We start from the raw sequence: 57,671 nt of genomic DNA, 5'->3' as shown, positions 1-57,671 counted from the left end.
TTTTATGACAACCTCTTCTAGTCGTTGTACGATAAAATTATCAGTCTTAGGCTTAGGTGAAATTGTAATAAAACGATTACTGAGTATTTTAAAATCTAGATTTGTAGACATTCTTAGTTCTCTGAGAGCCTGCCTTAAAGTTAAATCTGTATTGAGTTGGGGTACTGTAATTCCTTCAATACTCTTGGGTTCATAAGAGAATTTTACCTCAAATTTATCTTCAAGATCCATCAAAACTGCTACCAAGGGAAGCTGGTCATCCTTCTCACTTTGACAATAGCTAAAGCTACAGAAGGTGATAAAAAAAAGATAAAAAACTATACAATGAAATAGTTTACTCACGTCTTAGTACAATAGATGAACCTGATTTACTGTAATCTAAATTTAGTGGTATTGTAATGGATTTCAATGCTAATTCTAAATTTTTATTTGTAAAACTTCCTGTGAATAATCGAGATGTATCTATAGCATCGCTATCTATGCTTAGATCATAATGGTTTTCTAATTCAGAAATAACATATTTAAGAGGGATTTCCTTAAAACTACTTTCGCCCTTCAACCATGTTGGAGCACTCGGAAATAAATTTTCCTTAGCAACAATAGGATTGCCATCTATTAATTTAATACTATTGCCTGGGCTTAATTTTGTAACGGTACCGTTATATTCTACAGCAACCAATCCTTCGTAGCAAGTAACTTCAAAGTAGTTTTTTCTTTGTTTAACATTAAACTGAGTACCAAGTACAGAAACAACGCCATCAGATGTTATTACGTCAAACTTTTTGCCTTTAGCTACTATAAAGAACGCTTCGCCATTAAGGTGAACCTCCCTGTTATTTTCCCATTTTCTATTGTTAAATGTAATTGAGGAATTGGCATTTAATTCTACCGCTGACGCATCTGGCAATTCAATTGTGGTAAGCTGTGCAATATCAGTATTAATATTGGTATCGAGAGAACCTGTATAGTAATATATACTGAAGCCTAAAGCTAAAACAGCTGCAATTCTTAATAAAGGTTTATACCAGGTATTAGTAGACGATTTATGATTAAGAGTAGGCTTAAGTGCCTCATAACCCTTATCTGTATTAAATTGAGGAGCTTTAAAATGAGTCATAGCATCACCTAATCGGATTATTTCTTCAAAATCCGATAATTGCTCAAAGGCTTTTTGCTCTTGAGCATCAAGGTTATTATCTAACCATTTTTTTATGAGTTCTTCTCTATTCATAATTCATATTCAAACATAAAACAGTTAACTATCAAAATTTCCTACCTTCATGGTAAATTATTTTTTTAATCATAGCTCTTTTATATCCTCTCTTAGTTTTTTTAGTGCGCCATAAATACGTTTTTCTACAGCTTTTGTAGAAATATCCAACAATGTAGCTATCTCTTTAAAGCGCTTGCCTTCAACCCTGTTCATTAAAAATGCGACACGTTGTGCCTCAGTTAAATTAGACAAGGCCGTTTGTAGTTTTTGATGATATTCTTTTTCCTGCATCACAAATTCAGGAGTTTCATTTGTTGAACTTTTCTGAGGTTGTTTATTATACTTTAAAACTACTTTTTCGTGGGCAACAGCATTTAGCATTAAATTATTTGCAGTGGTAAATAAAAAACTCTTGGCTTTATCTGGTGAAATTTTAGCGCAATTCTGCCATACTTTAATAAAGGCCTCTTGTACTCTGTCTTCAGGATTTAACCGTTCTCCAAATTTATAATATAGGAAGTCATGGAGGTCTTTAGCATATTTCTTATAAAAACGCTCAAAGAAGGCATTCTCGCATATATTATCTTTGATGGGTTGACTCATATATTATTAATGTTGCACAAATTATAAATATTTTTTTGAAATTAAGGGTAGGAGTTTTTTAGACTTGCCTGTTATATTAGTAAATCAACAAAATAAATATGTTATGAAGACCAAATTCAATCAATTAATCCTACTGACCTTTTTTGCCCTTTTAACTTTTACGGCTTGTCAAAACGAAGAAACACAAGTTATAAACCCAACAGAACAAGAAACAATAGTTCCTAGTTCTGCATTAGCTGGTTTAATGAGTAACACAACAGCTAATTATGGTGCTTATGATGATGTTTTAGATGGTTCAAGCTGTTTCTCTATCGATCTACCAGTAACTATAGTTATCAGTGATATTACTATAACAATAGAAACAGAAGAAGATTTAGAAGAATTAGAAGATTTATTTGAAGAATTTGAAGGAAACGAGGATATCCTCGATTTCATTTTCCCAATTACAATTATTTTCAATGATTACACTGAAATTGTTATTGAGAATGAAGAGCAATTAGAAGCTTTTATTACAGATTGTGATGATGATGAAGACGATGACGTTATTGAATGTATAGATTTTGTATACCCAATTTCATTTTCTGTATTTAATGCAGATTTTGATATTATAGATACAGTAACTATTGAAAGTGACGAAGCGCTTTATCATTTTTTAGAAGAATTAGAAGAAGATGATAATGCCTTAATAGTAAGTCTTAATTATCCTGTTACTTTAGAATATGCCAATGGAGAAACCATTGAGGTAAACTCTAACGAAGAGTTAGCTGAAGCAATTGAATTGGCATCCGATGATTGTGATGATGATGACGAAGAGTATGAATGTAATGAAGACAATATTGCAGAATTATTAGTAGAATGTCCTTGGGATATAGACGACGAGTTTAATGATTTTGATGATTACCAAATCGTATTTAATGAAGATGGTACTTTAGAGATTACTGAAGAAGATTCAACGTCTGCAATTGGTGGAAACTGGGAATTAACTGATACAGATGACGGACTTAAATTAATACTGTCTGATCTAACAGCTTTTGATCAAGACTTAGGTGGTATTTGGATAATTACAGAATGTGATGATGATGAGTTAGTAATAGAAAGAGGAGACTTCACAATTGAGTTAGATCAAGATTGTGATGATGATGAAGTAGATTGTTCTGTAGGAGAAATTTATGAAAGTATTGTAGAATGTGCTTGGTTATTTGAAACAAATTTAATTGACACAACAGTTGCAGTATATGTTTATTTCACACCAGACGGACAAATATTAAACGCTAATGCAGACGGTACGGAATCAGTAATTGGTACTTGGGAATTGACCGTTACAGGATCTTACATTTATTTTGATCTAGAATTTGAAAGTGAGTTTGACGTATTAAATGGTTTATGGAAAGTCGCAGAATGTGAAGACGATGAATTATATCTAATCAATGATAATAACTATATCTTTTTACATCAAGAGTGTGATGATAATGAAGAAGATTGTGACGAGGAAGATGTTGAGGTGAACTTAAAAGAGTGTGTTTGGAATGTTGTAAACTACAACGGTAGTGATGATTTAATTGATTTTGATTTTGATTTCACGGTAAATTATGATGTTTTTGTATCACTAAATGGAAATGTAGTTCAAGAAGGTAACTGGTCTGTTTCTTCTAATCCAGCTGGTTTAAACCTTAACATTGAATTACAATTTGAGAACATAACTGGTACATGGCAAATTATAGAGTGTGATGATGATAGATTAAAAATCGTTAGAGAAAATGATTATATAATCTTAGAACGCGATTGTGAAACGGATGTAAATCCTTTTGAATGTTATGAAAACGATGGAGTTGAACTAGAAGAATGTGATGAAGATGGAGATGGTTTCGCAGTATTTAATATTTACGAAGCTGTACCAGACTGTAATAGTGAAAATACCTTATCAATATCATTTCATACTTCAGCAGAAGGTGCTGCAACAAATACAGATATATTAGAAGGTGCTACGGCTTATACCAACACCAGTAATCCACAAACAGTTTATGTAAGAGTTGCATTATTTGATAATCCAGATGTATTTTATAAATACCCAGTAGAGCTAATTGTAGAAGATTGTAACGAAGGTGTATTTGATTGTTTCAGTGATTTTGAATTAGAAGCTTGTGCAAATCCAAATGGTGTTGCTGAGTTTAACTTAAGTGCAAATACTATAGGCTTAATTGACTGTCAGTATAGTTTCACAGCTACATTTCATGAAACAGAGGCAGACGCAGAGGCTGGTATAGAAGCAATCCAAAATACGGAGTCTTATTATGCTGATACTGGAGAGGTATACTTAAGAATTGTATCAGAAAGTGGAAATTATGAAGTATATACAATCTACTTGTTTGTTGCAGAATGTAATCCTTTTGAGTGCTTCGAGAGCTTTGATGCTGTAATTGAAGTATGTGATGATGGTACTGATGGGCCAAATCTATATGATTTAACAACTGCTTTTGCCAATTGTACACCATCAGTAGATGTAGTTACATATCATGAAACTCAGTCCGATGCTGCAAACGGAGTCAATGTAATAACAAACCCAAGTGCCTATGCTTATGCTGGAGTTGAGACAACAGTATATATAAGAGTTGAATCTGAAAATCAGATCGGGATATTCCAAATTCTATTACTTGAGGTTGATTGTAATCCTAATGATTGTACTGAAGGCGATGTAGATGGAATATTAGCAGAGTGTACTTGGATTCCTGTTAGCTATAATGGAGATGATAATTTAATTGATTGGACTTTGAACTTTGAAGCTAATAGCCAAGTTGTAGTTATGACGAATGGAGAGACTACGGTCACAGCAACATACAGTACATCTCAATCTGAAGATGGTGTAATTGTAGAATTTTCAAATGTTGCAGGTCCAGACATTCAGGCTTTATCTGGTAGCTGGTTGGTGGTAGAATGTTCTGCAGAAGTGTTACAATTACAAAACGGAGATATAAACTTAGTATTAGAAAGAACTTGTGATTAAGAAGAAGAACCGCTAAAGTAAGTTAGTATTTTTAGTAAGTTTAAGTTGATGAAAAGAGTTGCCCACCGCTAGGTAACTCTTTTTTATTGCATAATTGTCAATTAAACCTAACTTAAATTATAAATATCCAGTTCGTTTATCTCTTGTAAATTCTTAAATTTGCAACTTCAAAAAGAGATAAAGATTATGTTTAATAACTTAAGTGAAAAGTTAGATAAAGCGTTACATGTTCTTAAAGGTCACGGAAGTATTACGGAGATTAATGTTGCTGAGACCCTAAAAGAAGTAAGACGTGCGCTTTTAGATGCCGATGTTAACTTTAAGATTGCCAAACAATTTACCAATAGAGTAAAAGAAAAAGCTCTTGGTCAAAATGTATTAACTTCATTGCAACCAGGACAATTAATGGTTAAAATCGTAAAAGACGAATTAACCGAATTAATGGGTGGTGATGCAGAAGGTATTAACCTTTCTGGTAATCCAAGTGTAATTTTAATGTCTGGTTTACAAGGTTCTGGTAAAACAACATTTTCTGGTAAGCTAGCTAGCTATCTCAAGAATAAAAAAACTAAAAAACCATTATTAGTTGCATGTGATGTTTATCGTCCTGCAGCGATAGATCAGTTACATGTTGTAGGTGATCAGATAGGTGTTGAGGTTTATAGTGATAGAGGCAATAATGATCCTGTTGCTATTTCTCAAGCTGGTATTGCTCATGCAAAAGCCAATGGGCATAATGTCGTTATTATTGATACTGCAGGTCGTTTAGCTGTTGATGAGGCGATGATGACTGAAATCTCTAATATTCATAAAGCCATTCAACCACAAGAAACCTTATTTGTTGTAGACTCTATGACAGGTCAGGATGCTGTAAATACAGCGAAGGCTTTCAATGATATTTTAAATTTTGATGGTGTTATCCTTACTAAATTAGATGGTGACACAAGAGGTGGTGCTGCCATTTCGATTAAATCTGTAGTTAATAAACCAATTAAGTTTATTGGTACAGGTGAGAAGATGGAAGCAATCGATGTGTTCTATCCTTCACGTATGGCAGATCGTATCCTTGGTATGGGTGATGTAGTTTCACTTGTTGAAAGAGCTCAGGAACAGTTTGATGAAGAAGAAGCTAGAAAATTACAAAAGAAGATTGCCAAAAATCAGTTCGGTTTTGATGATTTCTTGAAGCAAATCCAGCAAATCAAAAAGATGGGTAATATGAAGGACCTTGTCGGAATGATTCCTGGAGCTGGTAAAATGATGAAAGATGTGGATATTGATGATGATGCCTTTAAAGGAATTGAGGCAATTATACATTCTATGACACCAGCAGAACGTTCAAACCCATCAGTGCTTAATTCAAGCAGAAAAAAACGTGTAGCTAAAGGATCTGGTACAACTGTTCAAGAAGTTAATCAATTATTGAAGCAGTTTACTCAAATGAGTAAAATGATGAAAATGATGCAAGGTGGAGGTGGAAAACGCATGATGCAGATGATGAAAAACATGCCAAGATAAATAGAAAAGAGATAAATTTTAAACCATTAGTATGACAATTTTAGACGGTAGAAAGACCAGTAAAGAGATAAAGGATGAAATAAAGGCCGAAGTGGATAAAATGAAGGCTAATGGTGAAAAGGTACCTCATTTGGCTGCAGTTATTGTAGGTAACGATGGCGCAAGTTTAACTTATGTAGGTAGTAAAGTTAGAGCTTGTGAACGTGTAGGTTTTGAGTCTACTATGGTGAGACTGTCAAATACAACTAGTGAAATTGAGTTACTAGATAAAATTGATGAACTTAATAACAATGATGATATAGACGGTTTCATTATTCAGTTACCATTACCACCACAGATTAATACACGCAAGGTATTAATGGCTGTAAATCCAAATAAAGATGTAGATGGATTTCACCCAATGAATTTTGGTAAAATGGCATTGGATATGTCTACTTTCATTCCCGCAACTCCGTTTGGAATTTTAGAACTTTTAGATCGTTATGGTGTTGAGACAGATGGTAAGCATACAGTAATTATAGGTCGATCTCATATAGTCGGTAGACCAATGAGTATACTTATGGGTCGTAAAGGGTTTCCAGGAAACTCTACAGTTACATTAACCCATAGTCATACCAAGAATATTACACAAATCACATCACAGGCAGATATTATTATTTCGGCTTTAGGAATACCTCACTTCTTAAAAGCAGAAATGGTAAAAGATGATGCTGTTATCATTGATGTAGGTATAACACGCGTACCAGATGATTCTGAGAAAGGGTATTATATCACTGGTGATGTAGATTTTGAAAATGTGAGTAAAAAAGCAAGTTATATAACGCCAGTACCAGGAGGTGTAGGGCCAATGACAATTGCTATGCTTTTAAAGAATACTTTGTTGGCTAGAGAACAGCATCGTAATTCGTAACCCAAACCATTATTTAGCGAACAGCTGGCTCATGTCTTTAAACGCCTTAAATTCTAGTGCATTACCAGAAGGGTCTTTAAAAAACATCGTCGCTTGTTCACCTACTTGGCCTTCAAAACGTATGTAAGGTTCAATAATAAATTGAATCTGTTTTGATTTAAGCATATCGGCAAACTCTTCAAACGAATCCCAAGGTAAAACTACTCCAAAATGAGGTACAGGAACATCCTTTCCATCTACAGAATTAGTATGAATGTCATCTTCAGATTTTGGCTTATAGTGAATCACCATCTGATGACCAAAAAAGTTGTAATCTACCCAATGGTCACTGCTTCGACCTTCTTCAAACTTTAAAACATTAGTATAAAAATTTCTACATTCAGTTAAATTATGCACAGGTATGGCAAGATGAAAAGGCGAAAGTTTTGACATGTTTCTATTACTGATTATTATTTATTAAAAATAATAATTACTCGGCTACATTATTCCATATATCTAGATATATTTTCCAGTCATCACCAACTTTTTTCCAAATGATAACATACTTACCTTGCCAAGCAACTTCCTTGTTTTCATTTGTTAGAGTTTTGCCTTGATAATAACCATAATCATAAGCTATATTGTCTTCAATATGAATTTCTTTAGGTATTACTTTATGATGTAGAATTTTGGCGCCTTCAGGAATGGTCCAATAAGATGAGAGTGCAGATTGACCAGACAGAATTTTACGATTATTAGGGAATATTTTTCCGTCAATGGTGTACATACTTGTTAAGGCTCCAATATCACCATCTATATATGCCTTTGAAAATGCGGTAATATTATTCTTAATTGCACTTAAGTCATTGTTGTCTTCTGAATCTCTTTTACAATCAATTTTCCAAGTTGGATATACAATTTGTTCGCTTGTATCAACCCATTCACCAATCCAGCTATATCCTAAATCACTCATATTATAGAAGCTAATTCTATATTTTCCATCCATACCATTGGGTGCTTTTTGTGGTTTATATAAAACAATACTATCCTTACTCACTTTATTACCTTCCCACGTTGGTAAAGTTGTTGTTGGGAAATTTGTGGAATAATAATGCACATACCATTTACTGCTGTCTGCAATAAATTGGCGGATACTTCCAGAATTGTTGCCATCGGGTTTAATGGTTTCATCTTGTACAGCCATACCATTCATGATATATTTCCATTCCCAAATTATATCTTGAGTTTCTGCCCATGTACCATCTTGATTTCTTAAGGTAGACTTACAATTACATTTGCCAATTAAAGGCTCAAAGTCTTTGATTTGTTCTGGTGCATTGGGATTTGGTAAGCCAAATGGATGTGTGTCTGATGCGACATATTGGTTCTGTGAAAAACCAAAAAACGAAATAAGTAAAACGGAAAGTAAAAGCGGTTTCATATTATAAGAGATTGAATTAGTTCTCTTAAAGTTAAATTGAAAACTACTTGTGTAAGGTGTTAATTAGGATATAATTAACGTCTGTTTCTTCTGTGATGATGTTGTTTTGGATCGAAAGTTTTCTTGGAATCGCTAATTAAATCGCTCAGTGTTTTAAACTCCTCTTCTGTTAGTTCACGGTAGTTTCCCAATGGCATATCTAGCACAATATTCATAATCCTAATGCGCTTTAGCGTTTTAACATTGTAATTTAAATAATCGCACATACGTCTAATTTGGCGATTTAAACCTTGAGTTAAAATAATGCTGAAGGTGTACTTATCAATTTTCTTCACAACACATTTTTTAGTGCGCTTTCCCAGTTCTTCAATGTAGATTCCTCCAGACATACGCTCAATAAATGTTTGGGAAATAGGTTTGTCTACAGTTACAACATATTCCTTTTCATGATTGTTGCTGGCTCTAAGAATTTTGTTTACAATATCGCCATCGTCTGTAAGTAGAATTAAACCCTCACTAGGTTTGTCTAATCGTCCTATGGGGAAAATTCGTTTTGGGTAATTAATGTAGTCAATGATATTGTCTTTTTCAACACGAGTGTCTGTGGTACACACAATGCCAACCGGTTTGTTAAATGCTAAGTAAACAAAGTTTTTTTTGCGTTCTCCAATTATTTCACCATCAACTTTTACAACATCTCCAGTTGCTACTTTAGTTCCCATTTCTGGAATAACATCGTTAATAGTTACTCTGCCAGCATCAATTAAACGGTCTGCTTCACGACGCGAGCAATAACCTGCTTCACTGAGGTATTTGTTTAATCTTGTTAGGTTGTCTGACATGGTGTAAAAGTACAATAAAGTTAGAAAGTACTCTAGTTAAGATTTAGGCAAAAATAAGGTCATCTTTTTGATTGATACTTCATCTAAATGTCCCATTTTATTTAAACTTTTTGTGATGAGGTGCATGTGTAGAAATGAATCATGATGTGTAAAAACACCTTGGTGTTCTGTAGAAAAGAAGCCAATGATTTCAACCGTTTCATTTCCTAGATTATAGTTGACCTGTCCTTGATGTGCTTCTTGAGGTGAGGACACCTTTGTGCCGTTTGGAAGATTTTGTACATGTATCTTACCATTCTCAATTGTACCTTTTAATTTAAATGCAAAAGGACGCTTTTTATCTTTAGTTTTGTTATCTATAAATTGTTCTATATCCTTTATGGTTTTGATTGTTTTAGGCAAACCTATCGATTCCCACTCATTAATATTAGCATAAACAAAAAAAGGTGCATCAACTAAGTCTGTTTGTTCAACGCTCATTTTAGAGTCAGATGTTACTTTAGACACATAATTTTTACCGTTAATTATAACAATTTCACCTTGTAGAAATGCATTTGGTCCTAGTCCGTAAAGTCCATTTTTGTTTTTAATAGTATCAAGATTAATTTTACCTTCTAACTCGCCTTTCCACATTACGTCTTTCATTGCGCCAATACTAACAACGTTTGGATACGTGTATTCAGTGTTAGGTACTTTTGTGACAAAATTACAGCCAAGAAAAACTTTTAAAAAAAGAACAATGATTAATCCTCTAAGTTTCATAAAGTTATTGATTAATAAAGCGGATAATTTTAGGTGTAATAGATTTATCTCTTAAACTATGGCCAAAACCTGTGGTTGTGATAAGTTCTGAATTTTTATAACGATTTGCAAATAGCAAAGCATCCTCATAAGGAATTATTTTGTCCTTTTTATCATGTATTATTAACCCTTTGGCTTTTATCTCTTTGGTAAAATTTGCGGCCGAATAGTAATCGGTAGGATTACCAAATCGTTCTAAGACAATACTGTCTAAGCCTTTTGAAATACGATGGTTGTAACCCATCATGGATTTATATCTTGTAAAAACTCCAGTAAAATGTGCAGGTGCTCCTAAAAGCACCATTTTATTTACAAAATTAAGTTGATGATTATGCATGCAAAACACACTTGCCATACCGCCAACGGAATGACCGATTAAAACTTCTGGCTTATAAGTTTCTGTAACTATCCTAATAAATTCTGAGTAAAGGATGGCATTAAATTGTTTGCCACCAGAGTTTCCATGTGCTGGTCCATCTAAAAGCACAATATTATACTTTTCCCTCAATAAATCATCAAATAAATAGGACCACCGCGATGCATTACTTTCCCATCCGTGAGCTAACAAAACGGTTTTATTAGAGCCTTTAAAATGATAGGTGGCAATTTTGAGATTGTCATAAGTTAGTTCTTTGTAATTGGCTTTAGCGAGTAATTGCTTTTGCACGTCATTATATCTGCCTTTTCTAGGAGAAGCAAATAGACTCAAGGCTTTCTTAGATGCATATTTCGAAGAAATTAAACTTGTGGCATTTAAGGCCTTACCAATTGATTTTATTACAAAACTACTCATTATCCTTGTTCTCTATTTACGGATTCAATTGAAAAAGCAGGAAGACAAATAGCAATATATTCGCAAGGTTCAGTAAATGGATTGGAATACTGCAACCTTGTATTTTTTTCAACTTTAATAGATTGTCCAGCCTCTAAAACTAAGGCTTCACCATCAATAATAAACTGCTTTTTCCCTTTTATTATAAACGTATACTCGTCAAATTCTGGTGTTTGAAAAGGTTCACTCCAACCAGGAGGAGCAATCATATGAGCTATACTTATATCAGAATTACCGTCAGATGCCAAACCAAAGTGTTCCTTAATAACCTTACCATCATCGGTGGGTACAATAAAAGGTGAATTTTGGATATAATACTTTTTCATTTTTAATTATTTAAATCAATTTTTTGCCTTTCCTTGTTAGCTTTCTTTTGCAGACTGTCATTTGTTGGGTCTAACATAAGTCGCTTTTCTGCTTCAATATAGTTAGGATAATTTCTGTATTGGAGTTCTAAAAGTTGCACACTTGAAGTATAAAAAAATAGTACCCCAAAAAACCCTATAATAAAAAGTCTAACAAGTAAGTTCTTGTAAAATATATTGTTTGTAGATTTTAGTTTTATCAATACAACTATAATCACAAAAAGCAATAAACCTAAGCTTATGGTCAGTCCTTGTTGACCGTATGGCCAACGTTGAAATTTAAAAAGAGAATAGATCACCACTAGTGACAAAACAAAACCAGTAAATATTGTTCCTAATAATCTCCAGAAGCCCAATTCTGAATAGCTGGTTTTCTTAAACGCATGTCTAAGTCTTATGTTATTCAATAGAAGAAAACTGCAATAGAAATATAAGCCAGAAAGTAAAACAGATAATAGCGTTATAACAGCAGAAGAATAAGGAATTAAAAATATTATGCTAAGTATCATCATTAAAATAATCGAAGCACCAAGTATTTTCTCTAACTGCTTCATCTTACCAATGCAACATAAAATATTTAATCTTAGTAGATCCCGGTATTTGAATGGCGTCAACTGTTTGTTCGGTGGTAAATCTCAGAGCAGTGGGAAGGTCATTTTTATCAATTAAAAATTTGGCATTGATTTCATTTACAGAAATAACCAATGAGTTATCTATGAGCTTATCAATTTTAGAAATTTTATAGGCCTCATTAATTGCTTTGAATGTGCTTAATACAGAAATTTCTTTATCAGTCCTATATCTACTGTCCAATATAGTAATACTAGAAATTACAGAAGTAGAATCTAGTGCTTCTCTTGGTGAAAGATCTAAAAGTTTTTTACCGCCTTTTTCGAATACTTCAATACTGTTAACAGAACCTGTAAATTCATCACCTGCAACATATCTCACAACAGAATCACTTGCAAATATAACATCAAGGTCTTTCACTTGTGTTGAATCTGTTAGCAAGCCTATTTGACTTTTTTTGACAAGAAATGGATCAGGTGTGTTATCTTTTGCACAGCTCGCTAAAAGCAATACACATATTGTTGAAACAACTAAAATGTTTTTCATAGATTTTTTAATGTTAACTCAGTTTTGAATTTATTTAAGCATTTTGGTTAGAATCCCAAGAACGCTTCTAATTACAGTAGGACTAGATAGAACCTTAACAATTGGATTTTGCCTGGTGTTGCGTCTACGAGAGGTTGAAGCTTTCCTTTTACTTTCTGCTTTCTTAAGTGCTTCTTGTTCTTCTTTAGCTTTTCGTTTTGCTTCTTCAGCTTCAGCTTGCTCAATTTTCTTGTTAAGCATTTCATAGGCACTGTCGCGATCAATTTCTTCATTGTATTTTCTCGCAAGTTTAGATGCTGCTAACAAGCTACCTAATTCTGATTCGGTTAAAATATCCATTCTACTCATTGGTGCACGCATCATTGTCGCAGCAAGTGGCGTTGGTTTACCTTTCTCATCTAGAGCCGAGACCAAAGCTTCACCAATACCTAAGGAAGTTAATACATCAGCAGTATCGTAGTACTCTGTATCTGGATAATTTTGAGCAGTAAGCTTAATTGCCTTTCTGTCCTTTGCTGTAAATGCACGTAATGCATGTTGTACCTTAAGTCCTAATTGGCCAAGAACAGCTTCTGGCACATCAGTCGGGTTTTGCGTAACAAAATACAAGCCCACACCTTTACTTCTTATAAGTTTAACGATGCTTTCAATCTGATTAAGTAAGGCGTCAGAAGCTTCGTTAAAAATAAGGTGCGCTTCATCAATGAACATAATTAATTCTGGTCTGCCACTATCGCCTTGCTCTGGAAATGTAGAATAAATCTCAGCCAATAAACTCAACATAAAAGTTGAGAACAATTTCGGTTTATCTTGTATATCGGTTAATCTGATAATATTTATATATCCACGACCATTTTTGTCTACGCGTAATAAATCTTGTGTGTCAAAAGAGGTTTCTCCAAAAAATAAATCGCCTCCTTGCTGTTCTATTTCAATTAGTTTTCTCAGAATAGCACCTGTTGAGGAGGTTGAAATTCTACCATAGGATTCTTGAAATTCTTTCTTGCCATCTCCAGTTGCATATTGTAATATTTTCTTGAAATCCTTAAGGTCTAAAAGCGGCAAATGGTTATCATCACAATACTTGAATATAACTGAGATAATACCAGCTTGTGTTTCGGTAACATCTAATATCCTAGAAATTAATACTGGACCAAACTCACTTATGGTAGCTCTCAGCCTAACACCATCTTGTTCAGATAAGGTTAAGACTTCTACCGGAAAATCTTTAGGATCAAAAGGAAGGCCGATTTTTTCATGACGTTCATCAATTTTTGGATGTCCAGGACTCGCTTTTGCTAAACCACTTAAATCACCTTTAATATCCATTAGTAATACAGGTACGCCTTTTTCAGATAAATTCTCAGCTAATACCTGGAGTGTTTTTGTCTTACCAGTACCAGTAGCTCCAGCAATTAAACCGTGTCTGTTCATAGTTTTAAGAGGAACATTAACAAAAGCGTTAGTCATGGTCTCACCATCAAGCATTGCCGCACCAAGAGTTATATAGTCACCTTTAAAAGTGTTGCCTTGGGCAATGTCATTTCTGAATTTGTCTGATTTCGTCATGGATCACATATTTTGCATAAAAATAATGTAATTTTAATCAAGTATAAAACGCAATTTGGTATGAAAACGCTATACCCTTTTTTTATAATCTTCATTTTAATTTTTAATTGGTCTTGTATTTCAAATAATAACGAAATTAAGTTTCATAAATCACACGAGCCAAGTCGAGCAAATGTACCTTTTAGTGATGCAGTTGAAACCAATGATTTATTATTTCTTACAGGTCAAATAGGAAAAGATCATTCAGTGGGAAAATTAGTGGATGGTGGTATTAAAGGTGAGACAAAACAAGTGATTGAGAATATTGAAGCTGTTTTGCAACATCATAATTTAACTCTAGATAATGTTGTGAAGTGCACAGTAATTTTAAAGGATATCAATGACTTTAAAGCCTTTAATTCTGTTTACACTCAATATTTCACAAAAAAACCAGCACGAACAACTTTTGCAGCATCAGGATTAGCTGGTGGTGCCAGCATTGAAATTGATGTCATTGCTTCAAAATAATAGTTGCCAGTCGCAGTCAAAGTAAACAGTTATAAGGTCACCTTTATTTACTAAAAACTGTAAACTAATCAATATATTTGCCGCTTATGACGCGAAGAGAACAACAAGAATTAATTGATAAAGGTCTTTTACTTCCTCTAATGGAGGAGTTTTATACCATTCAAGGTGAAGGCTATCATAAAGGTACAGCAGCCTATTTTGTTAGAATAGGTGGTTGTGATGTTGGTTGCCATTGGTGCGATGTTAAGGAGAGCTGGTTGGCCGAGTTACATCCACCAACGAAAACAGAAAAAATTGTAGAAAATGCAGTTTCTTACAGCGATACAATTGTAGTGACTGGTGGTGAACCACTGACTTGGGATATGGGACCATTAACAGAACAACTAAAAGCAAAAGGAGTTCAGACCCATATTGAAACTTCTGGTGCTTATAAATTAACTGGTGAATGGGATTGGATTTGTTTGTCTCCTAAAAAGTTGAAGCCTCCAACGGATGTGATTTATGCTAAAGCTCATGAGCTTAAATGCATAGTTTTTAATAAAGATGATTTTAGATTCGCAGAGGAACAAGCATCAAAGGTAAATAAGGATTGCATTTTATACCTTCAACCAGAGTGGAGTAAGCGCGATAAAATGATGCCTCAAATTGTTGATTACGTGATGGCTAATCCTAAGTGGAAGGTATCACTCCAAACACATAAATATTTAAATATTCCATAAAAAAAGCCTTGAGAAATCAAGGCTTTTTTTATTGAGTTTAGAATTTACTTGGTAAAAGGGACGGCTACTCTAACCTTGTCCCATCCCATATGCAAATGAGCGCCGTCATCAGTTGCTTCAAAAGCCATGGAGAATGCTTCCAATGAATCCTTACCTTCTGTTACGGGAACAGTAATATTGGCTACAATTGTATCTTCATTGTAACCACCAGCTCCCCAATTATTCAGATCAGAGCTAATCATTACTTGCCATTCTTTTTCACCAGGTACAGTGAAAATAGAATAAGTACCTGCTTTTAAAGAAGTACCATTTAAATTCATATCGATATTCAAAATAAGTTGTGTAGCTTCATTGGCACCTGTACGCCATACTTTTCCAAAAGGAGCAATGTCTTTACCAACAGTTCTACCATTTAATTGAGGTCTACTGTAATATACTTTTGCGAGTTGTTTAGCACCTCTTCCTAATGATGTGGCATCCATAGGGCTTTTGTCTAAACCTCTAAAATTTTGAGCATCTGCACTAAATGAAAATACCATCATCAATGCAAATACAAGGCTTGTAATTAGTTTTGTTGTCTTCATATTTAAGTTTGTTTTTGTTGATGATAAAATTAGAGCATATAAAGGGCATTAATTCGTAATGAAATATTAAAATTTACACTTTGACACTTATCTCATACTTTTGGTATACTTAAAATTACATATAAGTATAAAAAATAATTAAAAAGTTAATATATGTAACTAATATTGTGTTATGTGTTTAATAATTGAAAGTTTAAACTCATATTTGTCATATAAATAATAATAAAACAAAAAAGTTATGTGCGGTATAGTATGTGCGTTTGATATAAAACAGAAAAGTGAAACCTTAAGACCACAAGTCTTAGAAATGGCAAAATCTATTCGTCATCGAGGGCCAGATTGGAGTGGTATTTACAGTGATGATAAAGCAATTTTAGCTCACGAGCGTTTAGCAATTGTAGATCCTGCTTCAGGTAAGCAACCGTTATTCACTGAGGATAAGAAACTCATTTTAGCTGCTAATGGCGAAATCTACAACCATAGAGAGTTGCGTACTCAATTTCCTGATTATAAGTTTCAGACAGAAAGTGATTGCGAGGTTATTTTAGCTTTGTATAAAGAAAAAGGTGTAGATTTTATAGATGATATGAATGGTATCTTTGGCTTTGCGATATATGATGTGGATAAAGATGAATATTTCATTGCTCGTGATCATATGGGAATTATTCCTTTATATATGGGCTGGGATAAACACGGTACATTCTATGTTGCGTCAGAACTAAAAGCCTTAGAAGGTGTATGTACTAAAATAGAACTATTTCCTCCAGGTCATTACCTAAGCAGTAAGGATGGGGAATTAGTACAATGGTACAAGCGCGATTGGGTAGATTACCAAGCCGTAAAAGACAATGAAACTAGCATTGCTGAGGTTAGACAGGCCTTAGAAGATGCAGTACACAGACAACTGATGAGTGATGTGCCTTATGGTGTGTTATTATCAGGTGGTTTAGATTCTTCGGTTACCTCTGCCATAGCAAAGAAGTATTCACAACGTCGTGTTGAAGCAGATGATAAAGAACAAGCATGGTGGCCACAGCTGCACTCATTTTCAGTTGGATTAGATGGTTCGCCAGATTTGGCTGCAGCACAAAAAGTAGCTGACCATATCGGCACCGTGCATCATGAGATAAAATTTACGATCCAAGAAGGATTAGATGCCATAAAAGATGTCATTTATCAATTAGAAACTTATGATATAACTACAATTAGAGCGAGTACACCAATGTATTTAATGGCTAGGGTTATAAAATCTATGGGAATTAAAATGGTATTGTCTGGTGAAGGTGCTGATGAGTTGTTTGGAGGTTATTTATACTTTCATAAAGCACCAAACGCACAGGAGTTTCATGAAGAAACGGTACGTAAATTAAGCAAGTTACATATGTACGATTGTTTAAGAGCCAATAAGAGTTTGGCCGCTTGGGGAATTGAAGGACGCGTACCATTCTTGGATAAGGAGTTTATGGATGTTGCCATGCGTGTTAACCCACAAGATAAAATGATAAACGGAGAACGAATGGAGAAATGGGTTGTGCGTAAGGCATTTGAGCATATGTTACCTGAAAGTGTGGCGTGGCGACAAAAAGAACAATTTAGTGATGGTGTTGGTTACAGCTGGATAGATACTTTAAAAGAAGTAGTAGAAGAAGAAGTAAGTGATGAGCAGTTGGCAAATGCACATTTCCGTTATCCAATACAAACACCTCAAAACAAGGAAGAGTACTACTACAGAACTATTTTTGAAGGTCATTTTCCTAGTGATGCTGCAGCTTTAAGTGTACCACAAGAGCCAAGTGTTGCATGTAGTACAAAGATAGCCCTAGAGTGGGATGAAGCGTTTAAAAACATGAACGATCCATCAGGTAGAGCCGTTGCAAAAGTACACGAAGACGCTTATTAAACGAATTTCTGATATTATAAATAGTAAGGAGCATTTGAACAAATGCTCCTTTTTTTGTAACAATTTTACTACATTTAGGTACATATAACTATAACCATCCAACTCTACATAGCCGATTTCCTACTTACAGTGATCTGTAAGTATGATTAAATTTTTTAGAAAAATTAGACAAAATCTCCTTTCCGAGGGTAAAACTGGGAAGTATCTTAAATATGCTATTGGTGAAATCATATTAGTAATGATAGGTATATTATTGGCACTTCAGGTCAATAATTGGAATGAAAACAGAAAGCTTGCAGATTCAGAAAAACTATTACTCAAAGAACTATTAAATGATTTAGAATTTTCAAAATCAGAAATAGTAACGGCACTAAGTGGTAACAAGTACTTATTAAGTAAATACAAGAGTATTGGTAATGCTATTGAGGAAGATATAGAATTTAATGACTCACTAAGTAGTGCATTTTCATCTTTAGCCTACTGGAGTAGTCCATACTTACCAAAAAGTAGTTTTGAATCTATAAAAAATAAAGACTTAAAAATAATTAGTAATCCAGACATAAGACAAAAGCTAGTGAAATTCCATGAGTTTACCTATGTGCTTATTTCTGAAGATTACAATAAAATGGAATGGAATTTTTCTCAAACTATAACCCTTCCAGTTTTACTTAAAAACATTCATATTAATATTGAAACTGGTAATTCTACGCCAGATGATTTTGAAGCCTTAAAAAAGGACCGTATTTTTCATAATTATCTTAATCAGCTAATAGTACTACGAGAAGGTGGTCTAAATCTATTTGAAACCGCTTTAAAAGATATTGAGACTCTTAGTGATGCCATAACCAAAGAGATTGATAACATATGATAAAGTTCTTCCGCCATATCCGTAAAAACTTGCTAATGGAAAAAAAGACATCTAAATATTTTAAATATGCTATAGGAGAAATCATCTTAGTGGTCATAGGTATTCTCATTGCATTGCAAATTAATAATTGGAATGAGGAACGAAAGAATAGAGTTGTTGAAACACAATTACTGGAAAATTTAAGAAGCTCATTGGTGTCTGATGTTCAAAATCAAATCAATCCTATATTGGAACAATTAGAACTTGACCTTTCCAATATCAGGGATATCAAGCACTTTTTAAAGATAAGTGCAACTTATCACGACTCAATGAACATAAAATTTAATTCATTGATGTATAGCAAGATTTTTCTGTACGAAGTGACCTCTTATAAAGCATTAGAGAATGAAGGTCTTAAGCTTATTCAAAATCCTGAATTAAAATCCAACATATTAAAACTATACAACATGGAGTATACAGAACTTGAATACAATATTGAGAACTTCATGAATAATTTGATGTCTTTTTACAGACCCAATATGCGAGAACTATTTTTGTTTTTAGATGATAATGAGGATAAAGGATATAAACCAGATGATTATGAGTCCTTGCGGACAAATAGAGATTTTAGGAACAACTTAATTACCTGTACAACAAACTGTAACAATATTTACAAAACTACCTCTAAGCTTAAAGTTAAAGTTGAATCGCTGATAGCTACAATTGATAAAGAATTAAAATAGTACACGAACATCGAATGATTAAATTTTTTAGAAAAATCCGTCAGAACATGATAAAAGAAAATAGAATAACCAAGTATTTTTTATATGCCATTGGTGAGATTCTTTTGGTGGTGATAGGCATTCTCATCGCCTTGCAGATTAACAACAACAATGAATTAAGAAAAACACGAGCACAAGAGTTACATTATTTAAAAAATATAAAGACTGATTTAAAACTCAATATTGCCCATTTAGATAATTATATATCTACCAGGCAAACAGCCATTAATTCAGCAAATGAAGTCATTGCACATTATGAAGGTAAGCCCATAACAGACTTAAAAGCATTTAGCAGACATACCGTAAATATTTACACATGGAGAAAGTTTTTTCAAATCAATAATACTTTTCAAGAACTTATCAATTCTGGTAATCTGGCATTGATTTCTAACGATTCTATTAAAGGTACGCTACTTAATATGGAATCACTTTATAAAATAATGAAAGACGAAGAAGCACATTTTAGATATGATGCAGAAATTCTGTTGTACGAGCCTTCTTATAATATGATGGATATGAATCCCATAGTGCAAAACTATATGTATTATGTCAGTAATGGAACGGTCGGTGACAACAGGGATTTATCGCAAGCAGACTTTGATGCAATGCTAAAAGATACCAAGCAAAAAAATGGTTTTGTAATGGCTATTTATCAATTTAGTGTTATGAACCAACAGTTTCTAGAAATGAAAACCATGTGCCAAAACCTTGTTGAATTAATTGATAAAGAATTAGAGTTAGATGATTAAACTATTTAAATCAATTAAAAAGATTATATATGAGTAGGTTTAATGGTCTCTATGTTTAAGGAAATCCCAAGTTTACTTTAACTTTCTCTTTACTTACTAAAACCAATTAAAATGCAGTTAAAACAATCGTTTATTATTGCCGTCTTTTTAGGTATAACTTTAGTAACATGCTGGGAGTTATATTGGCGCTCTCAAGGTGTTGAGCCAAATTTAGATGATAACAAAGATCTCTGGGCTATTCAACGCGCTAGATTAGATAAAGACCATTCTAATATTACGGTTTTTATAGGTTCTTCTCGTATATTGTATGACATCCAATTAGATATCTGGAAGGAGCTCACTAATACTGAGCCAATTATGTTAGCAGTGCAAGGAGCATCACCAATACCTACTTTCAGGGATATTGTTGAAAACACAGACTTTAATGGCACTTTAATGGTGGGTATTACACCTCCTTTAATGTTTTCTACCGTTTATCCAAACGCTTTTCCAATGTCACGTGCACAGGCTAAGGTAGACTACTATGAAGATAGAACCTATGCCCAACGAATAAATCATAAATTATCGGTTCCGCTACAAACCAATTTGGCATTTATTCGAGATGGTGATGAAGAATGGGACACAGATGTAGATCTTAAAACACTTTTAAAGCAAATTCACATTGGTGAACGAGGTGGTCCAGCACCAGTACCATTCAACAATTTTGAAGAAATTTCCCTAAACAGGCACATGAAAATGCCAGAATTTGTCGTAAAGGACACTGCTTACGCAAATACTATTAAACTCGCATGGAAAGACATGGTGAGTGGTGATATGCCTCCACCTGATAAAGACGGTACTACAACAGCATTTTTAGAATTGGCAAAAGCTTTTGAAGAACGAGGTGGGAACTTAATATTACTGAGATGTCCTTCTTCTGGTTTTTTTAAGGAAATAGAATCCAAGGGTTTCCCAAGAACTGAATTCTGGGATCCTCTTGTGAAACAATCAGGTGCAAAGACTTATCATTATGCAGATTTCCCACAGTTTCAAAACTTGTTTTTGCCAGAATGGTCACACTTAGCACTCCAAGACGCACAATTTTTTACTAAGGAAATAATAGCCATATTAAAAGAAGATAACGCTTTATCCACTAACTAACCAATCATTTATTATGCTATTTAATTCATTAAGTTTCGTTGTATTTTTAATAATAGTACTTATCCTATATTATTCTAAGGTCTTTAATTGGACCAACAAGAAGCGCATGTTGCTTTTTGCCAGTTATATTTTTTATGGTTTATGGAATCCGCCTTTAGTCATCTTGCTTTGGATCTCTACAGTTGTAGATTGGACAGCCGGAAATAAACTTGCTGTAGAAAATGATAAAAAGAAGAGAAAGTTCTGGCTACTACTAAGTATGGTGGTTAATCTTGGGTTTCTTGGGTTTTTTAAATATGGTAATTTTTTAATGGAAAACTTTGTATCCATGGTCAATGCTATGGGATTAGAGTTTCATCCAAGGCCAATGGATATTATTCTTCCTATGGGTATTTCATTTTATACTTTTCAAACCATGTCGTATACTATAGACATGTATCATAAAAGAATGGCACCAGCCAGAACATTTTTAGATTTTGCGCTTTATGTTACATTTTTTCCTCAGTTGGTTGCAGGACCAATTGTAAGGGCTAAAGAACTTATATCACAATTTTATGAAAGTAAGCGTGCCACACCAAAGCAATTTATTTGGGGTTTGTTTTTATTGACAATTGGCTTATTTCAAAAAGTAGTTCTCGCTGATACGTTACTCGCTGGAGTATCAGATGATGTTTTTGGTACGACCAAAATTTTGCATGGTGTAGATGCTTGGGTAGGAACAATTGCGTTTTCCGGACAAATATTTTTTGATTTTGCTGGTTATTCCACATGTGCAATAGGTATTGCCTTGATGCTTGGTATAATTCTGCCAGACAACTTTAAATATCCATATGCATCTTTAGGGTTTTCAGATCTTTGGAGTCGTTGGCATATTAGCTTATCAACTTGGTTAAGAGATTATCTTTATATCCCACTTGGAGGAAATAGAAATGGTATCACAAGAATGTATATAGCATTAATGGTTACTATGTTATTAGGTGGTCTTTGGCATGGTGCCGCTTGGACTTTCATTGTTTGGGGAGGATTGCACGGAACCTATCTTATATTAGAACGACTTCAACGAAAATACTTGCCCTTTAAAATTACTAAGTACAATGGAATTTTCTTAGCCTTCATAACATTTTCATGTGTTAATATAACGTGGGTGTTTTTTAGGGCAGATACATTTAAAAAATCATGGGATATGATTAAATCCATGTTTTATGCTCAATTCGAAGGTGAAAAAATATTAGGCAATTTTGATATTATTAAAGTTTGCACTTTAATAGGCTTAATGTTTTTGTGCCATTGGTTTATGAGAAATAGCTCATTAAAAACATTAGCACAAAAAACACCAGCCTGGGCACTAGGTGTAACATGGGCTATATTGTTTTTCTTGATTGTGATATCACAAGGAAGCGGTGAGCAGTTTATATATTTTCAATTCTAAATTATTAATATTTCAATGATTAAACTTTTCAGACATAAATAATTTAACCACTAATTAACAACAAGCACATGAAAATATTTAAAATCCTAATTGTTTGCATGCTTTTAATGCCAATAAATAACTACGCTCAAAAAAGAAAAAAGAAGACATCAGAACCAACTGTAAAGCTTACAGATTCTTTATTCCATGGCTTAAAATGGAGAAATATTGGGCCATTTAGAGGCGGTAGAAGTGTGGCGTCTACTGGTGTAGTAGATCAACCTCATACGTATTATATGGGCTCTACAGGTGGTGGAGTTTTTAAAACTACGGACGATGGTATTACATGGAAAAATGTTTCAGATACATTTTTTAAAACAGGCTCTGTTGGTGCTATTACAGTTTCTGAAAGTGACACCAATATTGTTGTTGTAGGTATGGGAGAACATGCTGCTCGTGGTGTTATGACGTCAATGGGAGATGGAGTATACAAATCTATGGATGCCGGAAAAACATGGGTACATATTGGCTTGGAAAAAACACGTCATATTTCTGATGTTATTATACATCCAACTAATCCTGATATTATTTATATAAGCGCACAAGGTGCACAATACGCACCATCCAAAGAAAGGGGAATTTATAAAACAGTCGATGGTGGTAAGACTTGGAATAAAATCCTTTTTATAAATACAACAACCGGAGCATCGTCTTTATCAATGGACATGACCAATCCTCGTATATTATATGCCTCTATGTGGCAACATCGCAGATATCCTTGGGTTATGGAATCCGGTGGAGCATATTCTGGGTTATATAAATCTACCGATGGTGGAGATACATGGAATAAAATGGAAGAGGGATTACCTGAAGCGTTTGGTAAATCAGGTATATCTGTATCTAGAGCGAATCCAGAACGTGTATTTGCTGTTATAGAAGCGGAAGGTGACAAAGGTGGAGTATACCGTTCTGACGATGCTGGAAAAGAATGGAAACAAATAAATAAAAATAGAGTTAATATTGCCCGCTCATGGTATTACATGGAGATTTTTGCTGACCCACAAAATGAAAATGTAGTGTATGTCTTAAATGCTCCGGTTATGAAATCTATTGATGGTGGTAGAAGCTTTTTTAATATTCCAGTACCACACGGAGACAATCATCATTTATGGATTAATCCTTATGATAATACCAATCTTATTAACTCTAATGACGGCGGAGCTAATATCTCATTTAATGGTGGTAAAAGTTGGAGCACCCAACAAAACCAGCCTACATCACAATTCTATCGTGTTATTACTGATAATTTAGTGCCATACAATGTTTATGGAGGTCAACAAGATAACTCTGCAATTGCAATTGCTAGCAGAACAAACGATGGAGGTATTGATTGGAAAGATTGGTATTCGGTAGCAGGAGGAGAAAGCGCCTTCATAGCATTTGACCCAGACAATCCAGAAACAGTTTATGGTGGCACATACCAAGGTAATATTAGTAAATGGACAAAGTCATCTAGAGAACAAAAATCAATTAAAGAATATCCAGAATTGGGATTAAGTATAGCTCCAATAGATTCAAAGTACCGTTATAATTGGAATGCTCCTATCATAACATCACCACACAATAGAACAACGGTTTATCACGCAGGAAATGTTGTTTTCAAAACTACTGATGGTGGTATAACTTGGGTAACCGTAAGCCCTGACCTTACGAAGAACGAAACTGACAAACATGGTCCTGGAGGAGGACCTTATACCAACGAAGCTGCTGGAGGTGAAAATTACAATACAATTACGGCTTTAGTAGAATCTCAGCATCAAGAAGGTGTACTCTATGCTGGCAGTGATGATGGTCTACTACATATTACAAAAGATGGAGGTGCAAGTTGGCAGAATATCACACCAAAAGGAATAGATGGTGGTATTGTAAATAGTATTGATATCCCAGAACACGATCCTGCTACTGCTTATGTGGTAATTATGCGATACAAATCTTTAGATCTAAATTCTTATGTTTTTAAAACAACTGACTATGGACAATCATGGACTAAAATTGTAAATGGTCTTAATGACCCAAATGGATTTACAAGAGTTGTTAGGGCAGATAAAAAACAAAAAGGGTTATTATATGCTGGTACAGAGATAGGATTATATGTATCTAATGATGACGGTGCCCATTGGCAACGATTAACATTGAATTTACCAGTAGTTGCCATAAATGATTTAGTAATACAAGATAATGATTTGGTAGCAGCTACATCTGGTCGCGGTTTTTGGATTTTGGATGACTTAGGTGTCCTACAAAATATGATGACTAATTCTGAATCTTTTCAGATTTTTAAACCAAAAGCTACTTATCGCATTTTTGGAGGAACATCTAAAGCAACAGGACAAGGTCTTAATCCTCAAAGTGGAGTAACATTCGATTATTATTTAGACAAGGAAGCAGACACGCTAGATTTAGAATTAGATATCATAGAGGGTACCAAAGTTATTAGAACCTATACCAATAAAGAACCCAAGGATTTCAGTTCATGGCCAGGAGGGCCATCTAAACCTCAGGTGTTACCTTCAAAAAAAGGGTATAATAGATTTACATGGGATTTTAATAGAGAGGCACTACCTGCTATAAATAAAGTTTTCATTTTTGGTGGGCTCTCAGGTTCTAGTGTTGCACCTGGAAACTACATTTTAAGATTAATATTAGATGGAGAAACTGTTGAGACTGAAGCGACAATTCTGCCTAATCCAGTAATAAATTCAAGTGCAAAGGATTTTGCTGAACAGCAGGAATTACTTGTAGATATTGAAAATACCATTAGAGACATGCACGAGTCTGTAAACCAAATGCGCTCTGCAAAAACACAGCTAAATTCATATGCTAAACTTTTAAAGGATGATGATAAGGCCAAAGCACTTTTAGAAAAAGGAGAGGCTCTATTAATGCGCATCAATAGTTGGGAAGAAAACTTAATACAAGCCAAACAAAAAACGTTTCAGGATGTTATTAATTTTAATAATAAGCTTAATGCACAGCTCATACAGTTACTTAGCTACATAGACCAAGCAAATCCGAAGGTTACTGAAGGTGCTAAAGAACGATATAAAGACTTAATGCAAGATTGGCAAGTTTATAAAAATGAACGAGATGCTATTATTGATACAGAAATGCAGGCCTATAATGCACTTTTCAAATCATTAAATATACCAGCACTTATTCTTAAAAATAAGGAGTAATGATTAAGTTCTTTCGCCAAATTAGATATAACCTTATGGAGCAAAACAAAACAGGCAAATACGTTAAATACGCCATAGGCGAGATCATTCTTGTAGTTATTGGTATTCTCATTGCCTTACAGATTAACAATTGGAATAACAATCGCATAGATTCAAAGCGAGAAGCTAATTACATATTAAATATAGAGCGAGACCTATACAATCAAATAGAAGCTATTGATATTCAAATAGCCTTTGAGTCTAAAATTGCAGATTACACAAAATCTGCATTAGCACCGTACAGAGAGACTAATAACTTAATTATGGATAGCACTTTGGCAAAAGCCATTGGTACTATAAACTCTAGACGCACATTTTTAAATCCCAATCCTACGTATACAGAATTAATTTCATCAGGAAATATTGAACTCATAAAAAATGAGAGTCTCAAAACCGAGCTTATCAACTATTATCAAGAAACAGAACGTATTGAACTTATCATGGCCAATAACAACACCTTATTTACGGATCAACAATTTTCTCCTATAATGATGCGATTTGGTATTTCATCAAGTGAAGAGGATTGGGAGAATATGTTTAACTCATACCAAAATAAATACAGTAGTGGCAATCCACTATCGCCAAAAAACATGTTACGCTTATCTCAAATTAGCACAAGACTTCTTCAAGATGAAGCTAACGAACTTCTATTCGTAAACCATTTATCAGAGCGAGAAGGGTATGCAATTAATCATATCTTTTTATTAACAGAACTTAAGGTAAGAACCAATAAAATCTTAAAGAGTATAAAAACTAAGATATGATTAAATTCTTCCGCAAAATACGATACAACCTCATGGAAACAGGAAAGACAGGCAAATACCTTAAATACGCCATAGGCGAAATCATCCTCGTAGTTATAGGGATTATGATTGCAGTTCAACTCAATAATAAAAACCAAGATCTGGTACAACAAAAAGAGATAGAAGCTATCCTAGTCAAAATCCAAAAAGAGATCATCGCAGATTTGCATTACAGTAATAAAAGGCTTTTAAAATTTATAGAAAGAGATTCCTTAAAAAACCGAATTCTGAAGCGCCAGATTACTTACAATGAATTGAAGACCGGCAAAATCAACCTGTTAGACTACAGTTCTAAGTATTTTCTTTTTAGTATGAAAACAGCAGGCTATGAACAGCTTATGGAGCATCTTGATGACCTACCAGGAACGTATGATAATCTTTTAGGACTACTCGATCGACATTACAGGTCTGGAACAATACAGAGAACCAGAGCTAAATTAGACGTTTACGAAGTTGTTCAGGATTATAAGAAATATTTGACTGAAAATGAATCCTGGTATGGTCAAGACCTGTATCATAATACTATTAGCGATGCTCAAATCAATTTTTATTTGAAGAACCCTTATTTTTTAAACCATATCACCAGATTAAATGAAGCAATCAATATATCAATTCGTGAGCTAGTAAGTTGGCGTATTGTAGCTATCAGGATTTACCATAAGATCAATGAGATATTGGGAGAAAACAGTAAAACGATTCCAGATATTGCAAGAACTACAAGTCTCAACTCGGCATCAGAAAGCGCCAAATATGTAGGAACCTATGTGCTTACCAAAGGACCTAAAAACACCGGTTTAGGTAGCAGGTTGGTAGTGACCTCGAATAGAAATAACCTATTTATCCAATTCAATGATGAGCACGAACCCATTCAGTTAAGAATCATGCATGAAACCAAACCATGGTTTGTTTTTAATAGTTACTCAGCTTCTGTATTTCGATTTGGGCATCGTGGGCCAAACACCATTTCTGTCATAAGAGGTAACCATGATCAGACAGAATGGATAAAAGTAGATGAAGAATAAACATTGGAATTATGATTAAACTCTTCGGAAAAATACGATATAAGCTTATGAGTGATAACAGAACAGGTAAATACCTTAAGTACGCCGTAGGAGAAATTGTTCTCGTCATGGTAGGAATATTGTTGGCATTACAGGTCAACGAATGGAACAATGAACGTAACAGAAAAAAGTCTGAGCAGGTCATCATCGAGCAACTTATCAGCGATTTAAGTAAATCACAATATGAATTGGAGGAACAAGAATCCCGCAATTTAAGGAGTGCAAGGGAATATTCGCAGGTACTACGTGCCTTTTGGAAAACCGAATTGCCAGATGATATAGAGAAGTATGTTAGAAGTGGTGGTGGCAGCGGTGTATACAGTCCTGTGCTGGGAACGATGCAATCGCTTATTAATTCTGGGAGGTTAGACATCATCAGTTCCAAGGAACTTAAAAACGATATTGTGGCCTATGTAGAAGAGGTTGGATACAGGCTTAAGGACATAAACAGGTATGAGGCATCCTATTTTAGACCTGGTGTAGCCCTATTAAACGATGCAATTCCAAGTTCATATCGTTCTAAAGAATTCATTAATGCCCAAGGTAAGTCATCAAGATGGAAAAGTGATTATAACAGAAATCTTAATTGGTCTCCAGAAATCATTGAAAAAGTACCGTTTAAAACGGATTTGCAGCAATTATTTGAGGATAAGAATTTTTTCAAGGCTAATGAGAAATTGCATCTCTATCATCGCAATATTTCATGGAGATACCGCCAAATTCTTAATCGTACCAACGAGCTGTTAGTTAAATTATATCTCGCTTCAGACAAATACAATGAACAGAGTAAAAAATTAAACGATGGCTCATATTATTTGGTATTTGATACTGAAGACCTGGAAATCCTTAAGCGTGCGGATGCCTTGTTGGGTGATCCTTCTAAATGGAGCAAAAGCAGTGTTGATGACTGCGATGACAATGGCGCTGACGGAAGATTCAGTTTGATTTGTGCATTAAGAACTGCTTCCCAAGATGTGGTTGGTCAATGGGATTACCCACCTAGGCCAGCTATTAGATTGGTTTTACTTATGCTCTTGGAAGATGAAAACAGAAGATATGTAGAGAATATGGTTGAAGAATGGAACAATCACCCAGACACCACTTTTGATGAGGTAAAAAATTTATTGAGTGAATGTATTGAAGAAATCGAAAATCAAGTTTCAAACAATGATTAAGTTCTTTAGACATATACGTCGCACTTTAATATCCGAAAACAAAATGGGTAAATATTTTAAATACGCCATTGGCGAAATCATCCTCGTAGTTATTGGTATTCTTATTGCCTTGCAGATTAATAACTGGAATGAAAACCGAAAAGCAAGAATTAGCGAAAAACTCAACTTAACTCAGTTACTGGAAGATTTTAATACGAATAAAGTGGCTATTAAGCAGTATTTAGAGCGTTATGAAGAGAATAAAAAAGACATTGAAGTGACGTTGAGAAATACTGGTCCAAATGCTCAAATTCCTTCGCCAAAAACATTTGACTCTATAGTAAGTTTCTGGTATCCTTCTGCACAATTGTTGTATACAAAACCAACTACCATTGCAGGTTTAAATCTCAATCTGATATCTAGTAATGTCTTAAAAAAGCAGATAGCAACCTTTCCATTGTCATATGCTAATTATGAGAAAACAGAAAGGATTATAGAAGAGTTAACTCTAGAACAAAGAAAAATACATCAAAAATACATGCCACTTATTGCAGAAGAACCAAGCTATAAGCAAAATAGGTTTGACTCAGATTCGATAGGATTACTTAGGGATCGTCAACTACAAAATGCTACTGTAGATAAATTTTGGAATGTAAAAAGTGCTACATGGAATTTAGAATATATTGAAAAACATAATGATAGTATTATCTCATTGTTAAAAATAGAATTAAAAAAACTGTCAAATTGATTAAATTCTTTCGTCATATTCGTCAATCCTTACTTATGGAAAACAGGACAAGTAAATACTTTAAATACGCCATTGGTGAAATTATCCTTGTAGTGATAGGTATTCTCATTGCACTACAAATTAATAACTGGAATGAAGCACGTAAATTAAGTATCAAAGAAACTATTTATTTAAAAGGCTTAAAAGCAGATTTTGAGCAATCAAAACTTGCCTTAGCAAGAGTGATTAAGAAAACAGATAGAGTTTCTAAAATGGCAGATACACTCGCCACCATGATTAAGAAAAACGGCAATGAACTAACAGCAATTCAAATTGATACCTTAACGGGTAGTAGCACAGGATTCACGGTATTTATGCCAAGTGAAGGTGTTATAAATGATATTATTGGTTCGGGTAAATTAGATATGATTAGTAATAAAGAACTGAGAGAGCATATTGCCTCATGGCAAGCAGATCTTGAAATGATACGAGAGTTTGAAGGTATTGGTAAGGACATGTCCACTAAATACTCGGATTATACGAGTAAATATTTTGATTTAGTCAATGCCAAGTTTGGTATACCAGCTTTTTTAGGAACTAAACGAATTGAATTTCTCAATGATCACGTATTGACAAATTATATGGCTCAAATATTTGGAAATTCGAATGTACTTAATGAACTCTATAACGAAAAATTAATAGAGATTGATAGTTTAATGGCCATAATTGACAAAGAATTGAAATGATTAAATTCTTCAGGCATATAAGACGAAACCTCATGGAAACAGGAAAGACAGGCAAATACCTTAAATACGCCATTGGTGAAATACTACTAGTAGTTATTGGAATATTAATTGCCTTACAACTAAATACCCATAAAGAAAATAGCCAAAAAGCGGATTTAGGTTATAAATATTTAACCGAAATGAAAACCGAAGTGCAAAACGATTTTTTTTATATAGATAGAAGAATTTGAAGTTTACAGCGCAATATTAAAGACCACGAAGCCGCATTAAGCACCAACAATATAGACACCTTACCTCTAGATAGTATTGCAATGATTCTAAACCCGGAAAATCTAGATTTTAAAATTAGTGAGTTGACGTTTAACCGAATGAAAAATCTGGGACTAACTGCTTTAACCGAAAATGACGCGTTGAATTCCCAAATAAATTCATATTACAACTCTTCTGTGGTAGGTTTAAAATTATCATTAGAATATATTTTTGAAGAATTAAGAAAATACTTAGACTATTTTCAATATCAACAAGATGCAATTGATTATACGTTTTTGAATTCTGCAGAATTTGAGTTTCCTGCCTTATACAAGCAATCTCAAGAAGAAGTTAGTATAAAAAATAGAAAAAACAGTATAAAATTTTTAACATCCGTAAAAGGACGAATGCTCATTCTAGACGATTTAGATAATAAAAGATACGCCTTAACTGTGTTAACTGGTTTTAAGGCTAGAACGCAATCGCTTTTAGAAGCTATTTACGAAGAATTAAAAATAGAAACTTTACCAGAATTCCCAAAGGATGAAGATTTTAAAGAAAGCCCTGTAACGACTGAGATTCTAAAAAAGTTTGTTGGCGCATACCAGTCTAATAACAAGGTAACAATCAATATTCTGATAGAACATAATAAGATTTATATGGGGTTTGATAAAAATGATGATAAGTTAGAAATGATTTACACAGGAGAGGACGCATTTTTCATCAAGCGTTACTATAACGTTGTGCGCTTCAACAAGAAAAACGATAAGATAGTAAGCTTTAACATTATTACAAATGGAGAAGAAAATGAATTCATAAAAAATATTAGCAACTAACGGATACTAAACAAAACTATGATTAAATTCTTCCGCAAATTACGATACAACCTCATGGAAAAAGGAAAAACAGGCAAATACCTTAAATACGCTATTGGCGAAATAATCCTAGTTGTTATAGGTATTCTCATTGCGCTTCAAATTAACACATGGAATAACTCAAGAATTGACCATAAAAAAGAACTTAATTATTTAATGGAAATTAGAGATAATCTATTTTCAGATACACTTAAAATTGAGGAAGTCTTAAGCTTTAATGCTGAAAAATCGCAAGTAATTATTGACTGTATTAAAGAATTAGCTAATCCAAACACTCCAATGAACAGACTAAAAGCAATTGGAAGTCGTATGTATATGCTGGGTTCATATGAAGTTTATAACCCTAACAACCTTGGCTTCAATAACCTTTTATCTGCCGAACAAATTGACTTAATTTCTAATGATTCACTAAGAAAACAGCTACTTGATTTTTATAGTTTTGATTTTAGTAATAGCACTCAAAAAAGAGTGGTTGATGTTACACGTAAATTTGTTGATTATACCTTGCCAAAAATTGCTGTTAAGGAACATTTTGCTAAAGAGTATGAAGTCTTATTGGATCTTCCCTCTGCATATGATGTAAAAGTTTATAATGACCCTTATATTATTGCAAACCTGGATTTAATGATTTCAGTTATGAATAGTCAAAACCGTTTAGTTACCGATAAAAAGAAAGTCATCTTGCAAATAGTAAGTAATATTGAACAAGAATTAGCTCAATAAATGATTAAATTCTTCAGACATATACGTAAATCACTAATCCAAGAAAACAAAATGGGGAAATATTTTAAATATGCAATTGGTGAAATTATTCTTGTAGTGATTGGGATTCTCATTGCACTACAGATCAATAATTGGAATGAGGATCAAAAAATTCTGAAGCGTGAGAATTTCTATTTAGATTCACTTTTAGATGATATGAGGAGTAATTTGTTAGAGATTCAGGAAGACATTAATGGGAATTATCAGATTATAAAATCATGCGATTCTTTATTGTTATTGGCCAATGAGGGCACATATGCAAAGCTTAATGATGAAAGAATTGGAAACCTAATTATTTCTTTGGGTGAATATTCAAAACTGCAATTAGAACAAGGTACAATTGAAGAAATCATTTATTCTGGATCCTTACAAACTATTCAAAATGAAAGTATAAGAGGTTTTGTTGTGGACTGGGAACGTGATTTTATAGAAATAAAAGAAATGGAAAAGTTTGCAAGGCAATTTCAGGAAAAGTACTTCTCAATTTTGGATACTTTTTTACCCTACTACAAATTTGACTTTGTTGAAAAGAAGTACACCGATGAGGTCAGAGATATCTATTTTTCACATATGGAGTTGCTCAATACGGTCGGCAACATTCGTTTTGTCGCAAAACGATTAATTAATAATTACAAGGAGAAACTTGATGAAATTAATGTCTTTATTACCAATATTAAAAATGAATTGGATCAATGATTAAATTTTTCAGAAAAATAAGATACGAGCTTATGAATCAAAATAAGACTACTAAATACTTTAAATATGCCATTGGTGAAATTATCCTTGTTGTTATTGGTATTCTCATTGCATTGCAAATTAATAACTGGAATGAGACTAAAAAAAATGATATAAAATTAAAAACCTATATACTAGAGTTTAAGAAGGATTTAACAATTAATCTTTTAATATTTGATGATGAAATTAAACGCGCAACAGAACGCATAGATAATAATAATGGACTTTTAAAAACAAAAAATTTTAGTTCCATACCAGCGGACTCCTTAGAAAAAAAGATAGAAACGTTCTATATCAATTTTGATACTAAAAACTTTGTTTATGAATCGTTTAAAAACTCTCAAATCACTGAATATGGTGTCTATGATAGTATAGTAAGAGATATGCAAGAATATTACATTTGGATATATTCAGATATAACAGATTATGTTAAGCAACATAATAATTCAGTAGATCTTGCTGATAATTACTGGAGATACGTACAAAATGATTACGAATTCAGATACGATAATGATGCCGAAACCTCTTACCAAACAGAAGAAGAACGCAAGGAGAAACTTATTAAGTTAATCCATAATCCCAAAACACGAAACATTCTAAAAATAGATAATAGAAAAAAAAGGCAATTTATTGATCGGATAAAAGCATACAAATTAATCACTCAAGGCAACATCGATTTAATTAATAAAACTCTAAAGCTTAATGATTAAGTTTTTTAGACAAATACGTCAATCTATAATTATGGAAAATAAAGCGTCAAAGTACTTTAAATACGCCATTGGCGAAATTATTCTTGTAGTCATTGGGATTTTAATCGCACTTTCATTAAATAATTGGAATACTCAACGATTAAACACTAACCGAAACCAGGAGTTATTAGTAAAACTGTCTAAAGAATTAGATTTAAATATTGAGCGCGCTAGACGATTAGATTCTACAACTGAAAATGCAGGCTTTGCGAATAAATATAAATATACTGACAGCCTCTATAGTCTTCTACGTCATAATATGGCGATAGATCACTTAGATTACATGGTCGGTACTTCAATATTTTATGTAAATACCTTTAATTTAAATAGCTCTGTTTTTCAAGAATTAAAAAATACAGGAAGTTTATATTCAATAGGCTCAGATAGTTTAGTCACCGAAATTCAAAAGTATTATCAGCTTTGTGACAGAGAATCATTCTATAATTTAAATTACAGTGAGAATCTAAACATCCTAAAGTTTAGATGTTCGGAAGGGTGGTACGATTTTAAATACCTGTATAGAGGTAGTCCTGAAGAGGCCTTAAAGCACCATCCCTGGATTACCAATCCACGGTCAGAACATTACATTAAATTTAGACAATTTGTTCGAGCTGCAAGAAATCATCACAGGTTAATGTCTTCAAAGTTGAACAGAATAATTAATGAATCTGAAAAATTAAAAGCCCTTATAGCTTCAGAAAATGAACTATGACAGCAAAGCTAAAAATACTAATCAATGATTAAATTCTTTAGACATATACGCTATAAACTTATGAGTGAAAATAAAACAGGTAAATACCTTAAATACGCCATTGGTGAAATTATCCTTGTGGTGATTGGGATTTTAATTGCACTTCAGATTAACAATTGGAATGAGCAACGTAAATCCAAAATAAATGAAAAGGCATTGTATAGTCGAATTTTAATAGACTTGCAAGCTGACGAAATAAGGATAAATAATTATATTAATGACAATAAGCTAGATAAAAAAACTCTTAAACAAATTTTTCAAGATTCTCATGGACAATTACCTCAAGATTCTCTAATCAATTTTAGTACGTTAAGAGCTTCCAGAATTTTTGACTTAAGAATAAAAAAAAATTACTCTGATTACATAAAAGACATAAGAAATGATTCAATAAAAGAATTGATTGAAAACTATTTCAAACGAGAAACTCATATATCTGATGCTTTTGAACTAATGAGAAATTTTAAAGAAATAGAACTAAAGCCTTTTTTATCAAAAAACGGCATTAACAATACTCAAGAGTTATTTAATAGGTTCGATTTAGATTATTATGACTTAAGAGAAGAAAACATATTAGACTATTCAAAATTAAAAAAACAATATGGTACAGAAGAACTAAATCAGTTGCTGTTTGATTTAGCTATAAGGACATCATGGAGTTTAAGTGCTTTGGATAAAGTTTTAGAAGATAATAGAAACCTGCAAATCACTTTAAAAAAAGTAAAATTAAGCACTTTTAAGATTTAAATTGTAATCAACCAACTATAACATGATTAAATTCTTTCGTCATATTCGTCAAAACCTTCTAATGGAAAATAAAACAGGCAAATACTTTAAATATGCCATTGGTGAAATTATTCTTGTGGTGATTGGGATTCTAATTGCACTGCAAATTAATAATTGGAATGAAAACCGAATAAATAACAATAAAGAAACAGCCATTTTAGCTAACATCCACAAAGAATTTAAGCAGAATAAAATACAATTAGACTCAGTTATTAGTGAACACAATAAAGTGCAACTTAATTGCGCCAAGATAATCGGTCTATTCCCAATAGAATCAAAACCAAAACCAGCAGTTTTAGATTCATTATCTGTGCAGTTATGGTGGTCATATGGTGGAGTAACTTTCAATCCATCACAAACAAGTATTAACGCACTTGCAAGCACCTCTTCTTTCGATATTATTAAAAACGACACCTTACGCGATCTATTAATTTCTTGGAATGATTTAATTACTGATTACCAAGAAGAAGAATTACAATCTAGAGATCATATCTGGAATCAATACGACCCATATTTGTCTAAACATTTTGATTGGAATTTTAATTTTAAAGATGAGCGAAATGATTTTGACGCACTCCAAACATTAGAGTTTGAATACTTAGTTAAAAACAGATATGATTTAACAGATCAAATATTGAATACTAGTGGCGAATTAAAAAAAGTGCAAGAAACACTAGATAAAATTATAGATTTTACTAAACCATAAATAATGGTTGAAAGCATCCTTAATCAATTACCTTTAGACATAAAGAACATATAACTAAAAAACATATAACCATGGGAATCTTCTGGGATTTATTACAACAAGATGAATTAGAAAAACAACAAGAACAAGCCGATAGTGTTGAGGAACGTGTTGATAAATTAGAAACAGAATTAGCCAATACAAAAGCACTACTCAAAAAAACCCTCATTGCCTTAGAAACCCATTTGTCGCAAGATATTGATGGTGATGGTAAAGCAGGATAAGTATAAAATTTAATAGTTAAAAACGAATATGGAAACGGATACAATAATCTATCTGGTAGCCTTTGCGCTTATATTAAGAATAATTGTACGCTTGGTTATGAAGTATAAAAGAGAACGAAAAAATGATATAGAAGCTAATGATTAAGTTTTTTAGACAAATACGTTTTAAATTAATGGAAAAAGGCAAAACAGGCAAATACTTTAAATATGCCATTGGCGAAATCATCCTTGTGGTTATAGGAATTCTTATTGCACTTCAGATTAATAATGCAAATGAAGACAGAAAATCTCGTAGACAAGAAATAAAATACCTTAAAAACCTACAAATAGACATACAGGCTGAACTAAAAAATAACGACACCATAATTACCTTTAGGGCTAATAAAGCAAAAGTTGCAGCTAGATTAATCGATTTTAAAAAACTTGAAACTGCTAAAGATATTTTTGAGCTAGAAGGTGCTATACAAACTGTTTTTTGGTGGACCACCTTTATACCCACAAATAATACTTATAAGGAACTACTTAGCTCAGGTAATTTAAACTACCTAAAGAACGATTCTATTAAAAATTATTTGCTCGAACTTGATAAAAAGTATGTGGAAATTGATAATGCAGAACACCATATGCGTAGCGAATATGATAAGTACTTGTATGATCCCTCTATATTAAATGGTGAAATGTTAAATGTAATGGACTTACAATTATCGGCAGAAAATGGAGACATTTTACTTAAAGATTCGTCTCAAATTCCAGTGGATGCTATTATCCCACAATACCAAAGATTATTAAAAAACAAAACCTTTGTAAATGGCTTAAAACTTTCTATAATGAATAATATTTTTATTAAAAAATTTCACATAGAGTTGACAGGTCATCTTCAAAAGCTGAATCAATTGATACAAGATGATATAAATAAAAATTAACTATGCTTAAATTCTTCCGCCATATACGTAAATAATTATTAGCACAAAATAAAACAGGCAAATATTTAAAATATGCCTTGGGCGAAATTATCCTTGTGGTGATTGGGATTCTTATTGCACTTCAGGTAAATAACTGGAATGAGCATAGAAAATTAAAACAGACACAAAACAATTATTTATTACAGTTAGCAGATGATATAGATTTTATGCAGAAAAATTATAAAGGCCTAGTTCAATCCCATAAATTTCAATTAGACCAAGCAAGAGAAGTATATAGGATTGTCAATTCTTGTGAAATTAGCAATGAAGAAAAAGTCAATTTTGATAATTTCTTTTTTAGATTCAATTCTTTGGGAGTTTTATATTATGTAAGTGATACCTATGAAGAAATGTTATCTGCAAATCTAGTCGCAAGTATTGAGGACAAAGATTTTAAAAATATTATTTCTGAATTTTTTACACAAAGAGATGCTATGCAAATATTTATCGATCAATTTCAACAAAATTTAAATTTGGACTATAAAGTGCTAAAGGAACATGTGGTTTTCGGTTTTGATTCTTTAAACCAACCAACATTAGATTATGAGATATCTGAATTATGCAATTCCAAAGGATTTAAAAATGCAGTAGTCGAGGGTATTAATGCCAGAGAGGCGACCTATCAAATGGTATCCATTTTATCGGGAAAACTTGAGCAGATGCAAGCCATGCTAAATTCAGAAAATAAAGACAATTTAGAGTGATAATGTTGTTTAATTTAATAAACGTATGATCAAATTTTTTAGACAAATACGATTTAAGCTTATGAGTGAAAACAAAACAGGCAAATATTTTAAATACGCCATTGGTGAAATCATACTTGTTGTGATTGGAATTCTTATAGCCTTGCAGATTAACAATTGGAATGAGGATAGAAAAGATAGAAGAAGAGAACAAGATATATTATATAGTCTTAAACAAGATTTTTCAACAAATATTAGTAATGTAAATGACGCTTTCAATACATTTTCTGAAGCATATGAATCATCAATAGTATTGCTCGAAATTGTTAAAGATAATGGTCCTATTAATTCTAAAGAGGTTGAACAATTACTGGATGATATCATTAATAAAACTAAATCGCTAGACATAATAACAGGTTCATTAGACGAGCTATTTAATACAGGTACATTCAATCTTATTAAGGATGAAGAATTGAGGAAACAATTATCTTATTGGTCTTTCTATGTAACTGATACAGAAGATGATATTGTTATTTATAGAAATTATTTGTTTGATTTTTTTATTCCCTCTTTAACTAATAAGTCACTTTTAAGAAATATGGAAGATCCAGAATTTTTTGAAAATGATCTTGGTTTAAGTGAAATGTCAAAGTCTGACTTCAAATTAAATTATAGCACCTCCTTAAGAACAATCGAATTTGAAAATGAACTGTATAATAACACCTTAAATTATAAGTATGCTTTAAATTCATATAAGGTGTTTAATAATTATTTAGCTGAAACATTAAATCTAATAGAGTCAAATATTAAGGATTAAATGATTTCGTTAACTAGACTGACTTAGACCATTGTGGTAATTATCAATTTTTAATTATCTCGGTCCCATTGATCTGCGCTTGTAACCAGAAGGAGGTTCAAAAGCACTAGGATCTATAGTACGTCGAGATGTGTTTTTTAATACAGTTTCATTTTCTAATTCACCTCCTTCAAATTCCCTAGTAACAACAGGAAATCCATTTGCAAGATTCATTTCCTTATACGGACTGTTACCACCGAGCATTTTTCCGAGATTGTCCTTTATGCTTTCAGTGAAGTTATTCATGCCTTCAAAAGCAATACGAGCTTCGTTTCCACCATCAATATTTTTAAAATCCGTTGTCCAGGTCTCTCTAATTTTCTGACCTTCTAGGTAAGTTTCATATTTTAAACAAGGATAACCTTCTTTGGTTTCTCGTATACCTGTGTTTTTTAAAACTGGTGTAGGTATTTGAGTATTCATTCCTGGCATTCCAGGCATCTTTCCACCGCTTTGTTTTTGAGCCTGTTCAATCATTTCGCGTTACTCCTTCGTCAAACTTTTCATTGCCTCTTCCATCATGTTTTTCGATTTATCAATATTGCCAACCATCGATTCAATAAAAGCATCATCTACAACGTAGTATTCCTTTCTATCATGATCTACCAAGGTCATTTCTCCATTCTTCCCTTTTTTGCTGTTAAATATAAAGGCACCTCTTCCGGTTTTCTCGTCTGGTAAAACATCCATGTTCAAATTACCATCTTGAATTCGGGCTTCCATTTTTTCTAAGCGTTTTGTTGGTTGATTGTAATTGGTTACTTCCAATTCAAAAACCACACCTTGCATTAAATGACTATTTGGTGTAATAGCACTTTTTGTATCAAAACCCATTAAACCATAAAGTATCGTGCAGGCTAAAACAGTAAGGATTGGGACTGTTGCAAGTTTAGAATTTAAAATTTTCATGACCTATGGATTAGTTAATGTTTTCATTATGAGTAAGATAAGAAATATTTACTACTTATAAAAGTCTAGGTCCTAAAATTATCAGAATCCGTTTGTAGCCAAAGTTTCTTAATTTTTATGTCCCAAACACCAATAAAAGAGAAGTTGGTAATGGCCAATAAGAAGCATTTTTTGAACAAAAAATCAGATATGACCTTATGAATCAGAACAAGACTACCAAATACTATTAATAGGCCATTTTTCGACAGGTAATTGGACTATCTGAAATTTAAAATTTAACGTCTAAGCCACTTTGTGAATTTTCGATTTATCAAAAGGCTAAAAAATTATCAAAATCTAATTTAAGCTACTTTTTAGCTGTTTTAAGCTACTTTTAGGTTTTTAACAATTGTTGATAATTATCCTATTCAATAGGTAAAAACCTTTTAAAACGCCTTATAAAATCGTATATTTGTTAGTATTCAAAAATGATACAAACGTGTCATTTTTTTATGTCATAAATCGAACTAAATTTTATCGAAAATAATGAGCGAAAAGAAAGAAGAATTTAACAAGCACAATTACTCAGCTGATAGTATTCAGGCGTTAGAAGGAATGGAGCATGTGCGTATGCGTCCATCCATGTACATTGGTGACGTAGGTACAAGAGGATTACACCATTTAGTATATGAAGTTGTAGATAACTCTATTGATGAAGCCTTAGCAGGTCATTGTGATAATATTACCGTAATTATTAATGAAGATAATTCTATTACCACCGAAGATGATGGACGTGGTATACCTGTAGACCTTCACAAAAAAGAAGGCGTATCTGCATTAGAGGTTGTAATGACAAAAATTGGTGCAGGTGGTAAGTTTGATAAAGATTCTTATAAAGTCTCTGGTGGTTTACATGGTGTAGGTGTAAGTTGTGTTAATGCCTTATCTGAGCATTTAAAAGCTACGGTGTATAGAGACGGTAAAATATGGGAGCAAGAATATGAACGTGGTAAGACCATGTACCCAGTTAAACAAGTTGGCACTACAGATAAAAGAGGAACAACAGTTACCTTTAGACCAGATACCACAATTTTTACGCAAACAATAGAGTATAATTATGATACCCTAGCGAGTCGTATGCGCGAATTATCATTCCTTAATAAAGGAATCACAGTTCATTTAATAGATCGCCGTCATAAAAAGGAAGATGGTTCTTTTGAAGGTGAAACGTTTCACTCTGAGAATGGTTTACCAGAATTTGTGAAATATTTAGATGGTAATCGTGAACCTTTAATGAAAGATGTGATAGCGTTTGAGGGTGAAAAGAATGGCGTGCCAGTTGAGGTAGCTATGGTTTATAATACGTCTTATGCAGAAAATTTACACTCTTATGTAAATAATATCAATACACACGAAGGTGGTACACATTTAACTGGTTTTCGTCGTGGATTAACGCACACGCTTAAGAAATATGCAGATAGTTCTGGTATGTTAGACAAATTAAAGTTTGATATTGCTGGAGACGATTTCCGTGAAGGGTTAACAGCGATTATTTCTGTAAAGGTTCAAGAACCTCAGTTTGAAGGTCAGACTAAAACAAAACTCGGTAACAGAGAAGTATCTTCTTCGGTGTCTCAGGCCGTTTCAGAAATGCTTACCGATTACTTAGAGGAGCACCCAGACGATGCCAAGATCATTGTTCAAAAAGTAATATTGGCGGCGCAAGCACGTCACGCGGCACAAAAAGCGCGTGAAATGGTGCAACGTAAAACGGTAATGAGCATTGGCGGATTACCTGGTAAATTATCAGATTGTTCAGAGCAAGATCCTGCAAAATGTGAAGTATTCCTTGTAGAGGGTGATTCTGCAGGTGGTACGGCAAAGCAAGGTAGAGATAGAGCCTTTCAGGCTATCTTACCGTTAAGAGGTAAAATTCTTAATGTAGAAAAGGCGATGCAACATAAGGTTTTTGAGAATGAAGAAATCAAAAATATATTTACGGCACTAGGTGTTACAATAGGAACTGAGGAGGACCCAAGAGCCTTAAACCTCTCTAAGTTGCGATATCATAAAGTTGTTATTATGTGTGATGCCGATATTGATGGTAGCCACATTGCAACATTAATTCTAACATTCTTCTTTAGATATATGAAAGAGTTGGTAGAAAACGGACATATTTATATTGCAACACCACCTTTATATTTGGTTAAAAAAGGTGCTAAAAAGCAATATGCTTGGAGCGATCAAGAACGTGACGAAATTGTAACGAGTTTTGGTGAAAGTGCAAAAATTCAGCGTTATAAGGGTCTTGGTGAAATGAATGCCGAGCAACTTTGGGACACTACAATGAATCCTGAGTTTAGGACAATGCGCCAAGTACAAATTGATAATGGTGTAGAAGCAGATCGTATATTCTCAATGTTAATGGGTGACGAGGTGCCACCTCGTAGAGAGTTTATTGAGAAGAATGCTATATATGCTAATATTGATGCCTAGTTTTATTTAGGTTTAGATAATAACAGTATAATAAGAGCCATACCTTTTTAGGTGTGGCTTTTTTTATTTTGTTTAACAACAATTAAAACAACTTAGAAATCTCAAAAAATCTTAATAAATAATTCAATGCTTCACTTTAATTATTTAACGATTAAATACAAAAAAACACGATAAAATGCGTTAATTAGATTTTTTTTTATAGATTTACCCCAATCTTAACCTATTAAAAATGAAAAAGTTAATTGCCTCAATACTAATCATTACGAGTATTCAAATTAGTAATGCTCAAGAATTAGAAACTATTTTACTCGCCTCTGATGATGCCAGTTTACTAACACAAAACTATTTAAGTCCTGCTATTGAAGGCTTAATGTATAGTATGAATGGTGGCTGGGCTACCACAGCCAAAGTGCACAAAAAATTTGGATTTGATATTACCATTGGTGCAAATCTATCTTTTGTACCAGATGAAGCACAATTTTTTGCTTTTGCGCCTAGTGACTATGAATTTCTGACATTGCCAAATGGAGAGAGTCAAATACCAACCGTTATGAGTGAGAATGATTCAGAGACCACGATAGATGTATCTGTACCTGTTGGAGATGGAACATTTAAGGTGGCTAGTTTTGACATGCCAGGTGGTATAGCAGAAGATTTACCTGCCAGTGCAGTACCTGCACCATCAGTTCAGGTAGGATTTGGTTTGCCTTTTAAAACAGATATTAAGGCAAGATTTGTACCCAACCTAGCTTTTGATGATGATTTTGAATCGGGCCTCGTTGGTTTTGGGCTTCAACACGATTTGACTCAGTATTTTGGACCTATGGACAAATTACCGCTAAGTATTTCAATTTTAGCAGCTTTTACAAATATGACTGTCACTTATAATATTGAAGACGATGATTTAATTGACAATGTAGCAGTTAGTAATGGAGAAGCAGAATTTAAGATGAATACATGGACAGTACAAGCATTAGGATCTTTAGATTTTAAAATTATTACTTTTTATGGTAGTGTTGGTTATAACAATGGTAAAACAACGGCAAAGATGAAAGGAGATTATACCTTAACATATGATTTAGAAGATGGCAGTGGCAATACAATAGGCACTGTTGATGAAACAATTAGTAATCCTATAAACTTAGATTTTGAATCTAACGGTATGCGTGCTACTTTAGGAACAAGATTGAATCTAGCCTTTTTTAAGATTTTTGCAGATTATACGTTTCAAGAATATAATACGGCATCTTTGGGTATCGCCTTTAGTTTTAGATAGTAAATTATCATATGGTTTATATAAAAGCAGTCTTTAATAGACTGCTTTTTTTATTTTTTAATACTATGACTTATGTCATGGAAATTAGACCTTAAAGCTGTAAATTTGTACTCGAATTTTTAACGTTATAAACAATTTTAAAATGAAAGTAACCGTAGTTGGCGCTGGTGCAGTAGGCGCAAGTTGTGCAGAATATATAGCAATGAAAAACTTTGCTTCTGAAGTTGTAATTCTCGATATTAAAGAAGGCTATGCAGAAGGTAAAGCAATGGACTTAATGCAATGCGCGTCTTTAAATGCTTTTGATACTAAGATTACAGGTAGTACAAATGACTATTCTAAAACAGCAAATAGTGATATTTGCGTAATCACATCTGGTATTCCTCGTAAACCAGGTATGACACGTGAAGAATTAATTGGTATAAATGCAGGTATTGTAAAATCTGTATCTTCAAGTTTAGTGCAGCACTCACCAAATACAATTATTATAGTGGTAAGTAATCCAATGGATACTATGACTTATTTAGTTCATCAAACTACGGATTTACTAAAGCATAAAATTATCGGAATGGGTGGCGCATTAGATTCTGCAAGATTTAAATATAGATTAGCAGAAGCATTGGATGCACCAATAAGTGATATAGATGGTATGGTTATCGGAGGACATAGTGATAAAGGAATGGTACCTTTAACATCACATGCAACGAGAAACAGTATTAATGTTTCTGAGTTTATTTCTGAAGAAAGATTAAACCAAGTTAAAGAAGATACTAAAGTTGGCGGAGCAACTTTGACCAAGTTATTAGGAACTTCTGCTTGGTACGCACCTGGTGCAGCAGTTAGTGGTTTGGTACAGGCAATAGCATGTGACCAGAAAAAAATGTTCCCTTGTTCTACCTTATTAGAAGGAGAATATGGATTGAGTGATTTATGTATTGGTGTACCTGTAATTTTAGGGCGCAATGGTATTGAAAAGATAGTAGATGTACCGTTAAGCGATGCTGAAAAAGCACACTTGGCAGAAAGTGCTGAAGGTGTTAAGAAAACAAATGGGCTTTTAGATTTATAAATAAATTAGAACATTATATATTATTATAAAGACTGTAGCAATACAGTCTTTATTTTTTATATTTGGCGGATGAAATTGAAATTACATTTTGGTATTGTAATGGTAATGCTCATGTTCTTAGGAACATATATTGAGCATAACATTTCGCCTAATCAACAAATTGTTATTCAATTTTCTAATGATCAAATTTCTTCAGATAAGGCAAATTTTGCCATAGAATCCTTAAAACAACAGCTTCAAGAAATTGGTGCTGAGAAACTGCAAATAGTTAAGTATAGTAGTGGTCAATTAAAAATCACATATTATAGTGAAGCCAATGTTAAGAGCATTCGTAAGGTGCTTTCTAATCAAGAAAATCTTGTTTTAGATTATTCTTATGAAGATGATTCAAATGATAAATCAAAATCTGAAAATGAAGAGGTTTATAAATTCAATGTATCAGAAATTCAAGATAAACCAATAAACAATTGGGATTTTGAAGGAACAGAAATCACTGAGTTAAATCACAAGAGCGATCGTTACTATTTTCCAAAATTAAAAAATACTTCTACAAAAGAAGATATTGAGAATTACAGTTCTAAATTATACTCAAGATTTAACTTACTGAGTATCTTTCATTTTAATAAGAACAAATTTTCTTATCAAATTCCTGAGGTGAGAGCAGGACCTTCATTGTTAGGGAATAGCTAATCTGAAATAATTCCCCTATTCAATTCAAATACTTTTTCAATCAAAAAGTAGAAACCCATTTAACAATAAAAAATAATTGTCGGATAAGACGCTAAACTCTATATTTGCGCGACTAATTTTCGACATAAAACAACAATAAAATGCAAAACAAAGGAATAATTAAACTGTTTGCACTCCTATTTGGATTGGTGAGTATTTACCAATTATCATTTACGTTTAAAGCGAATCAAATAGAAGATGAAGCTAAGACATATGCTGTAAGTAAGTATGCAGAAACAGATGAGGATTACCAAGACAAAAGAAACCAAGCAGAAATTGATTACTTAGACTCTTTAAAAACCTCTAAAATTAAAGTAGGTGAGGATTTTGAATCTATTGAAGTTTATAATATGGGTGTTGCTCAATACACTTATAATGAAGTAGAAGAGAATGCCATGAAATTAGGTCTTGACCTTAAAGGTGGTATTAATGCTATCATACAGATTTCCGTAAAAGACATCCTAAAAGGTTTGGCCAATAATAGTAGAGATCCAATCTTTAATAAGGCCCTTGATGATGCAGAAGAATTACAAAAGGATGCGCAAGAATCTTACCTAGAATCTTTCTTTAGAGCTTTTGACGCTATAAAGGGAGATACTAAACTAGCTTCTCCAGATATATTTGCCAATCGTGACTTAAGTGATGTCATTAAATTTGATATGTCGGACGATGAAGTAAAGGGTATTCTTGAAACTAAGATAGATGAATCTATAGTTTCTGCCTTTGAAGTATTACGTAATCGTATCGATGGATTTGGTGTAACGTCACCTAACATTCAACGATTAGGGAATTCTGGTCGTATCTTAATTGAATTACCTGGAGCTAAAGATAAAAAGCGTGTTGTAGATATTATTACAAAAACTGCACAATTACAATTCTGGGAAACGTATAAGACGCAAGAAGTATTACCATATATTCTTCAAGTAAATCAAGCTTTAGTTGAAGCTAATAAAGATAAAGTAGATGCATCAACTGAGGTTGCTGAAGCTGAAGAAGTTGTAGACAGTACAGAAAGCGCAATTGATGAATTAACAGGTCAGATAGAAACTGACTCTACAGATGTTGCGGATATAAATCCATTAGGCATTCAGAGTTATGGAAATGGTGGATCTGTAGCAGCGATATTCTTAGCTAAAGATAGAGAAAAGGTATTAGAAGAATTAAACAATTCAAAGAATAGAGCATTACTCCCAGCAGAGATGCGCTTTGCAAAATTTGTTTGGGGAATTCAAGATAAAGATTCCGAGTACTCAGAATTATATGCTATCAAAGGCAATAGAGATGGTGTGCCTCCATTAAGTGGTGCTGTTATTACTGATGCAAATCAAGATTATGACCAAATTAGTAGACCAGCTGTAAGTATGCAGATGAATGCTAAAGGAGCAAAAACTTGGGAAGAAATGACCAAAAAAGCATTTGAAACTCAAGGTTATATTGCCATTGTATTAGATAATATTGTTTATTCTGCGCCTAGTGTTTCTAATGGAGCAATTGCAGGTGGTAGATCACAAATATCTGGTGCCTTCTCACTAACTGAGGCAATAGATTTAGCTAACGTATTAAGAGCGGGTAAATTACCTGCTTCTGCAGAAATAGTTCAAGCTGAAGAAGTTGGACCGTCTTTGGGTCAAGAAGCTATTGATAGTGGTATGAAATCCTTTTTAATTGCATTAGCTTTTGTGCTTCTTTGGATGATTTTTTACTATGGTAAAGCAGGTTTTGCTGCAGATGTGGCGTTATTGTTAAACATACTTTTAATCTTTGGTGTATTAGCAAGTTTAGGTGCAGTATTAACCTTACCAGGTATTGCAGGTATCGTATTAACAATTGGTATATCGGTTGATGCCAATGTACTTATTTTTGAACGTATAAGGGAGGAAATAGATAAAGGTAAATCGCAAAAAGAATCTGTTAAAGATGGTTTTGCAAATGCATTGTCTTCAATATTAGATGCAAATATCACAACAGGTTTAACGGCGTTAATATTATTTGTGTTTGGTACAGGGCCAATTAAAGGATTTGCTACAACTTTAATAATTGGTATCGTAACGTCTTTATTTACAGCAATTTTTATTACGAGATTATTAATTGATTGGTATGTAAATAGAGGAGGGAAATTAGATTTCTCAACTGCAATGACAAAAGGACTTTTCAAGAATGTGAATATCAACTTCTTGAGAAAACGAAAAATTGCCTATGTTATTTCTAGTATCTTATTAATTGCGAGTGTTGGATCCTTATTTACAACAGGATTAGACCAAGGAATTGATTTCGTTGGTGGTCGAACTTACTTGGTAAGATTTGCTCAAGAGGTGAGCGTTGAAGAAGTTAAAGGCGATTTAAATGCCGAATTTGGTAGTGCTGAAGTAAAGACTATTGGTGGTGCCAATCAGTTAAAGATTTCAACTAAATATAAAGTAGAAGACAACTCTACTGATACTGATGAAGAGGTGCAGTCTAAATTATTTGAAGTATTGACTAAATACTTACCGGATGGAATAACCTATGAAGAATTTCTTGATGGCTCTGGAGATGCCAAGATTGGAAAGATGTTTTCGAGTAAAGTAAGTCCAACTATTGCAGATGACATTAAGAAATCGTCAGTTTGGGCTATTCTGGGCTCATTGGTCGTAGTCTTCCTTTATATCTTATTTAGATTTAAAAAATGGCAATTTTCGTTGGGTGCAGTTGCAGCCGTTTTCCATGATGTATTAATTGTATTGGGTATTTTCTCAATAACATGGAGATTTATGCCATTTAGTATGGAAATTGATCAAGCTTTCATAGCAGCGATATTAACTGTAATTGGGTACTCGCTTAATGATACCGTGGTTGTATTTGATAGAATTAGAGAATTCTTAAATGAGCATACGTCTTGGGAGTTTGGTAAAACAATTAACGCGTCTCTTAATAGTACATTAAGTAGAACATTGAACACATCTGTAACTACCTTAGTTGTGTTATTGGCAATGTTTGTCTTTGGCGCAGATTCTTTAAGAGGGTTATTATTTGCCTTAATAGTGGGTGTGATAGTTGGTACATATTCTTCTATGTTTATCGCAACACCGTTAATGTATGATACTGCCAAAAAAGGAGATGCAGCAGAATCTTTAAAGAAGAAAGAAAAAGAAGAAGACGAGGCGTAATCAACTTGTTGAATAGATATTAAAAATGCCTTTCCATATCGGGAAGGCATTTTTAGTTTCTAATCCCTTTAATAGTTTATTTATATTTTAGTGATCTCAATAAAGCAAATGACCAGCACACCGAAATCTTTTTTATTAAAATATGGCATATCTAGCTTTATGCTTGTTGTTATAGCAATTCAGTTTTATTCTGTTAAAACAAAAAATTTGAATAAATGGAAAGGTGGCGGTTTTGGTATGTATTCAGAAATTCATTATTACTACAATCAAATTTACATTCCAGACATGTCTGTAGATTCTTTAATAAAAGACGACAGCATGAAAGAATCTTTAGGGTTTTTAATGTTAATGCCAAATGATATTAATCTTAAGAAATCTGCAGAACTTATTTTAAAAACTACTAAAAGAGATAGTATTAATATCCAGATTTGGAGGCCTTTAATGAATTCAGAAAGTGGTGTTTATACAAGAGTATTGGAGAACGAAACTTATTTAAAACACCAAGACCTGTGAATTACTGGTTATCCATAAAAGACAAATTTAATGACCAAATTGTCTTAGGTACGCAACTATTAGTTTTACTGCTATGTGTCTATGTATTCATACTAGCAGAGGAACATGTTCTCTGGAAAGCACCTTTAATATTCGTTGGTTTATTGAGTTGGTATCTGTTGCGTGATAAAACAGACCATCCTATTCTTTTGATTCTAGGACTTGTACTGCTTATAATAGACTTATGTTACTCATATTATTGGGTGGCGAATCATCACTTTATGCTACTATTTGTAGTGTTGGCGGTCATATTGTATGTCTATCATCAAGATAAGGATATCTTTCTAAATAACATTCAGTTGATTTTGGTTATTGTCATCCTTACTTCTGTTATACAAAAGCTCTTGTCGAGTCAATTTATGAGTGGTGATTTTTATTATTACATGATAAATAGAGGTGCGCTTTTTAGGTTTTTTATTAATTTCTTTCCAGATAGTTTAGAAGTTGTGAAAAGTAATCAGGAACAGCTATTGGCTTTGCATGATACAAATCCAAACATACAGCAATCTATTGTAATGAAAGATATTATCCCAAACCTTGGAAAGATAAGTGTAATCTACGCATGGCTCACAGTTATAATAGAATCTTTCATTGCTTTTGCAATGTTATGGAAATCCAGAAATACTTGGACCCATTTACTTTTAATCGTTATGATTCTAGGTATTTTATGCGCAAGGTTTGAGACTGGTTTTATGGCTCTACTTGCTGTTTGCGGAATGTTTTTATGTAATAATGTTAAGCTAAGACTATTTTACGTTATAATTTTTATGGCTTGTATAGCTTTTATTGTCACAAAAATAGGATACCATTAACTAGTCTATAACACTAAACTCAATTTTATCTCCAATCTCAAGTTTCCACTGATCAGAAAGACCACCATTAATTTCTAAAACGTATTTAGCTGGTGCATCAGATGGAAGTGAAGTCTCATCTAATGGTTTTGCGTTTTTTTGAAAACTTACAATTGTTTTCTCGTCATTTATATAAATGATGTCTAATGGAATTTTAGTGTTCTTCATGTAAAAACTACGTAATGAAACATCAGGAAATATGAACAGCATACCTTGATTAATTCCCAATTCAGTTCTGTACATTAGACCGGTTTGAGTTTCGTATTCATTATCTGCAATTTCAATATCGATACTTTTAATAATTGAATCAGAAATGGCTTTTTTTAAATTTAATGTTCCTTCTTTTTTGAACAAAACTTCTACTTTATCCTTAGTAATAGATACCTTATCCTCTTTACAATTATGAAGTGATACAAGTATAGAAACTACAAAAGAGAATTTGAGTATTTGCTTTAAAGACATTACTTAATCTGCGTTTTAGGTTTATACATAAACATAAAATAAAGTCCTATTAGTATAAACGGTATGCTTAGTAATTGTCCCGTAGATAGTACATTGCCAAAATAGTCCTCAATGCCACCTTGACTAACTTTTACATATTCCACAAAGAATCTAACAGTCCAAAGTAGAACTAAAAATAATCCAAATAGAAATCCTTGTTGTTCAGCTTTTTTGGTTTTCCAATAAAAATAAAAGAGAATTAAGAATACAAAAACGTAACAAAAAGCTTCGTATAACTGCGCAGGATGCCTTGGTTGATTTTCTCCTAATTGTTTAAATACGACTCCAAATTCACTATTGGTAAATTTTCCAATAATTTCAGAGTTAATGAAGTTGCCTATTCTAACAAAAACAGCGCCAAGTGCCACTGGAACAACCACACGATCTAAAATCCAAAGCACAGATTTTTTCAATATTTTTTTGTTGTATAAATACATTGAAATAATCATAGCTATCGCAGCACCATGACTCGCAAGCCCTTGGAAGCCAGTAAATTCAAAACCACCTTTAAATTTAAAAGGTAAGAATATACTAAAGAAGTCTTCTGTAATTAATTCGGATTGGTAGAATATAACATGTCCTAATCTTGCACCTAGCATTATACCTATTACAGAATAAATAAACAACGAATCTAAAGACTCATCAGATTGGTTTTCATTTCTATAGATACGCTTCATAATGTAGAACCCAAGTATAAAGGCTACAATCCACATAACACTATAAAAGTGAAGCTTAAAAAATCCCAGGTCTAAATATTTAATCGGATCCCAAACAATTTGTATTGAATGCATAGGTGTTTACTTTATGCCGTAAATATAATATTTTGATAGGTTTTGGTAGAGAGATTAACGTATTATTAATCTTCTTTTGGAGGTACTGGATCAAATCCTTTTCCACCCCAAGGATGACAACTAAAAATTCGTTTTATAGCAAGTTTACCACCTTTAAATATGCCATGGACTTCTAATGCTTCTTTGGCATAATGAGAACATGTTGGTTGGTATCTGCATGTAGCAGGAGTTAAAGGGGAAATTACGTTTTGATATACTTTAATTAAGAACAGAAATGGATATGTAAGAACCTTTTTCACAACTATTTGGTCGTAAAAGTCGTTCCATCTTTACCATCTTGCAATTGTATACCTGCATCTGCTAATTCATCCCTGATTTTATCAGATAATGCGAAATCTTTGTTAACCCTTGCTTCTTTTCTAAGGTTGATTAAGATTTCCACAGCGCTTGACAATTTATCATTACCTGCAACTTCTTTATCACTGTTTTTAAGTCCTAGAATATCAAAGGTGAAGGTCTTAATCGTAGATTTTAAAAGCTCCAAGTCTTCATTTGTAATTGTAGTACTTCCGTCTTTTATCTGATTGATAAATTTAGCGCCTTCAAATAGATTCGCAATTAAAACAGGAGTATTAAAATCGTCATTCATAGCGTCATAACATTTCTGCTTCCAGCTTTGAATATCAGTTGAGGAATTACTACTTGCTTTTAGGTCATCTAACAAATTTATGGCTTCCATTAATCTAAAATATCCCTTTTCACTAGCCAATAATCCATTATTAGTAAAGTCTAAAATACTTCTGTAATGAGCCTGAAGCATAAAGAATCTAGCAACACTTGGTAGATATGCTTTTGTTATATGTTGATTGTCACCAGAGAATATTTCATTAGGTAAAATATAATTACCAGTAGATTTTGCCATTTTCTTGCCATTCATGATAAGCATATTGGCATGAAGCCAATAGTTAACCGGTGCTTTATCATTTGTAGCTTCAGCTTGGGCTATTTCACATTCGTGATGTGGAAATTTTAAATCCATTCCACCACCATGAATATCAAACTGCTCACCCAAATACTTGGTACTCATTGCAGTACATTCTAGATGCCATCCTGGGAATCCATCACTCCAAGGTGATGGCCAACGCATAATATGTTGTGGTTCTGCTTTTTTCCATAGTGCAAAATCTTGAGGGTTCTTTTTGTCGGACTGACCGTCAAGAGCTCTTGTATTATGAATCAAGTCTTCAACCTTTCTTTTACTCAGAATTCCGTAACTCTTACTTTCGTTGTATTTTAAAACATCAAAATAAACTGAACCATTCACCTCATAGGCAAAGCCATTGTAAACTATACTTTTAATAATTTCAATTTGCTCAATGATATGCCCAGTTGCAGTTGGCTCAATACTTGGTGGTAAAAAATTGAAGGTATTTAAAATGTTATGAAAATCTACAGTGTATCGCTGCACAACTTCCATTGGTTCTATAGCTTCAAGTCTTGCTTTTTTAGCAATTCTATCTTCACCTTCATCAGCATCGTTTTCTAAATGCCCAGCATCAGTAATATTTCTGACATATCTTACCTTATATTCTAAGTGTTTCAAATATCTGTAAATGACATCAAAAGACATGAATGTTCTCACATTACCAAGATGTACATTGCTATAAACTGTTGGTCCACAAACATACATCCCAACATAACCTGGAGTTATAGGCTTAAAACCCTCTTTTTCACCACTAAGGGAATTATAAATTTTTATGGATTGAGTTTCGTATAAAGGCATGATGTAAATGTCTGATAGAATGTAAAAACAAATCTATAACTAAGCTATAGATTTAGCAACTAAAATTTTGTATCTAACTGAATGTAGTCTAAGAATTCTCTTTTGGTTTCCTTCTCTTTGAATTTACCTCCAAATTCAGATGTCACTGTACTACTTTCAATATCTCTAATACCACGTGAATTAACGCAAAGGTGTTTGGCATCAATAACACAGGCAACATCTTCAGTATTTAGTACTTTTTGAAGTTCTTTTACAATTTGAATAGTCAGTCGTTCTTGTACCTGTGGTCGTTTCGCAAAATAATCTACAATACGGTTCATTTTAGATAATCCTACCACAGTACCATTTGAAATATAAGCTACATGTGCTTTGCCTACAATTGGTAATAAGTGATGCTCACAAGTAGAATATACAGTGATATTCTTCTCTACTAACATCTCGCCATATTTATATTTGTTTTCAAACGTAGAGGCACTTGGTTTTTTAGCAGGATCTAATCCGCCAAATATTTCGTTAACAAACATCTTTGCAACGCGCCTTGGGGTACCTTTGAGACTATCATCAGTTAAGTCCAATCCCAAAGTTTCCAAAATATGTCTAACATCGTCTTTAATGATATCCATTTTCTCCTTATTTGTCAGCTTAAAAGCGTCGTCTCTCATTGGAGTTTCACTAGAAGAAGAAACATGGTCATCTCCAAGAGCGTCTATATCATTAAACTCGCTATCAATTCTCATAGTTTAAAATAATTATTTTTACCATAAACGAAGTGCAAAGATACGTAATAAAAATAGTATCAATAAGGTAGGACTTTTATAATTACAGCTGTTATATTAATAAATCCGGTGAATTACGCATTACATTGACAAATTAACATTAATAATTATAAAATTTTCTTAATTTTCACAACTTTAATAAATTCATAATTATGTATAGATTCCTTCTAAGAATCCTGATCTTGTTTTTATTGTTTTCTTCCAGTGAAATTATAGGTCAAACAGCACAAAATATAAAGTTCAAAGCTGTAAAATATAAACCAAATGTGGATGCGCCATTAACGAGCAGTGAAATGGCAAAAATCAAGGAGGTTTATCAAGAATCAACACAAGATGTTGTTTTAAATGATAAAGCACATTTAAAACGAATAAAGCACTTACTAAGAAATAGAATAAACCTTCTGAGATTAAATGAAAAAGCAAAACATCGCAATTATATAAACCTATCTGAAGTTGAATTATTCAATCATTACAATCCTGAATTAAAAAGAGATATGGTTTTTGATAGGTATGGATTTAACCCATTGAAATATAACTTGGATTTTTATCCATCACAAAATGTTTTATATAGGATAGATGGCACTGATTATTTCGTTCAAATAATGTCCCAATTTCAATAGAATATGATGAAAAGAATACTTTTACTTTTAATGGTTTTATTGTCCTATGTGTCTAGTGCGCAGGACATAATAATGCAAAATGGGACATTTAATCAATGTTCAGCAGGATTTTTCTATGACTCTGGAGGAGAATTTGGACCTGCTGGAAATAATGAAAATTTAACCTTAACCTTGTGTCCTGACAATCCAGGTTTTCAGGCTCAAGTGAATTTTACTTTTTTTCAACTTCAGGCTAACTTAGATTTTTTGGCCATTTATAATGGTCCGGATGCAACTTATGACGAAATAGGAACATTTACGGCTGTTAATGACCCTGGTTTAATAATAGCCTCACTAACGGAGATTAATCCAGGAGGACAACCTAATCCAGATGGATGCTTAACATTTGTATATACAAGTAATCCGGATGGACCCTCGGCTGGCTGGGAAGCCGAAATTTCTTGTTTTGAGCCATGTCAATCTATTGATGCAGTACTTGTAAACACAACTCCAGCTGTTAACGCTGAAGATATAATTAGAATCTGTCAAGGAGATCAAGTAACGTTTGAAGGTGACGGTGTCTTTGGTGCGGATCCGACAGGTGCAACCTACACATGGGACTTCGGGGATGGAACTTCTGATACAGGTCAAACGGTAACGAAAACATATAATGATGAGGGTATTTACATTGTCAACTTAGCTGTTGGTGATGATAATCCTGCGGGATGTACAAGTTTTAATCTAATTAATCAGTTCATACATGTATCGTCAAATCCAGATTTTTCTGGTACCGCCTCAGATCAGGCAACTATTTGCTATGGAGAACAAGTAGATATTACAGGTCAAGTTCAAGGTGTTACATTTGCAATTGATTGTGCCAATGGAGGTGTGCAAGCCAACTTAGGCTCTCAAATGGGTCTAACTTATACTTCTGAATTAGAGTTAAATTGTTTCTTAGGCCAACAATTAACGGACCCTACACAACTGGAGAGTATTTGTATTGTTATGGAGCATACTTGGATTGGCGATCTGGAGATTATAGTAATTAGCCCAAGTGGTCAGCAAGTTACTCTGCATAACCAAACTGGTAGTGGAAATTTTTTGGGTGACCCAATAACAACTGACGGGACTGGTCCAGGAGTTGGTTGGGAGTATTGTTTTTCTATGAGTGGTACACAGATTTTAAGTGCTGGCCCAACAATACCAGGGGGAACTCCAACACCCGGTAATTCAATAGATCCAGACGCTGGTCCATTCCTTCCAATTGGAGACTTTGCTAATTTTGTGGGTACCGATATAAATGGTACATGGACATTGTTTATTGAAGATCATTTAAACATTGATGACGGTACTATTTTTACATGGTCGCTCAACTTTGATGAATCGTTATTAGAGTCAGATTTCGCATTTACTCCAGTTATAACATCTGAGAGTTGGGATACCGATCCAACTATTGTAGCAACTAATGGAAATGTAATCACAGTGGCTCCGCCAGATGCTGGTACCTATACCTATACCTATACTGCTGTAGATGATTTTGGGTGTACATATACTGAAGATGTTTCCGTTGAGGTATTACCAGAGCTGATTACAGACTTACCTAATAACTTGGTTATTTGTAATCCCGGAGCACCACCATACAATTTTGATTTAGAATTGAATACACCGGTAGTAACAGCAAGTGCACCAAATGCTGGTGATTTAGTTGTTACATACCATAATTTACAAATAGATGCAGAAAATGATGTTAATGCTATAGGCGGAACAAATAATTATTCAGGTACTGATGGTGAATTTGTTTATGTGCGTATTGAGTATTTAGATTCAGGATGTAATGATGTCTATTCCTTTAGCTTGAATTTAAGTAATCAGCCAACGATAAATCCGGTAGCAGATATTGAAGTTTGTGATGACGGTCTAAATGACGGAACAGAGCTTTTCAATTTGGAATCCCAGACTCTAGGAATTCTTGGAGCACAAGACCCTAGTTCATTTGAGGTGACCTACCATTTGAGCTTTTCGGATGCAGATGGCGGTGTAAATGCATTGTCAAGTCCTTATCCAAACACCTCTAGTCCTCAGGGGATATGGGTCAGGGTACAGACAATCGGTGATGCTACATGCTATAGTGCCTCTGCCAATCCTGTTTTCAATCTTATCGTAAACCCAAGGGACGACGCGTCCTTTTCTATAACACCTACCTGTGACGGTGCGACGGTCGACCAGCCTCTTGCGACGCCTGGAGGTATATTTGAGTTTACCGGTTTTCCTGGGGTTGGAGTAAATATTGATCCTGCTACAGGGGAAGTAACCGGTGCAACTTCGGGACTGCCCTATGAAGTACAATATACCACAACCGGCATCTGTCCATCGATAAGTACATTGACGTTCACTGTTCTAACAGAAGACGACCCATCGTTTGAAATGGATGCGACCTGTGATGGCGGAACGGCAATAAATGTGGCTACACCTGGTGGAACGTTCGCGTTCAACCCAGTGCCAACCGATACGGCGACGATAGATCCTAATACGGGAGAGGTCACCCTTGGCACGCCAGGGGTAAGCTATACCATCGAGTATACTACAGGAGGAACTTGTCCTGCAAGTAGTACCGAAGTATTGACCGTACTCACATTGGATGACCCGTCCTTTGATCTTAGCCCAACGTGTGATGGTGCCATTACAAACATAACGGGTGACACCGGCGGGACTTTTGTTTTTAATCCAGATCCAGGCGATGGGGCAATATTGGATACGGCTTCGGGTACAATAACAAACGGTATATCTGGAAGTACATATTCTGTGGAATATACGACGAACGGTAACTGTCCGCAGTCTTTAATACAGACGGTAACGGTTACGGCCGAGGACGATGCAACCTTTACGGTTACGCCAACCTGTGATGGCGGTATTGCCGTACCGGGAGCTACGACAACGGCAGGAGGCATATATTCATTTGATACAGTACCGACGGACGGAGCAACCATAGACCCAAATACGGGCGAGGTGACCAACGGCACACCAAATACATCCTATACCATAACGTACAGTACCACTGGAGTGTGCGCGGCCTCGGAAACGGTCACGTTCAGTTCCCAGCCTATAGACGACCCTAGTTTTTCGGTAACACCGACCTGCGATGGAGGTATCGCGAGCATTACGGGCGATATAGGAGGAACCTTTGCATTTGATATCTTGCCGACGGACGGCGCGGTAATCGAACCGGTCACGGGAGCGGTAACCGGAGG

Annotated in this window: 58 protein-coding genes (1 of these 58 running past the window's edge); 38 read left to right on the top strand and 20 right to left on the bottom strand. The window is 33.6% G+C overall.

All coding sequences use genetic code 11. From position 1 onward, the window contains the following. The 3 genes from ACFWV9_RS14445 to ACFWV9_RS14435 form a co-directional block, all read right to left on the bottom strand. On the bottom strand, positions 1 to 342 hold the beginning of the coding sequence (locus ACFWV9_RS14445) for a TonB-dependent receptor domain-containing protein (protein ID WP_411895945.1). It extends 1,974 nt beyond the left edge of the window; 342 of the gene's 2,316 nt are visible here — the first part of the coding sequence; the start codon lies at positions 340 to 342; its stop codon lies beyond the left edge, outside the window. Continuing rightward, positions 335 to 1,231 (bottom strand): FecR family protein, encoded by an 897-nt coding sequence (locus ACFWV9_RS14440; protein WP_411895944.1) that lies wholly within the window; start codon positions 1,229 to 1,231, stop codon positions 335 to 337. Before ACFWV9_RS14440 ends, ACFWV9_RS14445 begins: the two co-directional genes overlap by 8 nt. Positions 1,232 to 1,300: 69 nt before the next feature. Continuing rightward, positions 1,301 to 1,816: an RNA polymerase sigma factor gene (locus ACFWV9_RS14435; protein ID WP_411895943.1), complete on the bottom strand. Its 516-nt coding sequence runs from the start codon at positions 1,814 to 1,816 to the stop codon at positions 1,301 to 1,303. A gap of 103 nt (positions 1,817 to 1,919) precedes the next feature. Here ACFWV9_RS14435 and ACFWV9_RS14430 point away from each other — a divergent pair, with 103 nt between their 5' ends. From ACFWV9_RS14430 to ACFWV9_RS14420, 3 genes are all read left to right on the top strand, one after another. Beyond that, positions 1,920 to 4,817, top strand: coding sequence for a hypothetical protein (locus tag ACFWV9_RS14430; protein WP_411895942.1), 2,898 nt, complete (start codon positions 1,920 to 1,922; stop codon positions 4,815 to 4,817). A gap of 186 nt (positions 4,818 to 5,003) precedes the next feature. Continuing rightward, entirely contained in the window at positions 5,004 to 6,335 is a 1,332-nt protein-coding gene (gene ffh / locus ACFWV9_RS14425; protein WP_411895941.1) for a signal recognition particle protein, read from the top strand. 31 nt (positions 6,336 to 6,366) lie between these two features. Next, positions 6,367 to 7,245, top strand: a complete 879-nt coding sequence (locus ACFWV9_RS14420) for a bifunctional 5,10-methylenetetrahydrofolate dehydrogenase/5,10-methenyltetrahydrofolate cyclohydrolase (RefSeq protein ID WP_411895940.1) — start codon at positions 6,367 to 6,369, stop codon at positions 7,243 to 7,245. A 9-nt stretch (positions 7,246 to 7,254) separates the two neighbouring features. Here the strand turns inward: ACFWV9_RS14420 and ACFWV9_RS14415 are convergent, their stop codons facing one another. From ACFWV9_RS14415 to ACFWV9_RS14375, 9 genes are all read right to left on the bottom strand, one after another. Then, complete coding sequence (locus ACFWV9_RS14415) at positions 7,255 to 7,677, bottom strand: VOC family protein (protein WP_411895939.1); 423 nt, start codon at positions 7,675 to 7,677, stop codon at positions 7,255 to 7,257. A 37-nt stretch (positions 7,678 to 7,714) separates the two neighbouring features. Beyond that, on the bottom strand, positions 7,715 to 8,665 hold the full coding sequence (locus tag ACFWV9_RS14410; protein ID WP_411895938.1) for a YybH family protein: 951 nt from the start codon (positions 8,663 to 8,665) through the stop codon (positions 7,715 to 7,717). Between the two features lie 74 nt (positions 8,666 to 8,739). Continuing rightward, entirely contained in the window at positions 8,740 to 9,507 is a 768-nt protein-coding gene (gene rluF / locus ACFWV9_RS14405) for a 23S rRNA pseudouridine(2604) synthase RluF (protein WP_411895937.1), read from the bottom strand. A gap of 36 nt (positions 9,508 to 9,543) precedes the next feature. After that, on the bottom strand, positions 9,544 to 10,269 hold the full coding sequence (locus tag ACFWV9_RS14400) for an acetolactate decarboxylase (protein WP_411895936.1): 726 nt from the start codon (positions 10,267 to 10,269) through the stop codon (positions 9,544 to 9,546). 4 nt (positions 10,270 to 10,273) lie between these two features. Next, entirely contained in the window at positions 10,274 to 11,101 is an 828-nt protein-coding gene (locus ACFWV9_RS14395; protein WP_411895935.1) for an alpha/beta hydrolase, read from the bottom strand. Further along, a complete protein-coding gene (locus ACFWV9_RS14390; RefSeq protein ID WP_411895934.1) occupies positions 11,101 to 11,466 on the bottom strand; it encodes a cupin domain-containing protein in 366 nt (121 codons plus the stop codon). The genes ACFWV9_RS14395 and ACFWV9_RS14390 overlap by 1 nt, the downstream gene beginning before the upstream one ends. A gap of 2 nt (positions 11,467 to 11,468) precedes the next feature. Then, entirely contained in the window at positions 11,469 to 12,059 is a 591-nt protein-coding gene (locus ACFWV9_RS14385; RefSeq protein ID WP_411895933.1) for a hypothetical protein, read from the bottom strand. A 1-nt stretch (position 12,060) separates the two neighbouring features. Further along, positions 12,061 to 12,621 carry a hypothetical protein gene (locus ACFWV9_RS14380; RefSeq protein WP_411895932.1) on the bottom strand — a complete coding sequence of 187 codons (561 nt, stop codon included), beginning with the start codon at positions 12,619 to 12,621 and terminating at the stop codon, positions 12,061 to 12,063. Positions 12,622 to 12,651: 30 nt separating this feature from the next. Next, complete coding sequence (locus ACFWV9_RS14375; RefSeq protein WP_411895931.1) at positions 12,652 to 14,190, bottom strand: helicase HerA-like domain-containing protein; 1,539 nt, start codon at positions 14,188 to 14,190, stop codon at positions 12,652 to 12,654. A gap of 60 nt (positions 14,191 to 14,250) precedes the next feature. On the opposite strand from ACFWV9_RS14375, the gene ACFWV9_RS14370 reads away from it, so the two are divergent. Both ACFWV9_RS14370 and ACFWV9_RS14365 read left to right on the top strand, forming a co-directional pair. Further along, on the top strand, positions 14,251 to 14,697 hold the full coding sequence (locus ACFWV9_RS14370; protein WP_411895930.1) for a RidA family protein: 447 nt from the start codon (positions 14,251 to 14,253) through the stop codon (positions 14,695 to 14,697). Positions 14,698 to 14,783: 86 nt separating this feature from the next. After that, positions 14,784 to 15,416, top strand: a complete 633-nt coding sequence (locus ACFWV9_RS14365; protein ID WP_411895929.1) for a 7-carboxy-7-deazaguanine synthase QueE — start codon at positions 14,784 to 14,786, stop codon at positions 15,414 to 15,416. 44 nt (positions 15,417 to 15,460) lie between these two features. On the opposite strand, the gene ACFWV9_RS14360 is transcribed toward ACFWV9_RS14365, so the two are convergent. After that, a complete protein-coding gene (locus ACFWV9_RS14360; protein ID WP_411895928.1) occupies positions 15,461 to 16,000 on the bottom strand; it encodes a DUF2911 domain-containing protein in 540 nt (179 codons plus the stop codon). Positions 16,001 to 16,238: 238 nt separating this feature from the next. On the opposite strand from ACFWV9_RS14360, the gene asnB reads away from it, so the two are divergent. From asnB to ACFWV9_RS14240, 24 genes are all read left to right on the top strand, one after another. Continuing rightward, a complete protein-coding gene (gene asnB, locus ACFWV9_RS14355; protein ID WP_411895927.1) occupies positions 16,239 to 17,900 on the top strand; it encodes an asparagine synthase B in 1,662 nt (553 codons plus the stop codon). 142 nt (positions 17,901 to 18,042) lie between these two features. Next, positions 18,043 to 18,768, top strand: a complete 726-nt coding sequence (locus ACFWV9_RS14350; protein WP_411895926.1) for a DUF6090 family protein — start codon at positions 18,043 to 18,045, stop codon at positions 18,766 to 18,768. Positions 18,769 to 18,803: 35 nt separating this feature from the next. Continuing rightward, positions 18,804 to 19,490, top strand: a complete 687-nt coding sequence (locus ACFWV9_RS14345) for a DUF6090 family protein (protein WP_411895925.1) — start codon at positions 18,804 to 18,806, stop codon at positions 19,488 to 19,490. A gap of 47 nt (positions 19,491 to 19,537) precedes the next feature. Beyond that, positions 19,538 to 20,278 carry a DUF6090 family protein gene (locus ACFWV9_RS14340; RefSeq protein WP_411895924.1) on the top strand — a complete coding sequence of 247 codons (741 nt, stop codon included), beginning with the start codon at positions 19,538 to 19,540 and terminating at the stop codon, positions 20,276 to 20,278. A gap of 111 nt (positions 20,279 to 20,389) precedes the next feature. Continuing rightward, on the top strand, positions 20,390 to 21,418 hold the full coding sequence (locus ACFWV9_RS14335) for a hypothetical protein (RefSeq protein WP_411895923.1): 1,029 nt from the start codon (positions 20,390 to 20,392) through the stop codon (positions 21,416 to 21,418). 13 nt (positions 21,419 to 21,431) lie between these two features. Beyond that, positions 21,432 to 22,847, top strand: coding sequence for an MBOAT family O-acyltransferase (locus tag ACFWV9_RS14330; protein ID WP_411895922.1), 1,416 nt, complete (start codon positions 21,432 to 21,434; stop codon positions 22,845 to 22,847). Between the two features lie 68 nt (positions 22,848 to 22,915). Next, positions 22,916 to 26,062: a VPS10 domain-containing protein gene (locus ACFWV9_RS14325; protein ID WP_411895921.1), complete on the top strand. Its 3,147-nt coding sequence runs from the start codon at positions 22,916 to 22,918 to the stop codon at positions 26,060 to 26,062. 35 nt (positions 26,063 to 26,097) lie between these two features. Continuing rightward, complete coding sequence (locus tag ACFWV9_RS14320; protein WP_411896076.1) at positions 26,098 to 26,865, top strand: DUF6090 family protein; 768 nt, start codon at positions 26,098 to 26,100, stop codon at positions 26,863 to 26,865. Then, positions 26,862 to 27,926 carry a hypothetical protein gene (locus ACFWV9_RS14315; RefSeq protein WP_411895920.1) on the top strand — a complete coding sequence of 355 codons (1,065 nt, stop codon included), beginning with the start codon at positions 26,862 to 26,864 and terminating at the stop codon, positions 27,924 to 27,926. The genes ACFWV9_RS14320 and ACFWV9_RS14315 overlap by 4 nt, the downstream gene beginning before the upstream one ends. An 11-nt stretch (positions 27,927 to 27,937) precedes the next feature. Further along, positions 27,938 to 29,140 carry a DUF6090 family protein gene (locus ACFWV9_RS14310; protein WP_411895919.1) on the top strand — a complete coding sequence of 401 codons (1,203 nt, stop codon included), beginning with the start codon at positions 27,938 to 27,940 and terminating at the stop codon, positions 29,138 to 29,140. Beyond that, positions 29,133 to 29,867: a DUF6090 family protein gene (locus ACFWV9_RS14305; protein WP_411895918.1), complete on the top strand. Its 735-nt coding sequence runs from the start codon at positions 29,133 to 29,135 to the stop codon at positions 29,865 to 29,867. Before ACFWV9_RS14310 ends, ACFWV9_RS14305 begins: the two co-directional genes overlap by 8 nt. A gap of 35 nt (positions 29,868 to 29,902) precedes the next feature. Next, positions 29,903 to 30,592, top strand: a complete 690-nt coding sequence (locus ACFWV9_RS14300; protein WP_411895917.1) for a DUF6090 family protein — start codon at positions 29,903 to 29,905, stop codon at positions 30,590 to 30,592. Then, complete coding sequence (locus ACFWV9_RS14295; protein WP_411895916.1) at positions 30,589 to 30,822, top strand: DUF6090 family protein; 234 nt, start codon at positions 30,589 to 30,591, stop codon at positions 30,820 to 30,822. Before ACFWV9_RS14300 ends, ACFWV9_RS14295 begins: the two co-directional genes overlap by 4 nt. Positions 30,823 to 30,960: 138 nt before the next feature. After that, positions 30,961 to 31,677, top strand: coding sequence for a hypothetical protein (locus ACFWV9_RS14290; RefSeq protein WP_411895915.1), 717 nt, complete (start codon positions 30,961 to 30,963; stop codon positions 31,675 to 31,677). Between the two features lie 18 nt (positions 31,678 to 31,695). Further along, on the top strand, positions 31,696 to 32,439 hold the full coding sequence (locus tag ACFWV9_RS14285; protein WP_411895914.1) for a DUF6090 family protein: 744 nt from the start codon (positions 31,696 to 31,698) through the stop codon (positions 32,437 to 32,439). After that, complete coding sequence (locus ACFWV9_RS14280) at positions 32,440 to 33,174, top strand: DUF6090 family protein (protein WP_411895913.1); 735 nt, start codon at positions 32,440 to 32,442, stop codon at positions 33,172 to 33,174. 32 nt (positions 33,175 to 33,206) lie between these two features. Beyond that, complete coding sequence (locus ACFWV9_RS14275; protein ID WP_411895912.1) at positions 33,207 to 33,923, top strand: DUF6090 family protein; 717 nt, start codon at positions 33,207 to 33,209, stop codon at positions 33,921 to 33,923. A 31-nt stretch (positions 33,924 to 33,954) separates the two neighbouring features. Continuing rightward, positions 33,955 to 34,674 carry a DUF6090 family protein gene (locus tag ACFWV9_RS14270; protein WP_411895911.1) on the top strand — a complete coding sequence of 240 codons (720 nt, stop codon included), beginning with the start codon at positions 33,955 to 33,957 and terminating at the stop codon, positions 34,672 to 34,674. A gap of 60 nt (positions 34,675 to 34,734) precedes the next feature. Continuing rightward, positions 34,735 to 35,457, top strand: coding sequence for a DUF6090 family protein (locus ACFWV9_RS14265; protein ID WP_411896075.1), 723 nt, complete (start codon positions 34,735 to 34,737; stop codon positions 35,455 to 35,457). 22 nt (positions 35,458 to 35,479) lie between these two features. Continuing rightward, positions 35,480 to 36,202 (top strand): DUF6090 family protein, encoded by a 723-nt coding sequence (locus ACFWV9_RS14260; protein ID WP_411895910.1) that lies wholly within the window; start codon positions 35,480 to 35,482, stop codon positions 36,200 to 36,202. Between the two features lie 71 nt (positions 36,203 to 36,273). Beyond that, positions 36,274 to 36,465 (top strand): hypothetical protein, encoded by a 192-nt coding sequence (locus ACFWV9_RS14255; RefSeq protein ID WP_411895909.1) that lies wholly within the window; start codon positions 36,274 to 36,276, stop codon positions 36,463 to 36,465. Between the two features lie 137 nt (positions 36,466 to 36,602). Continuing rightward, the gene (locus tag ACFWV9_RS14250; RefSeq protein ID WP_411895908.1) at positions 36,603 to 37,388 is read left to right on the top strand and encodes a DUF6090 family protein; all 786 of its coding nucleotides are present in this window, start codon (positions 36,603 to 36,605) and stop codon (positions 37,386 to 37,388) included. A 77-nt stretch (positions 37,389 to 37,465) separates the two neighbouring features. Continuing rightward, a complete protein-coding gene (locus ACFWV9_RS14245; RefSeq protein ID WP_411895907.1) occupies positions 37,466 to 38,131 on the top strand; it encodes a DUF6090 family protein in 666 nt (221 codons plus the stop codon). A 61-nt stretch (positions 38,132 to 38,192) separates the two neighbouring features. Beyond that, complete coding sequence (locus ACFWV9_RS14240) at positions 38,193 to 38,927, top strand: DUF6090 family protein (protein WP_411895906.1); 735 nt, start codon at positions 38,193 to 38,195, stop codon at positions 38,925 to 38,927. 54 nt (positions 38,928 to 38,981) lie between these two features. On the opposite strand, the gene ACFWV9_RS14235 is transcribed toward ACFWV9_RS14240, so the two are convergent. Further along, the gene (locus tag ACFWV9_RS14235; RefSeq protein ID WP_411895905.1) at positions 38,982 to 39,443 is read right to left on the bottom strand and encodes a hypothetical protein; all 462 of its coding nucleotides are present in this window, start codon (positions 39,441 to 39,443) and stop codon (positions 38,982 to 38,984) included. A 6-nt stretch (positions 39,444 to 39,449) separates the two neighbouring features. Next, on the bottom strand, positions 39,450 to 39,875 hold the full coding sequence (locus ACFWV9_RS14230) for a hypothetical protein (RefSeq protein WP_411895904.1): 426 nt from the start codon (positions 39,873 to 39,875) through the stop codon (positions 39,450 to 39,452). 525 nt (positions 39,876 to 40,400) lie between these two features. On the opposite strand from ACFWV9_RS14230, the gene gyrB reads away from it, so the two are divergent. The 7 genes from gyrB to ACFWV9_RS14195 all read left to right on the top strand — a co-directional run bounded on the left by gyrB (position 40,401) and on the right by ACFWV9_RS14195 (position 49,934). After that, positions 40,401 to 42,350, top strand: coding sequence for a DNA topoisomerase (ATP-hydrolyzing) subunit B (gene gyrB / locus ACFWV9_RS14225; RefSeq protein WP_411895903.1), 1,950 nt, complete (start codon positions 40,401 to 40,403; stop codon positions 42,348 to 42,350). Positions 42,351 to 42,579: 229 nt separating this feature from the next. Then, positions 42,580 to 43,626: a DUF6588 family protein gene (locus ACFWV9_RS14220; RefSeq protein WP_411895902.1), complete on the top strand. Its 1,047-nt coding sequence runs from the start codon at positions 42,580 to 42,582 to the stop codon at positions 43,624 to 43,626. Between the two features lie 142 nt (positions 43,627 to 43,768). Further along, positions 43,769 to 44,695 (top strand): malate dehydrogenase, encoded by a 927-nt coding sequence (locus ACFWV9_RS14215; RefSeq protein WP_411895901.1) that lies wholly within the window; start codon positions 43,769 to 43,771, stop codon positions 44,693 to 44,695. A 69-nt stretch (positions 44,696 to 44,764) separates the two neighbouring features. Next, complete coding sequence (locus tag ACFWV9_RS14210) at positions 44,765 to 45,385, top strand: hypothetical protein (protein ID WP_411895900.1); 621 nt, start codon at positions 44,765 to 44,767, stop codon at positions 45,383 to 45,385. A 140-nt stretch (positions 45,386 to 45,525) separates the two neighbouring features. Next, the gene (gene secDF / locus ACFWV9_RS14205) at positions 45,526 to 48,570 is read left to right on the top strand and encodes a protein translocase subunit SecDF (protein ID WP_411895899.1); all 3,045 of its coding nucleotides are present in this window, start codon (positions 45,526 to 45,528) and stop codon (positions 48,568 to 48,570) included. A 207-nt stretch (positions 48,571 to 48,777) separates the two neighbouring features. Further along, positions 48,778 to 49,083 (top strand): hypothetical protein, encoded by a 306-nt coding sequence (locus ACFWV9_RS14200; protein WP_411895898.1) that lies wholly within the window; start codon positions 48,778 to 48,780, stop codon positions 49,081 to 49,083. Then, positions 49,080 to 49,934 carry a hypothetical protein gene (locus tag ACFWV9_RS14195; protein WP_411895897.1) on the top strand — a complete coding sequence of 285 codons (855 nt, stop codon included), beginning with the start codon at positions 49,080 to 49,082 and terminating at the stop codon, positions 49,932 to 49,934. Before ACFWV9_RS14200 ends, ACFWV9_RS14195 begins: the two co-directional genes overlap by 4 nt. Here ACFWV9_RS14195 and ACFWV9_RS14190 read toward each other — a convergent pair whose 3' ends face one another. From ACFWV9_RS14190 to folE, 5 genes are all read right to left on the bottom strand, one after another. Then, positions 49,935 to 50,435, bottom strand: coding sequence for a DUF192 domain-containing protein (locus tag ACFWV9_RS14190; protein ID WP_411895896.1), 501 nt, complete (start codon positions 50,433 to 50,435; stop codon positions 49,935 to 49,937). It abuts the gene before it with no gap. Further along, on the bottom strand, positions 50,435 to 51,265 hold the full coding sequence (gene lgt / locus ACFWV9_RS14185) for a prolipoprotein diacylglyceryl transferase (RefSeq protein WP_411895895.1): 831 nt from the start codon (positions 51,263 to 51,265) through the stop codon (positions 50,435 to 50,437). Before lgt ends, ACFWV9_RS14190 begins: the two co-directional genes overlap by 1 nt. 65 nt (positions 51,266 to 51,330) lie before the next feature. Continuing rightward, positions 51,331 to 51,564: a membrane protein insertion efficiency factor YidD gene (yidD, locus tag ACFWV9_RS14180; protein WP_411895894.1), complete on the bottom strand. Its 234-nt coding sequence runs from the start codon at positions 51,562 to 51,564 to the stop codon at positions 51,331 to 51,333. Between the two features lie 2 nt (positions 51,565 to 51,566). After that, a complete protein-coding gene (gene cysS / locus ACFWV9_RS14175; protein WP_411895893.1) occupies positions 51,567 to 53,048 on the bottom strand; it encodes a cysteine--tRNA ligase in 1,482 nt (493 codons plus the stop codon). A gap of 59 nt (positions 53,049 to 53,107) precedes the next feature. Beyond that, the gene (gene folE / locus ACFWV9_RS14170; protein WP_411895892.1) at positions 53,108 to 53,785 is read right to left on the bottom strand and encodes a GTP cyclohydrolase I FolE; all 678 of its coding nucleotides are present in this window, start codon (positions 53,783 to 53,785) and stop codon (positions 53,108 to 53,110) included. A gap of 191 nt (positions 53,786 to 53,976) precedes the next feature. Here folE and ACFWV9_RS14165 point away from each other — a divergent pair, with 191 nt between their 5' ends. Next, on the top strand, positions 53,977 to 54,444 hold the full coding sequence (locus ACFWV9_RS14165; protein WP_411895891.1) for a hypothetical protein: 468 nt from the start codon (positions 53,977 to 53,979) through the stop codon (positions 54,442 to 54,444). 3 nt (positions 54,445 to 54,447) lie between these two features. Beyond that, the coding region (locus tag ACFWV9_RS14160) for a PKD domain-containing protein (protein ID WP_411895890.1) at positions 54,448 to 57,671 on the top strand (3,224 nt) is incomplete at its 3' end.

Origin of the sequence: Winogradskyella sp. A2, assembly GCF_046762865.1 — a bacterium.
Classification (GTDB): domain Bacteria; phylum Bacteroidota; class Bacteroidia; order Flavobacteriales; family Flavobacteriaceae; genus Winogradskyella.
The sequence above is the reverse complement of the archived record's forward strand: the minus strand, read 5'-3'. Positions and strand labels throughout refer to the sequence as shown.

Bases quoted from the DNA above. Each gene is read 5' to 3' on its own strand.
- ACFWV9_RS14440 (WP_411895944.1), bottom strand. From the start codon at position 1,231: ATGAATAGAGAAGAACTCATAAAAAAATGGTTAGATAATAACCTTGAT.
- ACFWV9_RS14435 (WP_411895943.1), bottom strand. From the start codon at position 1,816: ATGAGTCAACCCATCAAAGATAATATATGCGAGAATGCCTTCTTTGAG.
- ACFWV9_RS14430 (WP_411895942.1), top strand. From the start codon at position 1,920: ATGAAGACCAAATTCAATCAATTAATCCTACTGACCTTTTTTGCCCTT.
- ffh (WP_411895941.1), top strand. From the start codon at position 5,004: ATGTTTAATAACTTAAGTGAAAAGTTAGATAAAGCGTTACATGTTCTT.
- ACFWV9_RS14420 (WP_411895940.1), top strand. From the start codon at position 6,367: ATGACAATTTTAGACGGTAGAAAGACCAGTAAAGAGATAAAGGATGAA.
- ACFWV9_RS14415 (WP_411895939.1), bottom strand. From the start codon at position 7,677: ATGTCAAAACTTTCGCCTTTTCATCTTGCCATACCTGTGCATAATTTA.
- ACFWV9_RS14410 (WP_411895938.1), bottom strand. From the start codon at position 8,665: ATGAAACCGCTTTTACTTTCCGTTTTACTTATTTCGTTTTTTGGTTTT.
- rluF (WP_411895937.1), bottom strand. From the start codon at position 9,507: ATGTCAGACAACCTAACAAGATTAAACAAATACCTCAGTGAAGCAGGT.
- ACFWV9_RS14400 (WP_411895936.1), bottom strand. From the start codon at position 10,269: ATGAAACTTAGAGGATTAATCATTGTTCTTTTTTTAAAAGTTTTTCTT.
- ACFWV9_RS14395 (WP_411895935.1), bottom strand. From the start codon at position 11,101: ATGAGTAGTTTTGTAATAAAATCAATTGGTAAGGCCTTAAATGCCACA.
- ACFWV9_RS14390 (WP_411895934.1), bottom strand. From the start codon at position 11,466: ATGAAAAAGTATTATATCCAAAATTCACCTTTTATTGTACCCACCGAT.
- ACFWV9_RS14385 (WP_411895933.1), bottom strand. From the start codon at position 12,059: ATGAAGCAGTTAGAGAAAATACTTGGTGCTTCGATTATTTTAATGATG.
- ACFWV9_RS14380 (WP_411895932.1), bottom strand. From the start codon at position 12,621: ATGAAAAACATTTTAGTTGTTTCAACAATATGTGTATTGCTTTTAGCG.
- ACFWV9_RS14375 (WP_411895931.1), bottom strand. From the start codon at position 14,190: ATGACGAAATCAGACAAATTCAGAAATGACATTGCCCAAGGCAACACT.
- ACFWV9_RS14370 (WP_411895930.1), top strand. From the start codon at position 14,251: ATGAAAACGCTATACCCTTTTTTTATAATCTTCATTTTAATTTTTAAT.
- ACFWV9_RS14365 (WP_411895929.1), top strand. From the start codon at position 14,784: ATGACGCGAAGAGAACAACAAGAATTAATTGATAAAGGTCTTTTACTT.
- ACFWV9_RS14360 (WP_411895928.1), bottom strand. From the start codon at position 16,000: ATGAAGACAACAAAACTAATTACAAGCCTTGTATTTGCATTGATGATG.
- asnB (WP_411895927.1), top strand. From the start codon at position 16,239: ATGTGCGGTATAGTATGTGCGTTTGATATAAAACAGAAAAGTGAAACC.
- ACFWV9_RS14350 (WP_411895926.1), top strand. From the start codon at position 18,043: ATGATTAAATTTTTTAGAAAAATTAGACAAAATCTCCTTTCCGAGGGT.
- ACFWV9_RS14345 (WP_411895925.1), top strand. From the start codon at position 18,804: ATGGAAAAAAAGACATCTAAATATTTTAAATATGCTATAGGAGAAATC.
- ACFWV9_RS14340 (WP_411895924.1), top strand. From the start codon at position 19,538: ATGATAAAAGAAAATAGAATAACCAAGTATTTTTTATATGCCATTGGT.
- ACFWV9_RS14335 (WP_411895923.1), top strand. From the start codon at position 20,390: ATGCAGTTAAAACAATCGTTTATTATTGCCGTCTTTTTAGGTATAACT.
- ACFWV9_RS14330 (WP_411895922.1), top strand. From the start codon at position 21,432: ATGCTATTTAATTCATTAAGTTTCGTTGTATTTTTAATAATAGTACTT.
- ACFWV9_RS14325 (WP_411895921.1), top strand. From the start codon at position 22,916: ATGAAAATATTTAAAATCCTAATTGTTTGCATGCTTTTAATGCCAATA.
- ACFWV9_RS14320 (WP_411896076.1), top strand. From the start codon at position 26,098: ATGGAGCAAAACAAAACAGGCAAATACGTTAAATACGCCATAGGCGAG.
- ACFWV9_RS14315 (WP_411895920.1), top strand. From the start codon at position 26,862: ATGATTAAATTCTTCCGCAAAATACGATACAACCTCATGGAAACAGGA.
- ACFWV9_RS14310 (WP_411895919.1), top strand. From the start codon at position 27,938: ATGATTAAACTCTTCGGAAAAATACGATATAAGCTTATGAGTGATAAC.
- ACFWV9_RS14305 (WP_411895918.1), top strand. From the start codon at position 29,133: ATGATTAAGTTCTTTAGACATATACGTCGCACTTTAATATCCGAAAAC.
- ACFWV9_RS14300 (WP_411895917.1), top strand. From the start codon at position 29,903: ATGGAAAACAGGACAAGTAAATACTTTAAATACGCCATTGGTGAAATT.
- ACFWV9_RS14295 (WP_411895916.1), top strand. From the start codon at position 30,589: ATGATTAAATTCTTCAGGCATATAAGACGAAACCTCATGGAAACAGGA.
- ACFWV9_RS14290 (WP_411895915.1), top strand. From the start codon at position 30,961: ATGAAAAATCTGGGACTAACTGCTTTAACCGAAAATGACGCGTTGAAT.
- ACFWV9_RS14285 (WP_411895914.1), top strand. From the start codon at position 31,696: ATGATTAAATTCTTCCGCAAATTACGATACAACCTCATGGAAAAAGGA.
- ACFWV9_RS14280 (WP_411895913.1), top strand. From the start codon at position 32,440: ATGATTAAATTCTTCAGACATATACGTAAATCACTAATCCAAGAAAAC.
- ACFWV9_RS14275 (WP_411895912.1), top strand. From the start codon at position 33,207: ATGAATCAAAATAAGACTACTAAATACTTTAAATATGCCATTGGTGAA.
- ACFWV9_RS14270 (WP_411895911.1), top strand. From the start codon at position 33,955: ATGGAAAATAAAGCGTCAAAGTACTTTAAATACGCCATTGGCGAAATT.
- ACFWV9_RS14265 (WP_411896075.1), top strand. From the start codon at position 34,735: ATGAGTGAAAATAAAACAGGTAAATACCTTAAATACGCCATTGGTGAA.
- ACFWV9_RS14260 (WP_411895910.1), top strand. From the start codon at position 35,480: ATGATTAAATTCTTTCGTCATATTCGTCAAAACCTTCTAATGGAAAAT.
- ACFWV9_RS14255 (WP_411895909.1), top strand. From the start codon at position 36,274: ATGGGAATCTTCTGGGATTTATTACAACAAGATGAATTAGAAAAACAA.
- ACFWV9_RS14250 (WP_411895908.1), top strand. From the start codon at position 36,603: ATGATTAAGTTTTTTAGACAAATACGTTTTAAATTAATGGAAAAAGGC.
- ACFWV9_RS14240 (WP_411895906.1), top strand. From the start codon at position 38,193: ATGAGTGAAAACAAAACAGGCAAATATTTTAAATACGCCATTGGTGAA.
- ACFWV9_RS14235 (WP_411895905.1), bottom strand. From the start codon at position 39,443: ATGATTGAACAGGCTCAAAAACAAAGCGGTGGAAAGATGCCTGGAATG.
- ACFWV9_RS14230 (WP_411895904.1), bottom strand. From the start codon at position 39,875: ATGAAAATTTTAAATTCTAAACTTGCAACAGTCCCAATCCTTACTGTT.
- gyrB (WP_411895903.1), top strand. From the start codon at position 40,401: ATGAGCGAAAAGAAAGAAGAATTTAACAAGCACAATTACTCAGCTGAT.
- ACFWV9_RS14220 (WP_411895902.1), top strand. From the start codon at position 42,580: ATGAAAAAGTTAATTGCCTCAATACTAATCATTACGAGTATTCAAATT.
- ACFWV9_RS14215 (WP_411895901.1), top strand. From the start codon at position 43,769: ATGAAAGTAACCGTAGTTGGCGCTGGTGCAGTAGGCGCAAGTTGTGCA.
- ACFWV9_RS14210 (WP_411895900.1), top strand. From the start codon at position 44,765: ATGAAATTGAAATTACATTTTGGTATTGTAATGGTAATGCTCATGTTC.
- secDF (WP_411895899.1), top strand. From the start codon at position 45,526: ATGCAAAACAAAGGAATAATTAAACTGTTTGCACTCCTATTTGGATTG.
- ACFWV9_RS14190 (WP_411895896.1), bottom strand. From the start codon at position 50,435: ATGTCTTTAAAGCAAATACTCAAATTCTCTTTTGTAGTTTCTATACTT.
- lgt (WP_411895895.1), bottom strand. From the start codon at position 51,265: ATGCATTCAATACAAATTGTTTGGGATCCGATTAAATATTTAGACCTG.
- cysS (WP_411895893.1), bottom strand. From the start codon at position 53,048: ATGCCTTTATACGAAACTCAATCCATAAAAATTTATAATTCCCTTAGT.
- folE (WP_411895892.1), bottom strand. From the start codon at position 53,785: ATGAGAATTGATAGCGAGTTTAATGATATAGACGCTCTTGGAGATGAC.
- ACFWV9_RS14165 (WP_411895891.1), top strand. From the start codon at position 53,977: ATGTATAGATTCCTTCTAAGAATCCTGATCTTGTTTTTATTGTTTTCT.